Origin of the sequence: Collinsella sp. AM36-4AA (assembly GCF_003467795.1) — a bacterium.
In the GTDB taxonomy this organism is placed as follows: domain Bacteria; phylum Actinomycetota; class Coriobacteriia; order Coriobacteriales; family Coriobacteriaceae; genus Collinsella.
On record NZ_QSHS01000021.1, the window covers coordinates 1 to 44513 of the forward strand.

The following is a 44513-nucleotide window of genomic DNA, read 5'->3' on the forward strand; positions in this document are numbered from 1 at the left end:
ATCGCGCACTCCATATTTTGTTCACAAATGAATAGGTCCCTCAGTCGCATCACTGAGGTTAAAACTGAAGCATTGGCTTCTGATATTGGCGATGACCAGCTGGTTTATAGGTGTTAAGGCATCGGTCATCTCTGGAGCGCCACTTTACTCCAAAAGCATCAGCTATTTGTTTCCCGTCGGTAAAAGGCAGGTTTTGTTCGCCAAGCGTTCTTATATATAGAGAAGTTCGGGTTCGAACCCGTGGCGCGGCAACAAAAAAGCGACCAGCCGGAGCCGATCGCTTTCTATTCTATGCTGGATCATCCAGAGGGCGCTTCCGAACTCATTTTCTCGCTGCCATTCATGCTTTCGAAGCATCGTTCGACCTCCACAGCCTCATGTTTTGAGGATCTGCCGTGTTTATCACTGTTATTAATGAGTGTGTGGAAGTGATCCTCATACAGATACGTGCGATCCGCCAGAGAACTGAGAAGCATCTCTCTGCAGCCCTCGTTGCCTATCCTCGCATCTCTCAGGTCTTCCGGAAATTCACAAGCAGTCTTAGAGTCAATTTGTTTCCGTTTTCAGAGACTTGTTTGAGAGTTTTTAAAGACAGTTCAAAACAATAAGTGAGACACCATAAAGCAGAGCAAGATGTGCCGGATAGAAAATGTAGAAGAAATATTTGAGCTTCAGCCCTCGCTTACCATTATAAAGATTGATAAGCAGCAACGAAACGACCGCGGCAGCAACATCAGGATTAAATACATTAGCTGTAGCAAACTCAAATCCGCCGCCAACTATATGGCATGACGAAAGGAGCACTGCACATACTGCAGCAAAGAACATCTTGGCCTTGCTGTCGTGGAATAAATAGAATGCAGCCACAAGCATAATGCCATACACACCGCCATCTAGTTTAGTGTATTCAGCTGCCAGTGCTGTCAAAACAATCAGAGCAGTTTCTGCGATGTATCTTTTCCGTTTTGAAAGACTTTGTATCTTTTCCAGAACAATCAAAAAGACCAAGGAAAGCAGGAGCTCACACATAACATTTTGTTGCCGAAGGTCAAATAGTTGCCCGGTTTGGACGAAATCGTATATGGGCTCCGCAATGATTGCGAAGACAAGCATATTTCGCAGGTACTTCTTTAAGTCATGAGTATGCAAAAATCCCTCAACTATCAAAAAGCAAAATAAGGGAAATGCAATTCTGCCAAGAACATGAAGCATATCCGAAGCCTCGCTTAGAATCGCCCACTGTTCGTCTGATATCTGACTGTACGATGCGTGAGTCATGATTCCATTGGTCAAGACAATCCTGCTTACATGATCGAGAACCATCGAAATGGCTGCTATTATCTTTAATGTGCTGCCGCTAATTCCGTATCTATTTGTCTTCATTTCGTATTCCTTACTTTGGGTGGGCCGTCAGGGGTTCAGCCTGCTCCGCAGGCGGCCGCTGCGGCGCTTCGCGCCTTGCGCGCTGCGCTGGCAAACGCTCACGCGTTTACTCAGCTCCGCGCCCTTTCGGGTTCGAAGCCACGTCGCGGCAACAAAAAAGCGGCTGGCATCCGCCAGTCGCTTTTCCATTCTATGGTGGGCCGTCAGGGGTTCGAACCCTGGACCTTGGGATTAAAAGTCCCCTGCTCTGCCAGCTGAGCTAACGGCCCGCGGGTGGCATTGTACCACGGTCTGGGACTATTCCCAACTCCATTGGCCGTTCTGGAAAATCACAACTTCACGTCCATCAGGCGTAATGCCCGTAATATCGATGTCGTCCGTGCCAATCATAAAATCGACGTGCGTGCTCGAGACGTTAACGCCATGCTCCAGGAGCTCTTCCTTGGACATGTCATACCCACCCTCGATGCATTCGGGGAAACCGACACCTAGCGCGAGATGGCAGCTAGCGTTCTCGTCATAGAGCGTATCGTAGAACAGTACGCCACTTTCGCGGATCGGCGTGTTCTTGGAGATGAGCGCGACCTCTCCCAGGTGAGCAGCGCCCTCGTCAGTATCGATGATGCTTGCGAGCGTTGCCTTGCCCACACGGGCATCGTAGTCCACTACGCGGCCGCCCTCGAACTTAATCCAAAAATCGTCGACCTTATTGCCATGGTGGATGAGCGGCATGGCCGAGTACACGATACCGTCGGCGCGCATGCGATCGGGCGAAGTGAAGACTTCCTCGGTGGGAATGTTGGGGAAGAAGGGGTGCCCTTCGGGCGTCTTGCCCTTGCCGCCGGCCCACTCGTGACCTTTCGTCATGCCAATCGTCAGATCGGTTCCATTTGCCGCGGCGTAATGCAGGTAGTCGAAACGATTGTCGTTCAGAAAACGCAGGTTCTTTTCGAATGCGGCGTCATGGAGTTCCCAGTCGCTCTCTGGGTCCTGGCCATCGGCGCGCGCGGTGTGCAGAATCGCATTCCACAGCTTATAGATTGCAACCTCATCGGCGTCTCCCGGGAACACCTCGTGCGCCCAAGCCACGACCGGAGCGCCGGCGATGCACCACGGATTGATGTTGTAATCCAGTCCACGGCGGAAAACTTTGCATTGCGTATTCCTCGCCTTGGATGCCGCGGCCGGCTTGGCTGGATCGATGCCCTTGAGGGCCGCAGGATCCGCCCCCTCGATAAAGACAAAGCAGGCACCATCCTGGGCCAGTGAATCAAGCTGCAGGCGCTTCCACTCGGGCGTCTGCTCAAAATAGCTTTTATCGACATGCTCGTACGTGAGCCTCGTCACGGCATCATCGGCCCAAATGACCGTCACGTGGCCAGCGCCGGCGGCATAAGCCTCCGCGACCACCACGCGGGCAAAAGGCGCGCACTCTACCGGAGACTGAACGACAACCTCCTGGCCGGGCTTGACGTTTACGCCCTTGCGGACAACCAGACGCGCATAGTTTTTAATCTTGGGCTCCAGGGCCTTCATGCCCTCCAGAGCTTCTTCGACCGTCAGGGCAGCTCGAATCATGTGCCACTCCATCTATCTATAGAACAGTAAAAAGCGCGCCGCAAAAACGACGCGCCTTATATCTTAGCGATAAGTATGCATGCAAACGCTATTTCTTCTTGGAGTCCTTTTTGTCCTCCTCGGCAGCCGCGCGCTCAATAAGAGCGTTGAGCTTGTTCTCGGACATGCCCTCGGCCTGCGTGCGGTACATGTTACGCAGGGGACGAATACGAACGAAGTCGTAAATAAAGTCACCCAAAATGACGACGTAGGACAAAACGATGCCGACCATCTGGACAGGGCTGGACACCATGCCAGCGGGAGCGAAGTAGAGCGAAGCCCAAATTGCCACGACGAGTACCATGCCGATAGTAAGCACGGCCCACCAGATACGACGGCGCTTGGTGTAGTCCTCATCCTGCTTGAGAAGGATATTCGACACCGTGTAGATGCGGTCCTCCTTGGCGCGCTGCTTAGCCTTGCGGGCGCGCTTCTCCTCTTTAGAGAGGCCCTCGAGGTTCTCGCCCTTCTCGAGCTCTTTGCGGCGTGCCTTAGACGAAGCCGGCACGACGCGGACAGAGCTCGCTGCCTGACGGGCAGGCTTAGCAGATGCGGCGGACTTGCGCGCAACCCCGGTAACCTCGTGGGATTGCGTGCGCTTGTTCGTGGCGCTACGGGTACTCACTTATGCGTTCTCCTTCATGCTTGTGAACTGGGAGCCCGTGATGATCTGGAAGGCCTCGCGATAGCGCTCGGACGTGCCATCGATGACCTCGGCGGGCAGGTGCGGGGTCTCCCCCGTCATATCCCAGTTGGCCTTGAGCCAATTGCGGACGAATTGTTTGTCGTAGCTGGGCTGGATCTTGCCCTCCTTGTAGCTGGCAGCAGGCCAGAAACGGCTGGAATCGGGCGTGAGGCACTCGTCGATCAGCGTGACCTTGCCATCGATGACACCAAACTCGAACTTGGTGTCGGCAATGATGATGCCACGGGTCGCGGCGTACTCGGCAGCGGCCTTGTAGATCTTGAGGGAAAGGTCGCGAATCTGCGTGGCGATGTCCTCGCCCACGATCTCGCAGCAACGCTCGAACGAGATGTTCTCGTCGTGGTCACCGATCTCGGCCTTCGTGGACGGCGTGAACAGCGGCTCGGGAAGCTTGGAAGCCTCGGTCAGGCCCTCAGGCAGCTGGATGCCGCAGACGGTGCCGTTCTCGTCGTAGGTCTTCTTGCCCGAACCGGTCAGATAGCCGCGGACGATGCACTCGATAGGAATCGTCTGGGCCTTCTTAACCAGCATGGCGCGGCCAGCGAGGTAGTCACGATACTCAGCAAACTCCTCGGGGAAATCCGCCGGGTCGATGGAAACGAGATGGTTGGGGACGATGTCGGCAAACTTATCAAACCAGAATGCCGAGATGCGATTGAGCACCTCTCCCTTAAACGGAATCTCGTCGGGAAGAATGAAGTCGAACGCAGAAATGCGGTCGGTGGCGACCATCAGCAGGTTTTCACCGGCATCGTAGATATCACGAACCTTGCCACGGGAATCCGGACGACGCTCCATCGTTGTCACGTGAGTCACTCCTTACCAAAATACGACAGTAATGCGGGTTCTTTCCCGCACGTTTTCGCAAACTCGGAGCGGCAGGGACGAAACCCCTCCTTCACCGAATAGCGAAAAGCTAGTGCTCCATTGTAGTAGATGCCGCGTCCGCCGTGTGCTCGCGAGGCAGATGAATCGTAAAAGTCGTACCCTTTCCAAGCTCCGACTCCACGGAAATGTAGCCATGATGTCGCTCGACGATCTGTTTAGTCACGGCGAGGCCCACGCCCAGACCGCCCGCCTCACGGGCACGGCTGGCATCGGCGCGCCAAAAACGGCCGAAGATGCGCGACAAGTCATCCTTGGCAATACCGATGCCGGTATCAGAAACGGCAACGCTGACGTGTTTGCGGTCACTGAGCACCGACACCACGACCCAACCGCCCTCGGGGGTATAGCGCATGGCGTTGCTCATGAGATTGATGACGCATTGTGTGATCATGTCGGGATCGGCTTCGACGACATCGTCGTGACCTTGCGTCTCGTCAGCAAAGCGCAAGCGCAGATCGCGGTCGACAAACAGGCGCTCCTGGGCATTGACGATGGAACGCACGAAAGGAACCATGTCCACCGGCTCAAGGTTGAGCGGAGCCGTGCTGTTTTCCATGCGCGACAGGTCGAGCATCTGCTGCACCAGACGAGCCAGGCGACGCGTCTCGGAAGCAACAGTCTCCAAGTGCTCATCGTCGGTAGGATATACGCCATCCTGCATGGCCTCGACCGTTGCGAGCATGGCCATAAGCGGAGTACGAAGTTCGTGAGCCACGTCTGAGGTCAGGCGCTTCTCGTGTTTCATATCCTTCTCGAGCGAAGTGGCCATCTCATCGAAGGTCTCACCCAGCTGATCAATCTCGTCATCACCGCGCAAACCAGTACGAGCGGACAGATCGCCATCGCGAATTTGCTTGGCCGTGCTCGTAATACGATGAATCGGCTTGGTGAGCATGCGCGACACGAGCGATCCGATAACGACCGAAATGCAGATTGCAACAACCGCGGCGAGGGCCATGGCGTTAAAGGTCTTCTCCCTAAATGCAGAATCCGCCTTGGTGAGCAAGGCATCGGAGCCGATGGCCCATAGCTTTACCTGTCCGACATGCTCGCCCGAAGACGTTATGATTTCGACGTTGGCAACGCTATCGGAGTCGGTTGGAGCAGACGAGACCGGGCTATGCGATGCTTTTTTACCGCTCGAGCTGCTCGACGCCGATTCGCTCTCGCGCACATCGGCGGTCGCGCTTGCCGAAGGCCATGAGTCGTCATAGACGACAACGCCCTTCTTGTTGACGACCTGCATACTCAGGTCGTCGGATACCAAACTCGATGTCGCGACCGTGCGCAGCTCGCCCGCAGTCCAGTTGCCGTTTTCCTCATACGACGTCGCAAGCTTTTCGGCAGCAGAATTGGCGATCTCGACGATATTGGAGCGCGTGTAATCCGAAAAGACCGTGCCCCACACAACAGAGACCACGCCCACCAGCACCAATACCGTCATGAGCGATGTCAGAGCAAAAGCAAGTGCCATGCGCGAGGGATAGCTCATCGTTGGCCGTGAATCGGAACGAGGCGTGTTCCAACTAGCCTTGGAACCCGCCTCGCTCTCCTGCTTGTGCTTTTGTCCGATTTCAAAGCGCGCAGGTGTCATATGTGATTTCCCTATTTCTCGTCCGACTTATCGGTCTTGGCCGAAGCCTCGAAGCGATAGCCGACACCGTGGACGGTGTAGAGCCACTTGGGCTTCTTGGGATCATCGCCCAGCTTGGCGCGAAGGTTCTTCACGTGGCTATCGATGGTGCGCTCATAGCCCTCAAAGTCGTAGCCGAGCACCTTCTCGACCAGCTCCATGCGGTTGTAGACGCGACCGGGGTGACGGGCAAGCGTGGTGAGCAGCTTAAACTCGGAAGCCGTCAGGTCGACTTCCTTGCCCTCGACCAAAATCTTGTGGCCCGAGATATCGATGACCAGATCGCCGAAGTCGAGTACCTCGACGGCTGGCTCGTCGGCCTGATGGGCACGGCGGAACAAGGCGCGTACGCGCGCGACAAGCTCGCGCGGCGAGAACGGCTTAATCAGATAGTCGTCGGCGCCGAGCTCAAGACCGATAATACGGTCCTCGATCTCGCCCTTGGCAGTCAGCATGATGATGGGGACATCCGAGGTATCGCGAATGGTGCGGCAAACGCGCTCGCCGGGGATCTTGGGGAGCATAAGGTCGAGCACGACCAGGTCAAACTGATGCTTCTCGAACTCCTCGATCGCGGACTGGCCGTCGCCGACACCCACAACCCAGTAGCCTTCGCGCTCGAGATAGGCAGCGACGGCGTCACGGATTGCCTTCTCATCCTCGACCAGCAGAATCTTTTTTGCATCTGAAGCCATAACACGGCCCCCCTGTCTCAATCAGCTAAGAACAAGCCCATTTTAACGCACCTGAGCCCGCCGGATGCCACTATGACGCGGCAGCTCGGCGGGCGGTACTCACAATTACAACGCGTTTATTCCCCTGTTGGCGCCTTTTTAACCCCTCTAAGCTTAAAGAGAGAATAGGCGTGCGGTGACCGTCTCGGGTATACCCTGGCTGTTGCGCACCGTGGCGTACGTAAGGAATGAGTCCGATTTTCCCGCCGTAGCTGGATAATCGCCATATTCCAAAGCGCGGTCGGGCGACAACAGCGAGCCATAGGTCTTGGCAGAGGTGTCGATGAGAAAATGCGATGCCTGTACCTTAACGAGATATTTATTCTTCTTGCCGGCAGCACATGCGAGCGGCTCGCGGGACAGAAAGAGGTATGGCCCTCCCTCATTACCGATATACGTGCCCATGTTGCCCAGGCTGCCCACGTCACTATAGGTCGCCTCGATAGAAAACACGAAGGTATCGCCCATATATACGGCCTCGAAAGGCGAGACTGACGAGGGAAGGACTAGCTGGGCACGTTTGGTGTTGTTGCCATCGGTCAGATCGATTGCCGTTATGCCATAGTAGACGCCTTCGTCGTTGCGGACACGCGGCGAGATGGTCAAAATGCCGTCGCTCGCGCGCGGGGCCGATGCAAAGCGGCCCATCGATTTCCAAATTACCTCGGCCTTGGATTCATCAAGCGAGCGACGATAGCAAAACGAATCACTACTCGTTTTATTGCCGCCTGCCGAAGGCATTTTATACCAGATGACCGATGACCCGAACGCCGTAAACAGGGGCGGATCATAGTCCTTGCCACCTCGATCGAGCTCAGCCACGTCGCCAGAGAGCGAGGCGCCCGACAGATTTTGAGCGTAGAGCTTCCACGATGAATTGGCAAAGTTCATCTCAACCCACGCAAACACGCCATCGCCGGCACGGACATCGTAAAAAGCATATCCCGTGCCCTCGATAGGATCCTCGATTAATGTGGTAAGCGAGCCATCGCCCAGGTTGAGCACACCAAGCGTATTGGCATGCAGAGCAGAAGCAGGCGCCATCATCGCGGCGGCGTAGTCGCCATCGCAGTAGTACAGCAGCGTGCCCAGCGGCAGCGTCCACGACGCCGCCGGCTCAAGATCGATATCAACAGCTTCGTACTCATCAGTGATCGAGACAATCTTCGAATCGTCCTTGATAACCTGCGGCTCGCCGGCGGCATCGTCGCTGGTGCCCGTTTTTTTCGAGCAACCGGCAAGCACCGTGGCAGCGCCCGCGGCAGCACCGCCGAGCACAAAGCCACGGCGCGATATTCCATTCTTGATGTGGTCGGCGATACCCATTAGGCGATCTCGGCGCGAGCGGCCTCGATAGCGCGCGTAAGCTGATCGGCGCAAGAGGTCTTTTTCATACCGCAGGTATTACCGGCGAGAACCTCGATTACGCGATCGGCAGGAGCACCCTCGACTAACTTGGAGATTGCCTTGAGATTGCCGTCACAGCCGCCGGTAAACTCAACGCCCAGCACCTTGCTGCCATCGTCAGAGAGATTGAGGTGAATATTGCGAGAGCATACACCCTGCGGCTTGTAGTCAAAACTAATCATTGAGATCCCCTCTCAGAAAGAAATTTCAGACGTCTATTATCCCCGCCTGGGCCGACTTATTATCGCAAGCACCGATTCAACATCCTACGATGCATGGACTCGCGGGGGCAAGATTAGCAGTCCGCACCCTGTGCGTGGACCGTGCGCTTCTCCCGATACATATTGTGGTCGGCGACACGATATACATCGGCCAGCGTATTTCCAGCCGTCTCGACGGTCGCCACGCCAATCGATGCGCTGACCGTCAGGGCCTCATCGCTTACCGCGGCAAGACCGAGACGAAGATCCTGTTCCAGCCCGAGCGCAGACTCGTTGTCAGTATGGGGGCAAATCAGCAAAAACTCGTCGCCGCCAAGGCGCATCGGCAGATAATCCGCACCAGCCACCCGCCGCAGCACGGACGCCGTCCGTCGCAGCAGTTCATCCCCCATCTCGTGACCATAGATGTCGTTGGTCCGCTTGAGATAATTGCAGTCCAACATAATCACGCTCACGGGCAAGTCCTCGTTTACCAGGCTATCTCCGCGCGATTCAAGATAGTTGCGGTTGCGAAGCCCCGTCAGTTTGTCTTGATATGACAGCTCCTCGGCATGCTTGACCATCGATATGTTGTGCGTCGCCACGACGACCGACTCCAGCCGGCCTTGCTCATCGCGATGCTGGGGGACAACCTGTAGCGAGTACCAAGCGCCTCGACAATCTCGCACCTCGGCAGCCAAGTACGGTACGCCCTCCATACGTTCACGAAGCGAACTTATATCTACGAGTCCCACAACCGCTTCGCGGCTTTCGGGGCTCACGATATCCCGGCAGACCGTGTCCATAAAGTCATATGCCTCGCTGTGCTCGGCAAATATCTTCGCTATCGCCGGCGACATATTGATCCCCTCGATCTCGAGGGTGTCGAGATGCAAAAGGAAGGTCGAATCGTAGATGGCGCTTATGGCATTGATAATGCCGAGCTGTTTATCCTTTTCGACCAAATTGCGGTGGTCAACGATATTTCGAGCCAACAGCACCACGACCCAAAACGCAAGACACACCAAGACGCCGACGGCGACAAATGAAATCCTGTCAGACATGACCTCAGATTTGGGATATAGCGCAAACAGGCGGTAGTCCTTATATGCCGCACGCACGGCATACCATTCGTCTCCTCGATATTCGATGCGCGTCAGGCCGTCGTCTTTCCACTCAACTCCTACGCTGGTGAGGAGTCGGGCGAGCGACACGTCAGCATCGGCACTGTTGGATGAGACAATCTCCGCATCCTCCATAACAAGCACCGTGGGACCCTGGTGGAAGGTACTGTTCGAAAGCACGTCGGCTATGGCATATGAATAGTCGTCCGCCGTATCGGAAACAAGTGAGCGGTATGCCAGGGCAACGCCGTCGCCATACGGAACAGCACAGACGGCAAAAACGACACCACGGCGCTCATCGACAGTTGAGTAGGTCACTTTGGAACCTTGATACATCGATGCGACCGGCGAACAGGCCAACTCATCTCGCCACAACATGAGCGGATCGCGACCATCGATGTCGTAGTGGGCAGCCATATGGCCATCGGAGTCCATGACCATCAGCCCCGAAAGGTTCTCGGCATGGACAAATTGCTCGATAAGATCGTCGTTAACCTCAACGCGATCAGAGGACAGGAACGTCACAAACGATTCGACCGCGGCGAGCAAATCGTGCGTCGCCTCGGTTTTTCTCCCCTGTTCGTAGCGGTCATATTTTTCGCAAGCGTTCTCCAAAAACACCATGGTTTCTTGGCCAAACCCAAGCGTTTTTTCGAGGCAGCGATGGGTTCCAACCGTATACAACAGGCCTAACAAGACGGCGCTGACAATAACGCTGGCAGCTATGACGTTCAGAGTCTTTCGACTCAAGCGGTGCTCATCAGTTGTCATGAATTTCCTCCTTGCCCGCCCGTCGTCGCTCCTGTCTTGTAATTGCCCACAATACGGTCAATCGTGCCATCTCGATCCATGTCGAACAGCGCGGTATTGAGATCCTTTACGACCGATCCTTCATAGCTGTCATCAAACGCGACGCCCAGGTCAACCGTCATAACATTGTCGGCAAACACACGGTAAACGCCGGGATACTGAGCAACGAGTCGGTCAAGCGACTGGACATCCGCCATCCAGCAGTCAACGTACCCTTTGACTAGAGCGGCTTTGCAGAGTTCGGCAGAGCCATATGATTTGATTTGAACGTCCGACGAGACCCCCAGATCCCCCGCAAGCAATCGGCGTTCACTCACCGAACCCGCAATCACCGCAATGGTCTTACTTCCATCGAGATGTGCCAAGGACTTGATGCCACTCGTTTTCTTGGCGGCAACCGAGACCGTCACGGTTAGATACGGCTCGGTCCAGTAATACTTATCCTCGCGATAACAGGGAGAATAGTCACACCACAGGCAATCGATATCACCGTTTTTGAGCAGCCGGTCGCGATCGTTCCAGTCAATATCGACAAACTGTGGCTTGAGCCCCGCACGCTTGCAGGCCTCGCGGGCGATGTCGATATCGATACCGGCGTAATCGCCCGTGGTATCGACATACACATAGGGGTCGTTATCCGTAACGCCGATTTTGAGCACCGGGAGATCTCTATCGGCTTCATTCGAGGAGGAAGAACTGCTTCGAACGGTATACGTCAGGGCGCCCGCACAGACGGCAACAAGGAGTATGAGCGTAAACGAGACGATGGTGGCCCGCTTGATGCGTCTGGGCACGTGCCCCCTTTCATCGAAACAGCAGTCGGAGTTCATTTTATTACCCGGGCGCATATGCGACAGTAAAAAAAGCGCCTCGCCCAAGACGGGCAAGGCGCCAAAGGTTGAAATGCATCCGCAAGCGGTCGAATTAGGTTAACCCTACTCGAAGCTCAGCTGCTCCAGGCGATCGAAGACCGTATCGATGCGGGTGAGGAAGTCCCACGGATCAAAAATCTCGTCGAGCTTCTCCTGGCTGACGGTGCAGCGCGGATCGGCCTCGAGACGCTCCTTAAAGGTGGGGCCAGAGACACAATCCTGCACCTCGTGCCAGGTGGCCATGGCGTTCTCCTGCACAATGGCGTACGCATCCTCGCGGGTGATACCCGTATCGACGAGGGCAAGCAGGACCTTGGAGGAGAAGATGAGGCCGCGGGTCTTGTTGAGATTGGCCATCATGCGGGCCGGATACAGCTGCAGGCCGTCGATAACGCGAATGAGGCACTGGAACATATGGTCAAGCGCGATAAAGCTATCGGCCTGGGCGACACGCTCGGCGGAAGAGTGCGAAATGTCGCGCTCGTGCCACAGGGCGACGTTGTCGAAGGCGACCTGGGCGTTGGACTTCACGACGCGCGACAGACCGCAGACCTTCTCCATGGTGATGGGGTTACGCTTGTGCGGCATGGCGGAGCTGCCCTTTTGGCCCTTGCGGAAGGGCTCCTCGGCCTCGAGTGTATCGGTCTTCTGCAGGTTGCGGACCTCGGTCGCGATGCGCTCGCAGGTAGCCGCTGTAGTGGCAAGCACGCCGGCAAGATAGGCGTGGTGATCGCGGCTGATGACCTGCGTGGACAGCGGGTCGTGAACCAGACCCAGGTGCTCACAGACGTACTCCTCGACGAACGGCTCGATGGAGCTGTAGGTGCCGACGGCACCGGAGATGGCACCGAAGGCAACGTTCTTGCGAGCATCCTCAAGACGATCAAGGTCGCGCTTGAGTTCCCATGCCCAAGAGCCAAACTTCATGCCGAAGGTCATCGGCTCAGCATGGATGCCATGGGTGCGTCCGGCGCAGAGCGTATTGCGCTCCTCGAAGGCGCGGCGCTTGCAGATCACGCCGAGCTTCTTGACGTCCTCGATAATCAGGTCACACGCCTGAGTAAGCTGATAGCACAGAGCAGTATCACCCAGGTCGGAGCTGGTCATACCGTAGTGAACCCAGCGACTAGGCTTGGGCTCGCCCTCGGGAACATCGGCGTCGATATATTCCTTCATGTTGGTCAGGAAGGCGATGACATCGTGGCGCGTGACCTCCTCGATCTCATCGACCTTCGCCTTCTCAAAGTTGGCATGGTCGCGGATCCACTGGGCTTCGTCTTTAGAAATGCCGATCTTGCCGAGCTCCGCCTGGGCCTCGCAGGCCAGAACCTCGATCTCCTGCCAAATGGCATACTTGTTCTCGAGGGAGAAGATATGTCCCATCTCCGGGCGGGTATAGCGATCGATCATAGCGGCTCCTTTTTGGTTATTGGCACGTTGGTCGTAACCCAACCATTGTACCGTGCGCGGGTGCGAGTATGGGCAGCAGGCATTAACCTAACATTTTGGAATTGGAGCGGGCATGGGGACATCCGCGTATTTGCTTCGCAAATCCGCACCGGCTGCGGTCGATCTCCTCGGATTCACGGAGACGATGGGGAAGACTTTGTTGAATTGGCCGTCCCAAGGTCTCCCGCGCTCGATGGAGCGGGCAACGGGACGTCCGCGTATTTGCTTCGCAAATCCGCACCGGCTGCGGTCGCCTATCGGCGACCTTGCCTGCTCGCTATAAACGCTTCGCGTTTATTTAACGCTCGCACCCTGTCGGGTTCGAGTCCCGGCACTTTATTGAAAAAGGCACAGTAACGAAACGTTACCGTGCCTGAAATTCGAATGGAGCGGGCAACGGGACTCGAACCCGCGAGTGTCAGCTTGGGAAGCTGATGCCTTACCACTTGGCGATGCCCGCTTGTGTGTTGGCTAGTATAACGCGGTTGTCTTGTTCGATACAAGGGTGGCGATGCTTGTTTTAGCCGTGGAGATTCGTTTGAAAATCGCATCAATTGTGGAGATGAGGACCTTTGGCCTCCTGTTCTCCTTATCTTCTACCTGCGCTTTTGCCTGATTGTTGTATTTGAGCTCAATTTGTCAGGAATTGGGCAAGCTTTTGGTCAGGCTCCGGTACTTACCCGCATGAACCTCGGGGGTAGCCTCATCCTACGCGTCGCAACCTCCCCATGCGGCGCACGAGGGATAAGGAGCAGCCATGTCCAACGCACCCACGCACTCTGTCCACAGCGCAATCGCAACAGGTCCGCTGCTCCTGCTCCTCTTCCTGCTGTTCGGCTGCCTGGCACCGGGAGCCGCATTTGCCGTCGATGGCTACGACCAGCTCGGCTTCCGTACTATTAGCGATGATTGTGGGCCCTTCTTCATCGGCAAGTATGAAGCTCAAGACGCCTCGATTGCCTACTGCATGAACCAGGAACGCCCCGGGCCCACCAAGCCGGGCGGTCCATGGCTCAACTTTGATCAAGGCTGGGTGTGGCTCGACGACGAGTTCGCGGCAATCGTTTGTCACGGATATCCTACCGCCACGTCGTTTGGCGGTTACCATCTTTCACCCGATCGCGCCCGCGCCGCCACCCAGCTTGCCGTATGGATGCTCAACGGCACTACCCATGTCGACGGCACCTACTCCTACACGACCGCTCAGGGCAAAACCAAGAGTGGGCACTTTACCGCCGACAATGAAGTCGTGGCGGCTGCGCGGTGGCTCCACGACAGCGCAAAATCAGGAAGCCTCAAAGCCGCTCCGCACCGCGCGCGGCGCTATCTAGGAACCGTATCGGGCGGCAGCAGACGTCAAGACATGCTCTATGTACTGCCGGCGGTCTCTGTTTCCTTCCAAAAGCAGTCTGCGAACACTGTTATTACCAGCGGAAACAATACCTATCAGTTTACCGGGGCAACATTCGATATTTTTGAGAGCGCCAGCGGCGCGCGTGTCGGCACCGTCCAGATGGACAGCAACGGTCGAGCGCAGGCAACACTCCTACCCAACACGGCATACTACCTAGTTGAAACGAAGGCGCCGGCCGGCTATGTCCCCCGCCCCGATCGCGTTGCCTTTACCACGGGGAATGATGGCGGGCAGGTCGCCATCGATGAACAACCCGGCGCCATCACCCTGCATGTCGTAAAACTCGACGCCGCAACGAATGCAGGCCCCCAAGTTGGGGCTTCGCTCGCAGGAGCAGAATTCGTGTGCGTATCGCAATCAACCCCTGGATGGACACAAACTCTCAGGACCGATGAAAGCGGTCGAGCTACCCTCACCGATGTCCCCCTGGGAACCTTTACCATCTATGAATCGAAGGCGCCCGAGGGCTATTTGCCCTCCGGTGACAGTTGGTCTTACACCGTTGGAGCCGACCAACTCGGCGATTCAGGCGTGGTCGAGATCGAATCTCGCATTTCCGATATCCCCATTGCGTTTGACCTTGAGATTTCCAAATTCAAGGATTACAGCAATAGCGACCAATCCGGCCTGGAGCAGCCGGCGGGTGGTGTTGTCTTTGAAGTTGTCAGCAACAGCTCTCAGCAGGTTGTTGGCACACTGACCACAAACATCTATGGCTTTGCCTCCACCAAAGATCCGTCAGAAGCATGGTTCGGCGCAGGCAAGCGACCCGCCGGTGTCCACGGAGCCATCCCATACGACCGCGCCGGCTACACCGTTCGCGAGGTTCCGGAAACCGTCCCCGAGGGTTTTAAACGTGCAGGGGAATGGACCGTCGGGGCCAATCAGATTTCCGACGGCGCCGAGCTTCAATATATCGTGGACAACCACGCTCTGTCGACGCATCTCCAAATTATAAAACGCGATGCCCAAACAGGCGCTTCTGTTCCACTAGCCGGATTCACCTTCCAACTACTCGACAGCAATCACGAACCTGTCTCACAAACTTGCTGGTATCCAACACATAACGTAATGGACACCTTTACGACTGACGCGACTGGGACCGTCACACTGCCCGAATCGCTCGTGCCGGGCACCTATTATGTACGCGAAACCTCGGCCAAAGAGCCCTATCTTGTCGGCGAGGAGATCGAGGTAAACATACCCGCCGATATAAACCTAACGCCCGTTGCAATCGTCTCGTATTATGACCGCGCCGCGACCGGAAACATCAGGATCGTTAAAACCGATGCCGTAGACGGCAGCAGCCTCGCGGGCGCCATCTTTGAGATCCGTGCCTCAGGTGATATCGTGCGCCCCGACGGTAGCATTGCCGCGCTCGACGGTGAGACTGTCGCTACCGTCACGACGGATGAAACTGGAGAAGCACGCGCGGACGACCTCCCGCTGGGATCTGGCACCGCACGCTACGAGGTTGTCGAGACTCAAGCGCCGACCGGCTTCTTACTCGACCGGACGCACCATATCGTCGACCTTACCTATGCCGACCAGAAAACACCCGTTGTGGAAGCACGGCTTAACGTATCCGACGATTACACCAAGGTTGATATCTCCAAGGTCGATGCAAGCGGAGAGCAGGAAGTGAAAGGCGCACAGCTCACCTTATATGGTCCCGATAAAACCGAAATAGACTCCTGGACCTCATCCGACAAGCCGCACCGCATCGAACATCTTGCACCCGGCACCTACTCGTTGCGCGAAACGATGTCTCCGCGGACCTATGACCTTGCCGAGGAGATAACGTTTGAAATAAAGGATACGGGAGAAGTCCAATCCGTCGCGATGAAGGATGCGCCCATCGAGATCAAAGGACAGGTCGACAAGCGTCAGGAACTTGTCCAACCTATCGGGAAGGGTCTGTTGGCTAACGGCGATGGAAAAAACCGCGCCGCGATGCAAACCAATACGGACGGACTTTTCTCCTATACCATCGATGCTCGAAACGATTCCGCTACTTGGGTTGATGAGTTTACGATTACCGATGATCTTGAGTGCGCCAAAGACGGCACGGCGAGATTCGTCTCAATCGAAACCCCCGTCGCCATCGGCGACCTCAACGGTCTGTGCAACGTGTGGTATCGCACGACGCCGTTGGACTCGACAGACGTCGATGAGCCGGCAAACGCGACGCTTGACGATGGGCACGAAAATCCTTGGCTTGAGTCCGACGAAGTAAAAGAGAGTCTGGGTGAAGATTGCCGCCTCGTCGATTACGACGGCTGGCACCTCTGGAAGGCGGATGTCTCGACCACGGAATCCGCCACACTCGAGGCGAAAGAACTCGACCTTGCATCCAATACCGTCGTGACGGGCATTCGCATTGAATACGGTGCGGTAGCCGCCGACTTTACGACTCGAAGCGATACGGATTCTTGGACCCGCGATGATCTCAAAGATGAGCACGACGACCTTGACGATGCCAAAGCAATCCTTGGCACAGATGCTCGGGGCGCAGTCGTGCACATGCAGGCAACGTCGGCTTACACACCCCAAACTGCACTCACCAACAGCGCACGCGTCGATCTTTGCCGCAACGGCGGCGGCGATAAACTTGAGTCACATGACGAGGACAGTGTCATTCAACGCTGTACCCTACCGCGGGACCTACCGGCAACAGGATCAGCTCCCATCGCCGCCTGCATCACCGCGCTCCTGACCTCGGGTGCCGCAGCCCTATGGTTCGCTCGCCTTAGGTCAATCCCAAAGAAGCGTTAGCGCGATGAAAAAGCGGGCGAGCCAGTCCCCCGGCTCGCCCGCTTTCAATCATCTAAATCGCCGCATCTACTCTGCAGACGAAGATCCACCATCAACGATTGCTTGCTCGGACTCAGGAATCCCATCGGCGCCCGTGCTCTGTTCTTGCTCCACCTCTTCGCTGATTGCGGAGGCGGGGGTCGAGCCCTTCGCACCCACGATGTAGGCAGCCCCAAATCCTAACGCAATGGCAATCAAGGTCAAAATCACGTAGACAGGCCAATGGCGCTTAATATACGAAAACACGTTGACTCCTTAGAGCTCCGTCTACGAACGGCGGATAACCTCGGTCACGACCTCGGATACCGTGGCAATGTTCGTCGGGTTGACATTGTGGGGCAAGTCGTCCTCGGTACGAGCACAAGCCAGGCGCGTGCCGTCCACGCCGGCGATGGTGAGGGCTCGGCGGCTCGCCTCGAGCGCGGCATAGGCATCGGTCTTGGCATAGGGCATCTCGAGCGCGCCACAATCGACATGGAACGACTTGCACACCTTGCTGACCAGGTTCATGATGCGGCGATCGCCCTTGAGCAGCTGCTGTTCGCCCTCAACCGTCACCACCGAAAGCCTACCGGCGCCGACGGATTCAAGATTGATGAAGAATACGCCGCGGAGCTTATCGCGATGCGAAGCCAAGAAGGCCTTCATGCCGGCGCCATCACAATCCGAGGCGCCCGTTGCCACAAACCAGATATCGTGACCGAGCAGCTCATCGTCACCCATAGAGGCGACAGCCGAGAGCATATCTTCGGAAGAAGCGCCGTCGGAAGACGTAGCGCCGCCCTTCCAGCCATCGTTGTCGTCCTCGAAATTATCCCACGAACCGATGCCGCGACCGGACTTCTTGGCATCGTAATCGTCTTCGACGCCCAGCCAGTCACTCATGCTGTCCTGTTCGTTTTTCTTTTTACGACCGAACAGGCCGCCCAGGCCGCGCTTGCGAGACTTGGGTGCCGCAGGGGCGGGAGCCGAAATGGTCTCGATCGGCTGTGCGCCCGACGCAACGGGCATAGGAGGCGCAACGGGTGCCGATGTGGGTTCGGGACCCTGGGCGGTAGCAAAGGGGTCGTTGACCTGTGCGGAGGGATCGGGAAGGTCGAACAGCGACGTACGAGACGCAACGTTTGTCTGCTTCATCGACGGCAGCGACGGATCGGGGACCGAAGCCAGCGGAGACGAGGAGGGTGCAGGCGACGGTGCCGACGCCGGATCGGGAACATTCATCTGCGGACGCGGCGATGCTTGGGAGGAAATCTGGGCCATAAGGGAATCGACCGTTTCGTCCTGGGTGGGAGCGACATTGGCAACCGTGGCACCGGAACCACTCGGGGTCGGCATGGTGAAAATCTGCGTGGAGTAAGGCCTCGACTCATCCGTCTCGGGAGTCTCGGAAACCGCAGGCACCTCCTCCTGCTCGACCTCGGCCGAATCACCTTGATCGGCTGCCGCGTATTGCTCTTCGTCAGAGTTGACCTCGACGGACTCGTCCTCGGCAGCATCCTGAATTTCGGCAGCATCAATGGGCTCGCCATCGTCTGCCGCGTCGCCCTGCTCATCGGAAACAGGAAGGGGCTCGGCAATCGCGGTGCCTTGCTTTTCAAACGTTATCGTGGAATCGAACTGCGCGGCATCAAACGACATGGTGCTATCGACGTGCTGCTGAGCCTCGAAAGACGTCGTCGCCTCAACAACATCCGTGGACGCCGGTTGCTGGGACTCAAAGGACGTTGTAGCTTCGGCAGCGTCGACGGGCACGGACTGCATAGCCTCGTTCTGCTCGAGCTCTTGCGCCGCGCGCTCACGTGCCGCCTCGGCTGCCTGCTGCTGAGCGATAGCCTCCTGCTCGGCAGCCTCGCGTGCGGCAGCGCGCTTCTCCTCGAAATCGTCGACAAATTTCTTGCCCTTTGCAAGCGCACCCTTAAAGAAGTTGGAAGCACTGGCGCCAATCGAAGAGAACGCGGATGCAATATCGGCATGGGGCGTTGCCGCGGGAATCTCGGCCGAAAAATCAGTATCGCTCTCGTAAGACACGCGCCTCGGCTGTTCAACGTAATCGTCGTCAGGCTCGTCCGCAACGTCTTGCGCCGGCGCGGCGGGGGCCAAAATGTCCAGTCCTGCCGCGGGATCGATCGCGGACACCGCCTCGGGCTCGGCAACGGCAGCGGTAACCGCGGCAGACTCATCATCCACGGTGACGGCGGGCGCAGGTGCAGTCACGACGGGGGCAGGCTCGGGCTCAAACGTCGGCTCCTCGCCCTCCTCGTAATCGAGCGTGCAGGACTCGGGAAGCATCCCGAGCGCACGGATGGCATCCGAACCAAAGCGGATGTTGCCGGCGGCATTGCGATAGAGCTTGGGCTCGGGCTCGGCCGCGACAGGCTCCTCCGCCGGCTCGGCAGCGGAAACCTCGTCATTGAACTCTTCGGCCTGGACAGCCTGATTCTGATCCTCGGGCACAATGGCGCCAATCAGCGTCTCGTCGGCAGACGCACCCTCAAAGCCCTCGATCTGCTCGTCGAAATCCTCACCCTGTTCGGGCTCGGCCTGAGCGTCGGGAGCAATCGGCTGACCGAACTCATCCTCGGCGTAGGTAGGCTCTTCATACTCGATGGTGTTGCCGTAGTCGTTTTGCTGTTGGGCCGCGGCATACTCCGCTGCTGCGCGCGCCATCTCCTCGGCACGACGCTTCTGCTCCCCAAAATAGGTATCGAACGGAACATCGTCGGGAAACTCGTTTTCGCCCTGGAAGGGAGCAACGTTGTCCATAACGCCGAGCATAGCGGCGACAGAAGACTTGTTGCACACCGCGCCGGACGTATAGGGAAGAATGTAGCGGTTAGAAATGATGTTTGCCGCGTTGGCGAGCGCAACGAGGGAAGCGAGGATCGCGACAATCCACAGCAGAACCTTGAGCGCGCCGGGGAGCGGCAGGATACGCAAGATGGCAACGGCAGCAGGGGCAACCGTGGCAACGGACAACAGCTTGGCGATGAGCGCACGATACGAAGCATAGGGCTCGCGGGCGAGCAGCTCGGCACGGGGAGAGTCGTAGTGTGCGACAACGACCACCGGGCGGTTGCGCGGAGACGCGAGCGGGCCCGAGGCCTTGTGGTAGGCGATGACATTTTGGCTCACGCCCGTCTTGCCCAGGCGTGAAACCACGGGGTGGCCCGTGCGCTCGAGCACGTAAAGAACGGCGCCGACAATGGCCAGCAAGGTGCCGACCAAGCCGATGCCGCCGCCGATGCCCATCAGCAGGGCGCCGGCAAACGCAAGAATACCGGTAACGGCAAATGCCAACCTGCTGGGCGCCGGGGCATTGAACTCCTGAACCTCGGGATCAAAGCCGTGGTTGCGGAAGATCTGAGCGATATCCTCGGCAGCCAAGCGCTCTTCTTCGCTGCATGCCGGCGTGATGCCGGTGTTCTGCAGCAGGTGGTTAATATAGTTCTGGGTGTTCGCCATGTGCGCTCCACATCCATAATCCGACAAATAGGCCCAATGCATGCACATTAGAACCGTATATAGTCGAAAGTATACCCCGAGCGAGCGCAAACGACCGAATTCGGGCCATCTTAACGCCCCGAGCGGACAAGGATATAGCCTAATCTCCATATCGGACTAAAATCATGGCAGCAAACCACCTTCTCATGCGAGGACTCTATGACGGCAAGCGACGCGACCGCGACAATTAAAAAGGGGAATTCGGAGCCCAGTTTCGATAAAACGGCCCAGCGCATCCTCAATCTTTTCTTTGTGCTCAACAGCTCCCCCGAACCGCTGACGACCGAGCAGATCGTCTTGGATTCTGACCTGGGATATGGCTCGGGCAACATCGACTCGGATAAGCGCAAGTTTCGGCGCGATCGTGACAAACTGCTCGAGCGTGGCATCTTAATCAAGGAGGTTCGCCCCGCCGGTGCGCAGGAGACCGAGGAAAGCTCGTGGACAATCGACCGCGAGCACACGTTTGCGGCAGGCGGCCTCATCACCGCAGACGACGCCGATATCCTGCTCAACGCCATCGACCAGACGTTAGCGGCCGGCTCATCCACCTTTGCCGCGCCGCTTGCCGATATTCGCTCCAAGATTGCCTACCTCACCGGCATGTCGGCGGTGGACGATGCACCGATCCGCCGCTCTCCCACCGTCGATGCGGTATGGAGCGCCTTTGCCGAGCGGTGCGCGCTGCGATTTTTATATCAGAACGGACGCGGCGAGCAGAAAGAACGTACCGTCTGCGTCTACGGCATGTTCGAGCGCGAGGGCGTGGCGTACTTCTGCGGCCTCGACAATGTCACCGACGACATCAGGACATTCCGCTGCGACCGTATCGTTCGCGCCTGGCGTCCTTCGAAGGCCTACGCCATCCCCGCGGACTTCAATCTCAACGACTATCTGTTCTTTGAATTCGATTTTGCCGACCGACCGCCCGTTGCAGCCACGTTCTCGTTCGCCCCTCAGACGCAGATCGATATGATCAACGGCCTCACGCGCGGGCGAGGTGAGCTCGCACACACCGATGCGGGATGGACCTGGACCGTTGACGTGCGTGACCTTGAAGCCGCCGCCTCATTTTGCATGGCCCACGCCACGGACGGCATGAGGCCCATGGCCCCCAAATCGCTCAAGCAGGCGTGGAACCACCTCATTGAAAGGACGGTGCGTGAGCATGCCCGTGCGTAAACTCACCAGCGAGCAGAGACTCTCGCGCGCCATCGACATCATGGAGGCCCTCTACGCCGCCGGCGAGAACGGCATGACACGAACCGAGATTTGCAGCCGCTTTGACATCACGGGGGTGTCGCTCGACGAGATTCTCGAGATCGTCTCGACGCTCGCGGACCGAGAATCGGGCGCGCGCATCATCTGCGAATGCCGCGGCGAGCGTGTGGTCCTCACCGGTGACGCCGGGCGTGTGCTACCGCTGCGCCTGAGTGCCGCCGAAGGCGCTGTGCTCAACCATGAACTTGAATCGTTGGGGATCGAGCCCCAGGCGGCGGCTCGGATTCGACATGCTCTTCTGCCCGAAGAGCTCGGCTATAACCAGCGCGTCTTTGACACCGTCAACCACGGGTCGCACTGGCAGCAGCTGAGCTGCGCCATTCAGGACGGCGTTCGCTGCCGCATCTCGTATCGCTCGATGGACGATGCGCGGCCACGCGAGCGTCTGGTCGACCCCTTGCGCATTACGGCAAACGGCGACCAAACATACCTAATTGCCTGGGACATCGCGGTCGATGAGCAGCGCACCTATCGCATGGATAAAATCGAGGGACTCACCTTGACGGAAGACTCCGTCGTGCCTCACGCACCGGACGTCGCATCCCTCCACGATTCCCTTGCCCGGACGCAGCGTAGCGCAAAGCTCCTGATGCCATTCGATATGGCGGAGCATCTGGACTGGGCCGGCATCACCCTCATCGAGCGCAGCGGGGCAGACAAGGCAACGGTAACTGTGCATTACGGCTCCGAGCGTTGGCTACTGAGCCAGATAATCGCAGCGGGCGGAGCCATCCGCATCTTGGATGACCCCGCCTTGTCAAAGCGTCTGTGCGAAATGGCAAAAACCCTCGTCTGTCCGCTTTAGCGCCGCCGCTCGTGGCGTGCGCGCCACACTTGCAGATAGTGACCGATCTGCGCCGATTCGATGCGCTGATAGGAGCTCGTGGGCAGCGACGTTAAGAACTTCTTTCCGTAGCCCTTCGTCACCAGGCGCGGGTCGGCCAGAATCAGCACGCCGCAATCGGTCGACGAGCGGATAAGGCGGCCGGCCGCCTGCTTGACCTCGAGCACCGCCTCGGGCAGCGAATAGCGCGCCCAAGCGCGGTCTTCGCGCAGGTTGCGCTCGCACGAGAGCGGGTCCGTGGGGCTCGAGAACGGCAGCTTGGGAATGATGACGCAACGCAGCGTCTCGCCGCTGGCGTCAAACCCCTCCCAGAAGGCCTTAAGCGCAAAAAGCGACGAGGTCGGCTCGTTGATAAACCGGTCGCGCAGGCGACGAGGAGATGAGTTGCGCTGCTGGCAGTTGAGCTCCAGACCCGCACGGGCCATCTTGGGCTCAACGCGGGCGTACAGGTCTTCCATGTCGCGCCGATTGGTGAACAGCGTGAGCACCGATCCGCCCATGGCAAGATGGGCGTCGACCAGCACGCGCTCGAGCGCCGTAAGATAGCTTTCACGATCGCGCGGATCGGGGATATCGCCTGCAACGACTACAGCCATGTTCGAATCGAAATCGTAGCTCGAGTCCAAGTGCAGCGATGAGGATGTTGAAGCACCGATGCGATCGAGGCCGACCGCGTGGTTAAAGTGTTCAAAGCTTTTGGACACCGTCATGGTCGCCGAGGCAAAGATAGCCGTGTGAACCTCGGGCAGCCACTCAGTTGCCAAGGCCTCGCCAATGTCGATGCGCTCTGCGGTCATTGACTCTCCGCCGGCACGCAACCTGCGATTAACCTGCAGCGAATACACGTAGTGTTCATCGGTGCCATCAATGATGAGTTTGAGGTTCTCAGCAAGCTCGTGCAGGCGGCGCGAGATATCACCCAGGTCGACAACAACCTCGGGCTTGTCGGCGGCGACGGCTTGCACCAGCGCCTCGACGCTTTTGTCAGCTTGTTCCAATGCGTCGATGGCTGTGTAGGCCGACTGTAAGAAATCATGCCAGTCGTCAGATTCGCGCAACTCGGGGCCAATCCATAGATTGGCATTGTCATAACCCCCACGGGCACGGCGGCCGAGCTCGCGAACGCCATCGAACACGTCGGCGATTGCCATGCTCGCGCGCGCAACCGTCGACGTCGCCTTGGCAGTAAGGCCCAAATAGAGCGTAGAACCCTCGGTGGTTGCCAAATCACGGGAAACCTGGCTTAGCGCGCCGGTGCTCGAGCCACCCAGGCGCTCAAACAGAACGCGTGATTCGTCCGCCGACACCACGCGCGCCCACTGGCGGCGCGCCTCGCGCTCGATGGAATGGGCCTCGTCGATTACCCAATGACGAATCGGGGGTAAAATCCTGCCCTCAGCCGCGACATTGCGGAACAGCAGGGAATGGTTGGTGACCACCACATCGGCATACGCCGCACGACGGCGAGCACCGTGGACCAAACATTTATCAGGGAAAAACGGGCAGAGGCGACGGGCACACTCGCGCGAGGCCGTCGTAAAGTCGGGGCGGTTGACGCTGCGCCACCGAATGCCGAGCGAGTCGAGGTCGCCATCGGCTGATTGGCAGACGTACGCCATAATGACCGCGACCGCCGTGAGCGTGTCCGCCGGATCGCGCTTGGTGGTAATCTCGACCTGGCCTCGGCTCATGCGCTCAAGCTTGCGCAGGCACGGATAGTGGTCATACCCCTTGAGAGCGCAAAATGACAGACCACCGTCCAGTTGCTCGGCAAGTTTTGGCAGCTCATGGTACATGAGCTGGTCGGCAAGATTGTTCGATTTGGTCGCAATACCAACCGTGATGTTGTTACGGCGTGCTGCCTCGGCAAAAGGCACCAGATAGGCCATCGATTTGCCAACGCCCGTGCCCGCCTCAATTACACGATGAGTGCCCGTGACCAGCGCATCGCGGACCTCGAGCGCCATCGCGATCTGCTCATCACGCGGCTCGTAGGTGGGATACATGCGATTGACCAGGCCACCTGGCGCATAGTCTGCCTCAATCTCCTCACGACTCGGCATCTTGAGGACCGGCAGTTCGTCGGCGTCCACCCGATCGTCGGCGCGATCGGCCTTGAGAACGTCAGCACGAGCGGCGCTGAGAGAGAAGATAGAACCAGGGTTCTGCCCTGCCAAGAATGAGAAGATAGGACGATAGGACCAAGGCACATCCGAGTGCATGTCGGCTAGGCGCGTCATGAGGCCCTGGGGCAAGTCGGTGAGCGCCACGAGCAACACGCGCCATACGCCACACAGAGCGTCGACGTCGGCATTGGCACGGTGTGATACCGAGTCACAGCCAAACAGATCGGCCATAAAAGACAGCTTGTGCGAGGCCAGGCGCGGAAGCGCGATGCGCGACAGCGCCAGCGAATCGATCCAAATATCGCTCACGTTGACGCCGCCTTTGACCGACTCGATAAACGAGCGGTCGAACGTGGCGTTATGTGCGATCACCGGGCAACCACCGACAAAATCGGCGAGAGCGGCGACGGCCTCAACGGCCGACGGGGCATCTGCCACATCGGCATTTGTAATGCTCGTGAGCTCGGTAATCTCGGCGGGAATCAGCTGCTTGGGATGCACGAAGGTATCGAAGCGGTCGACGACCTCGCGGCCCGAAAGACGGGCCGCCGAGATCTCGATCAGCTCATTGTCCTGCACCGAAAGACCCGTGGTCTCGGTATCGAGGACAATCACATCTTCCTCGATAAGGCCGAAGGACTGCGTTTTGGCGCGTTCGGCAAGCGTGGCATAGGAGTCGATGACAAACTGCGGCGTTCCTGACGAAACCGCGTCCTCGATTAGCATGCAATGCCCGCTCGACGAAGGCCCATACGGATCAGGCTGTCACAGACCTGCGGGAACGTCATGTCGTCGGTGTGGCGGATCTCATCCGGATACAGCGACGTATCGGTCATGCCGGGAATGGTATTGGTCTCGAGGATAACGGGGCCGTCCTCGCTCACGATAAAATCGCTGCGCGAGATGCCCAGGCAACCGAGGGCCTTGTGAGCGGCACAGGCAAGTTCCTGGGCACGAGCATAGTTCTCGGGTGAAATCTGCGCCGGAATGCGATGGATGTCCGTAGGGTCGACATATTTCACGTCCAGATCGTAGAACTCGCAGTCCTCGGGCTTACGGATCTCGACAATCGGCAGGGCGCGCACGTCATCCTCGCCGTATACGCCAACGGTGATCTCGGTACCCTCGATGCACTTCTCGACCAGCACTTTGTCACCGTACTCAAACGCCTTGGCGATTGCCGCGGGCAGCTCGGAGGGCTCATGGACCAGGGAAATGCCATAGCTGGAACCGTTGACGGCCGGTTTCACAAAGCAGCGCTCACCACAAACCTCGACGATATGATCGATATCGACTTCATCGCCCACCTCGAGCGCGAGGCCGGGGGCAATGGGAATGCCCGCCTTGGCGTACAGGAGCTTAGAGACCTCCTTGTCGGCACCGCAAGCGCTGGCAAGCACGCCCGAGGCCGTGTAGGGGATACCCAAGGTCTCCATGGCGCCCTGCATGGCACCATCCTCGCCGCCAGCACCGTGCATGGCGATAAACGCCACATCGAAGCCACCGGTCGCCATGGTTACCATAAAGTCATCGGCGGCCGTGTCGAGCAGCTCCACCGAAGTGTAGCCTGCCTCCTTCAAGGCCACCACGACGTTTTTTCCCGAATTGAGCGAGATCTCACGCTCAGCGGAATGACCGCCCGCCAAGACCGCTACGTGCATGTTCTCTAGGCTTTTACCCGGCATGGGCAGACTCCTCCTCTATAATTTTTGCAGCTGATACCATATTGTAGCGATACCGTCTACGTTTCCCCAAAATCGAAAGGCTTCCATGAATCCCAGGACTAAATCTCAGGACATTCGCGACTTGAGCCAAAACGATATTCGCGAGCTCGTGGCCGAACTTGGCCAGCCCACCTTCCGCGCCAAACAGCTTATTGAATGGGTCTTTGAGAAGAACGTTTGTTCGTTTGACGATATGACCAACCTTCCCAAGGCTTTCCGCGAGCAGCTTAAAGAGGCTTTTGCCTTTGACACGCCGACCGAGCTCACCAAGCAGGTCTCCAAGGACGGCTCCCGTAAATACCTGCTCGAGTATCACGACGGCATCTCAGTCGAGACTGTCGGTATGCCCCGTCGCAACAAGCTCTCCGTCTGCGTATCCACCCAGGCAGGCTGCGGCATGGGCTGCGCCTTTTGCGCTACCGGTCTCAACGGCCTCAAGCGTTCTCTGACCGCTCAGGAAATCGTCGACCAGGCGTTGCACGTCTCGAATGATTTTGGCGAGCGCGCCACGAGCGTTGTCTTCATGGGCCAGGGCGAGCCGTTTGCCAACTACGACGAGGTTCTCAAGGCGCTGCGAATCCTCAACGACCCCGACGGCATCGGTATCGGCGCTCGTCACCTCACCGTCTCTACCAGCGGCGTTATTCCCGGTATTCGCAAATTTGCCGACATCCCCGAGCAATTCACGCTTGCCGTTTCCCTGCATTCCGCCATCCAGTCGACGCGCAATAAGCTCATGCCAGGTGTTAAGAAGTATACGCTGCTTCGCCTTCACGAAGCGCTTCAGCTCTACACCGAGAAGACTGGCCGCCGCCCGACCTATGAGTACGCCATGATCGAAGGCGTCAACGATACGAATCCCGAGATGCAGGCGCTCTGCGACTTCTGCGAGGGAACGCTGTGCCACGTTAACCTCATTCAGCTTAACGACATCGAGGGCAGCCCGCTCAAGCCGTCGCCGATTCATAAGGTTGAGGATCTTCAGCGTCGTCTTGAGTCCCGTGGCATCGAGACCACGATTCGTAACTCCCGTGGTAACGATATTGACGCCGCTTGCGGACAGCTGAAGCAGCGCTTCAAAGTTCAGAAGAACGCATAGGGGAGTCGCACCCCAAAACGTTTCATGTGAAACATCGAACGACCCCGGTTGCAGAATATGCAACCGGGGTCGTTTCATTTATTGACCTTAATTTTGAATCTGCTGCTACGATTATGAATCAGCTGCCACTGGTCTCAATTATTACGGCCATAATAAGGGGGTCCTTGTCTCGTGAATCAGACAAGGACCCCTCAAAATTTACTGAGTAATTGTTAGGTACCTAATAGCCCACATTTTCCCATTGGTTGCTAACCCAACCTTGATTAATCTTGGGATTCTTCGTTACCTGAGCAGTTCGCATGGCAACATCTTCTGTCATAACATCCATTTTCTTCTTGGACGTATCGACGATATCTTGCGCACCACGAAGCAAACGACCTCGGAGCTCATCGTCTGTCGCGATTTTATAGCCAGCAAAGGCACCAGCCGCGACAGTCGTCGCCAATGCAATCGCAGTTAAAATCTTATTCCTCATCTTGGTCTCCTTGATCAAACTGAATCATTTCACCAAGAATACGAGAGAGTTCTTCCTCGTCTTTAAACTCAATCTCAATCTTATTCTTTCCACGTGAGCTCTTCACACGTACGTTGGTATTAAATACCTGACGAAGTACACGGGCAGCCTTTTTAAAAGACTGAGGCGTTGCAGGCCTCGACGTTTTAGGCGTCTCTCCGGCAGAAAACAACGGAGCAAGATTTTCTGTCGCTCTTACGGAAAGACCCTCTGCAACAACCTTCTCAGCAAGTCGAATTCGAGCGTCCTCATAGGGAACAGCAAGAATCGCACGTGCATGACCAGCAGTAAGTTTACCCTCAAAAATCATCTGCTGAACAACTTCGGGGAGATCGAGAAGGCGCAGCGAGTTTGTAATTGCAGAGCGTGACTTGCTTACAGCCTTCGACAATGCCTCTTGGGTCATACCACTGGCATCAATGAGCTGGCGATACCCCTTGGCTTCTTCAACGGGATTCAGATCAGAACGCTGAAGGTTTTCGATAAGTGCAAGGGCCAGCATCTCTTCATCATTAACATCTTTAATGATGACAGGCAGTTCCTCAAGACCAGCAAGCTTTGACGCTTGGTAACGACGTTCACCAGCAATGATCTCATAGCCGTTTCCGTGCTTGCGAACCAAAAGCGGCTGCAAAACACCATGCTCTTGGATTGACTCACTCAACTCGTGAAGTTCAGTTTCGTTAAAGTGAATTCGCGGCTGATTAGGGTTGGGAACGATATCCTCAATAGGGAGTTTTGTTTCAGATGCGGCATTTGAAGCAGATGCAGCCGAACCACCGGTCTCATATTCGGCCTCTGAGACCAAAGCATTGAGACCACGTCCTAATCCGCCACGTTTCTTTGCACTAGGCACGCTTGATCACCTCTTTTGCAAGGTTCATATACGCTTTTGCACCCTTATTTTGAGGTGCATAGGTAATTACCGGTTCTCCAAAAGACGGAGCTTCGGAGATTTTAACTGTACGGGGAATCAACGTCTTAAACGCCTTATCACCAAAGTACGATTGAACCTCCTCAACAACCTGATTCGACAGAGAAGTACGCGAGTCATACATGGTCATAAGCACGCCATAGGTGTCTAAGCCCTTGTTCAGACGTGATTTGACCATCTTCATTGACTCAAGCAGCTTCGTAACACCCTCAAGTGCATAATACTCGCACTGGATCGGAATCAAAACACTGTCTGCTGCAGTCAAGGCGTTGATTGTAAGCAAGCCGAGCGAAGGAGGACAGTCAATGAAAATAAAATCGAACTCGTCCTGAATTGGCTCAAGCAAATCTTTGAGGCGGGTTTCACGAGCAATTGCGCTTACGAGCTCAATTTCCGCGCCTGCAAGCTGAATGGTAGCCGGAATTACGAATACCTTTTTGCAATTTGTATCAAGAACAAGTGATTCTGCCGGCACATCATTCAACAATGCATCATAGATGCAGCGATCAAGGTCTTCTTTTTCAATTCCGAATCCACTGGTGCTGTTTCCCTGCGGATCAAAATCGACAATCAGTGTCTTACGACCCTGCTCACCCAGTGCTGCTGCAAGGTTTACAGCCGTCGTCGACTTACCGACACCGCCTTTTTGATTGATGATTGCAATGATACGCGTGTCTTTTGCGCTCTTAGAACGCTTAACGTCGCGAAATCCCACGGTCCCTCCTGGTGTGTATTAATGCTGTCAAACGGAGGATGTTTCACGTGAAACATTCCGATTCGATATCAACCGCCATGTTTCGCGTGAAACACTGCAAGTTGTTAGTATCCATTATGTTTCACGTGAAACATCTAGGCAAGCGGATTCTTCTTTGCCATGCCATTTGCACGAGGCAATGAGACAGATGCTGGATGGCTCTTCTTAAGAACAATGAACTCCCTGTGGCCCAAGCCCTCAGGCAAATCGATTGCGTCATTCAGAAGCAAAGTAAAGCCGCAAATCTTAGCTGCTGACATGCCGGAAGCAAGCTCCTCATCCGAAGGATTGCCCTTGGTGATAACAAATAGCCCTCCATCTTTGAGGAACGGAGCCGCATACTCAACAAGAATCGGTAGAGGGGCCAGTGCGCGGGCGGTTACGACAGAGAACTGCTTCTTATGGTTTCGAGCATATTCTTCAAGACGATCATGGACCGCATGAGCATGTTTCAATCCAAGAGCATGGACAAAGGAATTGACAGCATCAACCTTCTTGCCAACAGAGTCAATATAAGTAGCTTTACGATGCGTGGCTATGGTTAACGGAATACCAGGGAAGCCCGCACCTGTACCCATATCGAGCAAAGCTCCCTCAGGAGCCTTATTGATATAGGGGAGTAAAACAAGTGAGTCGAGGATATGAAGTACTGCAGCATCTTCTACGTTGAGAATACGGGTGAGATTGGTTGTCTTATTTGTTTCCAAAACCAAATCCAAATGCTTGATACATTTCCTCAGCTCAACATCAGTTACGCTCGAGGAATACTCTTTGCAATAGGAAGTTAGGCGACTCAACATCTCGTCAGCTTGCTGCTCAGTAAGTACTAACAACGAAAGCTCCTTTCTGACAAAAATCAGTGTATCGAGAACTTTTGACAAAAAAAGGGGACGTGGAAACCACGTCCCCTTAGCATAAGCTCGAGTAGATTATCGAGCAACAATCACCACATGGCGATCGGGGTCAGAACCCTCAGAATGAGTATCGACGGCATCATTGCCACGAAGTGCAATGTGAACCAGTCGGCGCTCGTAGGCATTCATGGGCGGAAGCGAAACACTCTTATGAGTGCGGATGGCACGCTCGGCAGCAGACTGAGCCATGGAGGCAACCTTGTCCTGTCGGCGGCTCTTGTATCCCTCGACGTCCACTACAACCGGATACCTAAAGCCAAGCTTGCGGCTCACCAGCAAAGAGAACATAACCTGAAGGGCATCAAGGGTACGACCATGACGGCCAATGAGAACAGCAAGATCAGGAGCGGTAACATCCAAAATCAGCTCGCCCTCGTCACCCTCGTACTCATCAATAGGAGAGTTGGCGGCATCGAAGTGCGAAAGGATGGAACGCAGAATGGAAATCGCAACATCGGCGATGGTGTCGAGCTCCTCATCGGTCAGCTCTTCACCGGCCTTGTAGCGCTGTGCAATCTCGGGATAATCGCCCGCAATCTGCGGGGCAACCTCCTCAAGCATATCCTCGATGATCTCTTCAGACATAACGTACTCCAAAAGTTAGGTACCTAAATAAGATTGATATCCCGACTACTTCTTCTTGTGCGGGCGCGGCTTCTTCTCGCGACGGGTAACCTCGACCTGCAGCGGAGCGTTCTTGAGGCGCTCCTCCTCATCGGCCTTAGCCTTGTCGATAACCTTCTGTGTCACGAAGATCTGCTGGATAACCTGCCAGGCAGAAGACACATCGTAGTACAGCAGAACACCAACGGGAAGGCTCCAGCCCATCCAAAGCATCATGACCGTCATGACAACGGCCATCATACGCATGCTCTGGGCCTGCTGGCCGGTCTGGTTGCGCGACATATAGAGCTGCGGAATCAGGGTCAGGACGGCAAACAGGATCAGGCAGACCAGCGCAGGCAGTGCAACCATAAAGCCATCGGCAAAGGAAGCGCTCGGCGTGGTGGTCAGGTCGGGCAGGATGTTGAAGAACGAGAACGTGCCCTCGTTAAAGTACTGCGGCAGGTTACGAAGCAGCGTAAACAGGGCAAACAGGATAGGCATCTGAATCAGAAGCGGCAGACAACCAGCCATGGGGTTGAACTTGTTCTCGCTGTAGAACTTCTGCATCTCCTCGGCCTGACGCTGGGGATCGTCGGCATAGCGCTCCTGGATCTCGAGCATCTTGGGCTGCAGCACCTGCATGCGAGCCGTCGACTTGGTCGACTTGAGCATAAGCGGCGTCAGCAGCAGACGGATGATGACCACCAGGATGATGATGGACAGGCCCCAGTCGACCGCAAAGGTCTGGATGAGCTTGAGCAGCTCGAAAAGGATGTTAACGATCCAATCCCACATGTAAGTTTTCCTCCGATAGCGAGTGCCCGCTAGGGCACAGGGTCATAACCGCCGACGTGCAGGGGATTGCAGCGAGCGATGCGCCTCACGGCAAGCCAGCAGCCTCTCAAAACACCGTACTTCTCAATCGCCTGGATGGCGTATTGCGAGCACGTTGGGTAATAAATGCAGGCGTCAGGCAATAAGGGCGAAATAACCTGTTGATATATGCGAATAGGAGCGATGGCAACACGTCGCAAAACGTGGTTGCTCATCGCTCCTCCCCGGCAACGCCGGCGCGTTTCATAAGCGAACGCAATGCCTTGTCCATCTCCTGCGGCGAGGAATCCCTCGTCTTGGGAGTTGCGAACAAGATGATGTCATAACCCGCAACGGGAAATCCGCAGCTGCGGGCGGCCTCGCGCATCACACGCTTAGAACGGTTGCGCACGACAGCACAACCGAGCCGTTTAGCACCAACGAAGGCGACCCTTCCGGAGTCGCCTTCGCCAACCGATTCACATATGGTCATTCGAATCAGAGGGTGATTGAAACGACGCCCCTGACTGAACACATGCTCGAAATCTTGCCGAGACTTAATAGTCTTCATGCGAGATGTGTGTATCGCTGCTAGACAGTGAGACGCTTGCGGCCCTTGGCGCGACGACGGGCGAGCACGGCACGACCACCCTTGGTGGCCATACGGGCACGGAAGCCATGGGTCTTGGCACGCTTACGCTTATTAGGCTGATACGTACGCTTCATCTTAAGTTCCTCCTGCTGCATTTCGAGTGTCCGCGGGGGCGCGGACGCAGATATAGACACGTGAGCTTGAAGATTGTAGGGAAATCAATGTTCAAATGTCAAGAAATCAAAGGTAAAAGGTTGCGCAGTTCACACGGTTCCCCCATAAGCCGAGCTCGATTTAGCGGTGCATGGCAACTTTTCACGATATTTCATCGAGTTTTCAACAGGTCATGTTGGCAATGTTGAGAACTTTTCGTCCGTTTTCCAAAGTTTTCAACAGGTTTTGAAAAGTTGTCGAAAGATGAGAAACATTGCACGGTGAGCTACTATTTGTTCGAAACCTTTTGAAAGATTGCGAGCGGCATGTCTGACGACTTTTACACCATGGTCGATTCCGGAGACCCGGCACCCGACAACGAGCACATCACCGGCGTGCGCGAAGAGCGTAAGGAAGGCGAGCAGACGACCACGCAGGCGCCAAAAGCCATGTACGCCGCGCGCATCGCCGTCTATGACGATATGCTGTCGACACCGCGTGTGATCGTCATTGATCCGCAAGATGTCCGCACGTATTTGGAAGAGACGACCAACACCGTCTACCAGTGCATGAAAGAACAAGGTGGCCATATCTCGCTCATGGTCATCCGCGAGATTGTCGAAAACTTTATCCACGCGCACTTTGCCGAGCCCATCATCTCGATTCTGGACGGCGGAGACACCATCCGCTTTGCTGACCAAGGACCCGGCATCGACGACAAGGAGCGTGCTTTCGACTTTGGCGTTACCAGCGCAAACAGCAAGATGAAGCGCTATATCCGTGGAACCGGAGCAGGGTTTCCCATGGTGCAGGAGTATTTGGAAAACGCCGGCGGGGCCGTGTCCATCGAGGACAATATGGGCAACGGCACCGTGGTTACGGTAAGCCTGGACCCTAAACGCGTGCAGGAAATCGAACGCGCCGGCGGGCGCGGTGCTGCCGTGCGGCCCGAGACGGAGCAGCCCGCATATCCCCTGCCGGGAGCTTTTGCGCAGCAGCCCATGGCAACGCAACAGATGCAGCCCCGCGTGGGACAGATGCAGCAGCCCGGAATGCTTCCTACACAAGAGCCCCAGGCGGCGTCGATGTCGATGCCGCCAAACGTGCCACAGGCCATGCCGCTGGCGAATCAGGATACAGCAGCAATGCAGCAGGCGACGGGGGCACCGGGTAGCCAGCAAATGGGCTATCAGCCGTACCAACAGGGATATCCATATCAGCAGATGCAGCCACTGGGGTATGGCCAGCAGTTCCCGCAGCAGTACCAGCAGGGATATCAGCAGCCGTACCAGCAGATGCCGCAGCAGCAGTACAACCCCTGGGCCCAGCAGATGCCTCCGCAGCCTTACCAACAGTGGCCTCAAAGTTTTCAACAGCAAATGCCGCCGATGCAGAGTTCTCAACAACCAGCAGCTCAAATGATGTATCCTAATGCAGCAAATCAGTATGCGCAGCCACAACCGGACGTGTTCGTAAGCGATCGCGGCAACGCCGCGCTGGGCTATCTGGCGCAAAATCAAGCGTGCGGTGCTACCGATCTGGCGAGGGCGTTTGGAAACTCGGCCCCCACTTGGTCACGCACGCTCAATGACTTGGCGCAGGCCGGCTTGGTCATCAAGCATGGCCAGAAATACCATCTGACCGAACTCGGCGCCGCTCGCGTGCGAGCTCAGAGCTAAAGAACGGGAGAGATAGTGGACGAGGAAGCAAGCATCATCCTGGGGGATGCCATCGCCTTTTGCCAGCGCGACGGCCAAGATGCACGCCTCATCAACATGCTGGGGCAATCGCGCGCCATAAGCCTAACCGAAGATACGCTCACGATCGAGGCCCCCTCGCGCTTTGCCATCGCGCAGCTCAAAAAGCATCAGCCGACCATTGAGGCCTATCTGGAAGAAATCGCCTTTGCGCCGATCGCGCTCGACATCGTGGCACCACAAGGCACCGCAGCGGAATCCGCTGCCGCGACGGCGCCTGCCACGGCTCCCGCTGCTTCCCCGGCGGCGCCGGCCTCCGCAGGCGACGTGCCGACAATCGGGCACCAGCACAGCGATGTTTCCCGTGAAACCATGGCACCGTTGCCGACCGCGGCGGCGACGTCAACGAACGCACCCGTCACGCACATGCCCATCGCTCACGACGCAACGACGGGCGCGGATTCAGGCATTGCAATCAAGAACACGCTCTCGGCCGATGATTTTCGTCGCATGATGAACCAGATGAAGGGCGGAGCGCCAACTAAATCCACGCAAGCTGCGACCCCCGCTTCACCCATGCCAGCACCGACCGCGCCGGCCGAACAGAATACGGATGGAGCCCCGCTCGCCGCGAACTCAAAATTTACCTTTGAGAACTTTGTCTACGGCCCCGAGAACAGCCATGCCTATCGCTCGGCACTCAAGTTTGCCGCCCTCGCGGACGAGCGGGGCACGTGCACATCACTGTTCATCTACGGCAAATCGGGCCTGGGCAAGACGCACCTGCTGCTTGCCATCAAAAACGAGCTCGCCGAAAAGTCGCCCGAGATCAAGGTCAAGTATGCCAACTCCCAGGCATATCTGGACGACTTGATGACCGAGTTCGACCGCCAAAAGAAGAGCAACGCCCCCATCATGCAGGCGTACCACGGCGTGGACGTGCTCATCATCGACGACATCCAAAACATCATCGGCAAGCGCGCGAGCGTGGACTACTTTTTCCAGCTCATGGACGAGTTCATCCGCAACAACAAGAAGGTCGTCATCGCGGCAGACCGCGCCCCCAAGGACCTGAGCATGGACGAGCGTCTAACCAGCCGCTTCAACGCCGGCATGCTCTGCCTGGTCGCAGAGCCCAGCTACGAGATGAAATACAAGATCTTGCAGCGCTATTACGAGAACACCATCGTCGCCGCTCCCGAGGCAGGCGACGACTCGCTGCTGGCGGCCTATGGGGGCGACGGCGGGCACCTGACCGACGAGCACTTTAAACACATGGCCGAGGTCTCGGGCACCAACATCCGCGAACTCGAGAGCTTTTGCGAGCGCTGCGCCGGCGAGGCGGGCGACCGCGAGCGCGAGGGCGGGGAGCTCACCTTTGACGATATCGACGCCATCGCCAGCCAGTACTTCGACACATCGGCCAAAAAGATCAACGTCCAGACGGTTCAGTCCGTCATCGAAGAGCAGTACGGCGTGACGCACGAGGAGCTCATCGGCCCGCGTCGCAACGCCAATATCGCCAAGGCACGCCATATCGCTATCTACCTGGCCATCGAGATGTGCGAGATGACGACCACGGCGGTGGGCGCCGAATTTGGCAACCGCAACCACTCGACCGTCAGCACGAGTTACAAAAAGGTCCAGAAGATGATCCAGGAAGACCGCACCGTCACCGAAGACCTCAAGTCGCTGCGCGATAAAATTACACTGCGCTCGTAGGGAAATAGAGACACCTGTTGAAAACTTGTCGAAACCACGGGCATAAGGTGTCTAAAACCCAACCCGCGGTGATGAAAAGTTTTGCGCAGGTTTTGAACGTGGAAAACCACCCCTGTTGCACACAGGTTGCTGTCGATTCTCTTTCTGGGTCTGACCTGCGTCTTTTGGAGTAATCAACAGTTTCGTCAGTGCTATTACTATTATTAAGATATTTATATCTATAGAAAGGTATTAAAAGATGAAGTTCACCGTCAGCCAGAGCTCGCTTACACAAGCCATCGGCGTCGTTATGAAGGGTGTCGCTTCGGCATCCACCCTTCCCATCCTGTCGGGCGTGCTCGTTAAGGCCCAAGACGGCATCTTGGAATTCCAGACCTCTAACTACACTATCTCGATCCGTCATCGCATCGCGGCGCATGTCGAAGAAGAGGGCGAGATGGTTATCCCCTGTAAGATGCTCTCCAATATCACCAAGACCCTCCCCGATGCCCCGGTCACCTTTGAGCTGTCCGAGCGCCAGGTGCTGATTGGTTGCGAGAAGAGCTCTTTTAGGCTGAACACGCTCGATGCCAATGACTTCCCCGAGTTTCCGGCCTATGCCATCGAGAGTGCCGTGGAGCTGCCGACCGATGTCTTGTCCGAAATGGTCGGCCGCGTGTGGCGCGTCACCTCGACCGACAAGGCTCGCCCCATCCTGGGCGGCGTGCACATGAAGGTCGAGAACAACACCGTACGCCTGGTGGCGACCGATTCCTTCCGCTTGGCCGTGTGCGATACGCAGGTCGAGACCTCGACCCTCGAGGGCTCCTTTGAGCTCAACGTTCCGGCTGACGCCTTTAACGACGCGCTGAACATCATGGCCAGCCAAGCGACCATCATGATCGGGGCTACCGACACCCAGGTCGTCTTCGAGGCCGGCAACACCACCTACGTGTCGCGTCGCATCGAGGGCGTGTACCCCAACTACAAGCAGCTCATCCCCGATTCGTGCGTGACGAGCGTCAAGATCGACGTCGCCGCCTTTAACGCCGCCCTCAAGCGCGTGGCCGTTATCGCGAGCGCCAACCCCGCCGTCAAGTTCGAGATCGATGTCGAGAACGGGCAGATGGGCCTGTCCTCCATTTCCAATGACCAGGACCTTGCGCAGGAGACGATCGATGTCGAGGCCGAGGGCGAGTCGGGTACCATCGCCTTCAACTACCACTACATCTTCGGCTGCCTCAATGCCCTGTCCAAGGAGAAGGAGATCACGCTGGAGCTCAAGAGCTACTCGCAGGCGGGCATCTTTAAGTCCTACGACAAGATCAACTACCTGTACCTGGTCATGCCGGTCCGCATCTAGCGCTGCGCCATGACCATGTTCGCCCGCGATCTTTCCGTCGCGCACTACCGCAGCTTCGATAGCTATCACCTTGCCCTGGACGAGGGCGTGACGATACTTGCGGGACCCAACGCGGCGGGAAAGACCAATCTCATAGAGGCGCTGCAGCTGCTGACGAGCGGCGCCTCGTTTAGGCATCCGACCGCAGCCGAGCTCGTCCATGACGGCGTGGGCTCGTGCAAGATCGAGCTGAGGCTCGAGGGCGACGGCCGCGTGCTTGATATGGGATTGAGCGCGGAGGACGGTAAGCGCTCGTTTAGCCGCAACGGCAAGAGATGCTCTGCCGCCGGTGTGCGCGGGGTTCTTCCGAGCGTGCTGTTTTGCCCCGACCATCTGGACATGGTTAAGCGTGGCGCCAGTGTGCGCCGCGCCGCCCTTGATGACTTTGGCATGCAACTGAGCGCACGCTATGCCGATCTTGCGAGCACCTATGGGCGCTGCGTGACCCAGCGTAACGCCTTGCTCAAGGAGACCTGGTGCTGCCGCGAGATGCTCGGCGCGTGGAACGATTCGATTGCCCGCGCGGGCTCGGCCCTGCTCGTGCACCGGTTGGCCCTGCTCGACCGGCTGGCGGGCCATGTGCACACTGCCTACGGGCAAGTGGCGTCAGGCGAGGCCGCCAACGTGACCTATGCGTCCACGCTGGGGGATTTGCCCCAGGTCGAGGATCGCGAAGAGCTGAAGGGTTGGGCGTACGAGCGCATGCTGGCCGCCCTTGACGAGCATGCCGACGAGGAAATTCGCCGCGGCGTGACGTTGGTGGGACCGCATCGCGACGAGATCGAGTTCACCGTGGCTGGTCGCTCCGCCCGTTCATTTGCCAGCCAAGGACAGCAGCGCACGCTGGTGCTGTCCTGGAAGGTGGCCGAGGTGGCCGTGGCTCGCGATGTCCTGGGCACCGCCCCGCTGCTGCTTCTGGACGACGTGATGAGCGAGCTCGACGGCGAGCGTCGCGGCGCTTTCCTGCGGCTGATCGGCGATGATATCCAGACGGTCATAACTACGACCAACCTGGGGTACTTTACCGATGACCTGCTTGATCGAGCCAAGGTGGTGAGCATGGGTGAGACGTGCTAATTACGAGCGCGAGAGCGAGACAGTCGCCTTCAGTGGATTTTTGAACGCAGAGCGCCAGCGCATCCTGGCGGCTGCAACGCCTAAGCGCCGTGCGCAGATGGAGGCTGCCGAGGAGTCGCGCACGGTCTATCGCGCATGGAACGCGGTGTGCTCGGGCACGCGCGAGGGACGGCATGTGACGGGGCTGCGCTACCTGCCCGAGTCCAATGAGCTGCTGGTGTATCTCGACTCGCCCTCGTGGACGCAGGAAATGACGCTGTTGCGCGAGATCATCCGTGCGCGCATGGAGCGCGCCGGTGCGCATGTGGACGGCCTGGTGTTCAAAACCACCGCGCCCGGTCACACGCCGCCCGCCGCCAAGGAGCGCCTGCGCCCGGCGACGACCGAGCGACCGCCGGCCCCGCACGCCGACCTAAGTGAGGCCGAGCGTGCCGAGATCGAGCGCCAAGTGGCGCCCATCGAAGACCAAAAACTGCGCGAGGCCCTCGAGAATGCCATGAGAGCCAGCGCCGAGTGGGCCAAGGGCGTGCAAAGCAAAAAAGAGCCTTAAATCGCATCTGGTGGCCTTGTAGAGCCAAATACCCTCGTTCCCGAGGGTATTTTTTTACGATAAACTAGTAAGGCTGTACACATTTTCTTGACTGAAGGAGGACGTGTGGCAAACGAAAACGATTACGATGGCGGCGAGATTAAGATTCTCGAAGGTCTCGAGGCCGTTCGTAAGCGCCCGGGCATGTATATCGGCTCGACGAGCGCCAGCGGTCTGCATCACCTGGTGTGGGAGATCGTTGACAACTCCGTCGACGAGGCCATGGCCGGTTTCTGCACCGAGATCCAGGTGACGGTCCACGCCGACAACTCCATCACGGTCGTCGACAACGGGCGCGGCATCCCCGTCGACGAGCACCCTGTTAAAAAGATCCCGACGCTCGAGGTCGTTATGACGATCTTGCACGCCGGCGGTAAGTTCGATAACTCGGCCTATAAGGTCTCGGGCGGCCTGCACGGCGTGGGCATCTCCGTCGTCAACGCACTGTCCAAGCGCGTGGTCGTTCAGGTTCGTCGCGATGGCAACACCTACGAGATGGAGTTCTCGCGCGGCAAGACCGTCAAGAAGATGGAGGTCGTGGGCACCTCGGATTCAACGGGCACCACCGTCACCTTCTGGCCCGACGACGAGATCTTCGAGACCTGCATCTACGATTTCGATACGCTGCACAACCGTCTGCAGGAGACGGCGTTCCTCAATAAGAACCTTAAGATTGTGCTGACCGACGAGCGCGAGGCGACTCCCCACGTGGAGGAGTTTTGCTACGAGGGCGGCATCATCGACTTCGTCAAGTTCCTCAACGAGGGCAAGGACGTCCCCGAGGCCTTTAAGGAGCCCATCTACATCGAGGGCAAATCGGATCCGGACGCGCCTGTGACCAAGATGGGCGAGGTCGAGGTTTCCCTGCAGTGGAATAGCGGCTACGGCGAGAACGTCATGTCGTTCGCCAACGACATCTACACTCCCGAGGGCGGCATGCACCTTGAGGGCTTCCGCACCGCGCTCACTCGCGTGATCAACGACTACGCGCGCAAGCAGAACCTGCTCAAGGAAAAAGACGCCAATCTGACCGGCGACGATGTACGCGAGGGCCTTTCGGCCGTTATCTCGGTCAAGCTGCCCGATCCGCAGTTTGAGGGCCAGACCAAGGCCAAGCTCGGCAGCTCCTATATGCGCGCGCTGACGCTCAAGATCGTGACCGACGGCCTTGCCGATTACTTGGAGGAGCATCCCAAGCCCGCTCGTGAGATCGTCAAGAAGGCCCAGCAGGCCTGCAAGGCACGCAATGCCGCCCGTAAGGCGCGCGAGGCGACCCGCCGCAAGAGCCTGCTCGAGACGGCGTCGCTGCCCGGCAAGCTCGCCGACTGCTCGGTGCGCGACGCCGAGTTGACCGAGCTCTTCATCGTAGAGGGCGACTCGGCAGGCGGCTCGGCCAAGGATGGACGTCGCCGAGACATCCAGGCGATTCTGCCCCTGCGCGGCAAGATTCTGAACGTCGAACGCGTTGGTGACCATCGCGCATTCTCGAGTGACACCATCCAGTCGCTGATTACCGCGATCGGCTGCGGCGTCACGACGAGTGCCGGCGACGGCGGCGACTTCGACATTAGCAAGGCGCGTTACCACAAGATCATCATCATGACCGATGCAGACGTCGACGGTGCGCATATCCGCATCCTGCTGCTGACGTTCTTCTACAAGTACATGCGTCCGCTGATTGACGCCGGCTACGTGTACGTCGCGTGCCCGCCTATCTTTGGCATTAAGGTGCGCAACAAGATCCACTACGTGTATCCCAACGGCCGTCAGCCCGAAGACGAGATCCTGCGCGACACCATCCAGAGCCTGGGTCTGAACCCCGACGACAACGACGAGGACGGCAAGGCCAAGGACGGCAAGATCACCAAAAAGCGCAAGGGCTATACCGTCCAGCGCTACAAGGGCCTGGGCGAGATGGACCCCAAGCAGCTTGCCTCGACGACGATGGATCCCAAGACCCGCATCCTGCAGCGCGTGTCGATCGAGGATGCCGTGGTGGCAGACCGCGCCGTGCGCGAGCTGATGGGTTCCGAGGTCGGCTATCGCCGCGAGTACATTGAAAAACACGCGCACGATGCGCGCTTCTTAGACGCCTAGGTTTCCCAGGCACCCCATCTTGCCCTTCAGGATTTCGGGCGCCGCACGCAAGGCGCGCGCCCTCATCCTTCAGGGCAACCTGGGGCACCTGGAAAACCTAGGAGGGTTATCCGGTGTTCCCGGTAATTCGTCTCCGTGGCAGGGAACTAATGGACCACGCAAACCATGAGGAGGTAACGTGGCAGACGATATCAACAATAACGAGGGTATGGGCGAGGCCGGCGATGCCGGCATGCCCGACGATCTGAAGCGCCTGCTTGCCCGCGCTGAACAGGGCGAGGACGGTGATCCTGACGCCTATAACCCCGATGCCGATGATGACGAGGAAGAGGACGACGACGGTGAGCTCGAGGAGAGCTTTGGCGAAGTCGACCGTGGTGCCTCGGCCGGTGAGGATATCAACGGCGGCCAGCTCCAGATTTCGGAGTTTGGCCGCGAGATGAAGCAGTCGTTCATCGAGTATTCGATGTCGGTCATTACGGCCCGCGCCCTGCCGGACGTGCGTGACGGCTTAAAGCCGGTGCACCGCCGCATCCTGTACGCAATGAACGAGAGCGGCATCTACCCCAACCGCCCACACAAGAAGTCGGCCTGGACGGTCGGCGAAGTTATCGGTAAGTACCACCCGCATGGCGACTTCGCGGTCTACGAGGCCATGGTTCGCCTGGCGCAGTGGTTCTCCATGCGCACGCCGCTCATCGACGGTCACGGCAACTTCGGCAACATCGACGGCGACGGCGCGGCAGCCATGCGTTACACCGAGAGCCGCCTGGCAAAGCCCGCCATGGAGCTGCTGCGTGACCTGCAGAAGGATACCGTCGACTGGCAGCCCAACTACGACGAATCGCTCGCCGAGCCTCAGGCGCTGCCTGCGCGCTTCCCCAACCTGCTGGTCAACGGCAGCCAAGGCATCGCCGTCGGCATGGCCACCAATATCGCCCCGCACAACCTCACCGAGGCGATCGAGGCAACCTGCTACCTGATCGATAATCCCGATGCCACTGTCGACGAGCTCATGCAGATCATGCCCGGTCCGGACTTCCCCACCGGCGCCATCATCATGGGCAGTGCCGGTATTAAGCAGAGCTACGAGACCGGCCGCGGCTCCATTACCGTGCGCGCCAAGGCCCACGTGGAGTCCACCAAGACCGGCCGCAGCCGCCTGGTCTTTACCGAGATTCCCTACATGGTCAACAAGGGCACCCTGCAGGAGAAGATCGCCCAGCTCGTCAACGACAAGCGCATCGAGGGCATCTCGGATATGCGCGATGAGTCCAACCAGAAGGGTATCCGTCTGGTCATCGAACTCAAGAAGGGCGTCATCCCGCAGGTCGTGCTCAACAACCTGTACAAGTACACCTCGCTGCAGACGACCTTTGGCGCCAACAACCTGGCGCTTGTCAACGGCGTTCCCAAATGCCTGAGCCTGCGCGAGATGCTGCAGCACTACATCGACCACCAGGTCGACGTCGTCACCCGCCGCACCCGCTTCGACCTTAAGAAGGCCCGGGCCCGCGCGCATATCCTTGAGGGCTACCTGATGGCTCTCGACCATATTGACGAGGTCATCAGCATCATCCGTTCCTCGCAGACCGATTCCGAGGCCAGCAGCCGCCTGATCGAGCGCTTTGGCTTTACGCCCGAGCAGACCACAGCCATCCTCGAGATGAAGCTGCGCCGCCTGACCGGCCTGGAGCGCGACAAGATTCAGGAAGAGCTGGACGGCCTGCGCCGCGCCATCGCCTACTACGAGGACCTGCTGGCGCACGAGGAGAAGATCCTGGGCGTCATTAAGGAAGAGATGCGCGAGATCTCCAAGAAGTTTGGCGATAAGCGCCGCACCGAGATCAGCCAGGTCGAGAAGGACCTGGACGTCGAGGACCTCATTGCCGACGAGGACATGGTCGTGACCATCACCCACACCGGCTATGTCAAGCGCATCCCGGTGGCCGCCTACCGCGCCCAGAAACGCGGCGGCAAGGGCGTGTCGGGCGTCAACCTCAAAGAGGACGATGTTATCGACGAAATGTTCATCGCGTCCACGCACGAGTACGTGCTGTTCTTCTCGAGCAAGGGCAAGGTCTATCGCCTGAAGGTGCACGAGCTGCCGGTGGGTACGCGCCAGGCGCGCGGTACCGCGATCGTCAACCTGCTGCCCTTCGAGGAGGGCGAGAAGATCGCGAGCGTCATCAGCTGCCGCGAGTTCCCTGCCGACGAGTATCTGATGTTTGCCACCAAGAGCGGCATGGTCAAGAAGACCGTGATGAGCGCATATGACCGCAGCCGTCGCGACGGCCTGATCGCTATCAACCTGCGTGACGACGACGCGCTGCTGAACGTGCGCCGCGTGCGCGAGGGCGACAAGATTATCCTGGCCACCACCGCGGGCAAGGCGATCATGTTCTCCGAGGAGCAGGTGCGCGCCACCGGCCGCGATACCAGCGGCGTTCGCGGTATCGGTATGAAGGACGGCGTGAGCGTTCTGGGCATGGAAGTCACTAACGGCAACGGCGATCTATTCGTCATCACCGAGCGTGGCTACGGCAAGCGCACGCCGGTCGCGGACTACCCGGAGCAGAATCGTGGCGGCCAGGGTGTCTACACCATCCAAATGACCGAGCGTAAGGGTAACCTCGCGGCCATGAAGACGGTGGGCCCGCAGCACGAGTTGTTCATCGTGACGGAGGGCGCGACGGTCATTCGCGTCAAGACCGATGAGATTAGCCAGACTGGCCGCGCTACCCAGGGCGTCAAGATGATGACCGTTGACGACAACGACCGCATCTGCGCCGTAGCCCGCATGACGGCCGCCAAGGAGAAGCCCGAAGGCGAAGGCGCCGAGGCCGCAACCGACGCCGAAGAGGCCCCAGTCGACCTAGGCGACGGCAACGACATGCCAGAGGATCTCCTAGACGAGTAAGAGGCCCTAGCTGGTAGAAAATATCAGACCCCATATATCGGCGGTCGGCGCACCTGCGCGCCGACCGCTTTTTTGAAAACCTTGGGACCCCATGGTCGCCGGGCTGACGAGATGGTTTTGG

The 44513-nt window shown here is 57.6% G+C and carries 35 protein-coding genes and 2 tRNA genes; 11 read left to right on the forward strand and 26 right to left on the reverse strand.

Annotated elements, in window-relative coordinates; genetic code table 11:
* Window positions 1-585: 585 nt before the first annotated feature.
* The 13 genes from DW850_RS07245 to DW850_RS07305 form a co-directional block, all read right to left on the reverse strand.
* The gene (locus DW850_RS07245) at window positions 586-1383 is read right to left on the reverse strand and encodes a TraX family protein (protein WP_117769708.1); all 798 of its coding nucleotides are present in this window, start codon (window positions 1381-1383) and stop codon (window positions 586-588) included.
* Between the two features lie 193 nt (window positions 1384-1576).
* Window positions 1577-1652: transfer RNA gene (locus tag DW850_RS07250), tRNA-Lys, on the reverse strand.
* A gap of 28 nt (window positions 1653-1680) precedes the next feature.
* Window positions 1681-2961, reverse strand: coding sequence for an aminopeptidase (locus DW850_RS07255; protein ID WP_117786698.1), 1281 nt, complete (start codon window positions 2959-2961; stop codon window positions 1681-1683).
* Window positions 2962-3049: 88 nt separating this feature from the next.
* Entirely contained in the window at window positions 3050-3625 is a 576-nt protein-coding gene (locus DW850_RS07260; RefSeq protein WP_117774211.1) for a hypothetical protein, read from the reverse strand.
* On the reverse strand, window positions 3626-4504 hold the full coding sequence (locus DW850_RS07265) for a phosphoribosylaminoimidazolesuccinocarboxamide synthase (RefSeq protein ID WP_117786699.1): 879 nt from the start codon (window positions 4502-4504) through the stop codon (window positions 3626-3628). It lies immediately after the preceding gene.
* A 118-nt stretch (window positions 4505-4622) separates the two neighbouring features.
* Window positions 4623-6188, reverse strand: coding sequence for a cell wall metabolism sensor histidine kinase WalK (locus DW850_RS07270; protein WP_117786700.1), 1566 nt, complete (start codon window positions 6186-6188; stop codon window positions 4623-4625).
* Between the two features lie 11 nt (window positions 6189-6199).
* Complete coding sequence (locus DW850_RS07275; protein WP_117786701.1) at window positions 6200-6922, reverse strand: response regulator transcription factor; 723 nt, start codon at window positions 6920-6922, stop codon at window positions 6200-6202.
* A gap of 153 nt (window positions 6923-7075) precedes the next feature.
* Window positions 7076-8287 (reverse strand): twin-arginine translocation signal domain-containing protein, encoded by a 1212-nt coding sequence (locus tag DW850_RS07280; protein WP_117786702.1) that lies wholly within the window; start codon window positions 8285-8287, stop codon window positions 7076-7078.
* Window positions 8287-8550, reverse strand: a complete 264-nt coding sequence (locus DW850_RS07285) for a TIGR03905 family TSCPD domain-containing protein (RefSeq protein ID WP_089572560.1) — start codon at window positions 8548-8550, stop codon at window positions 8287-8289. The genes DW850_RS07280 and DW850_RS07285 overlap by 1 nt, the downstream gene beginning before the upstream one ends.
* A gap of 113 nt (window positions 8551-8663) precedes the next feature.
* Window positions 8664-10463, reverse strand: a complete 1800-nt coding sequence (locus DW850_RS07290) for a GGDEF domain-containing protein (protein ID WP_117786703.1) — start codon at window positions 10461-10463, stop codon at window positions 8664-8666.
* Complete coding sequence (locus DW850_RS07295) at window positions 10460-11296, reverse strand: ABC transporter substrate-binding protein (protein ID WP_158551316.1); 837 nt, start codon at window positions 11294-11296, stop codon at window positions 10460-10462. Before DW850_RS07295 ends, DW850_RS07290 begins: the two co-directional genes overlap by 4 nt.
* 141 nt (window positions 11297-11437) lie before the next feature.
* Window positions 11438-12784 (reverse strand): adenylosuccinate lyase, encoded by a 1347-nt coding sequence (gene purB, locus DW850_RS07300; RefSeq protein ID WP_117640633.1) that lies wholly within the window; start codon window positions 12782-12784, stop codon window positions 11438-11440.
* A 424-nt stretch (window positions 12785-13208) separates the two neighbouring features.
* A tRNA-Gly gene (locus DW850_RS07305) sits at window positions 13209-13283 on the reverse strand.
* 297 nt (window positions 13284-13580) lie between these two features.
* Between DW850_RS07305 and DW850_RS07310 the strand changes: the two genes are divergently transcribed.
* Window positions 13581-17012: a SpaA isopeptide-forming pilin-related protein gene (locus DW850_RS07310; RefSeq protein ID WP_117786704.1), complete on the forward strand. Its 3432-nt coding sequence runs from the start codon at window positions 13581-13583 to the stop codon at window positions 17010-17012.
* 66 nt (window positions 17013-17078) lie between these two features.
* On the opposite strand, the gene DW850_RS10430 is transcribed toward DW850_RS07310, so the two are convergent.
* Together DW850_RS10430 and DW850_RS07320 are read right to left on the reverse strand one after the other, a co-directional pair.
* Window positions 17079-17297: a hypothetical protein gene (locus DW850_RS10430; protein ID WP_022094153.1), complete on the reverse strand. Its 219-nt coding sequence runs from the start codon at window positions 17295-17297 to the stop codon at window positions 17079-17081.
* Window positions 17298-17318: 21 nt separating this feature from the next.
* Window positions 17319-20516, reverse strand: a complete 3198-nt coding sequence (locus tag DW850_RS07320) for a hypothetical protein (RefSeq protein ID WP_117786705.1) — start codon at window positions 20514-20516, stop codon at window positions 17319-17321.
* A 198-nt stretch (window positions 20517-20714) separates the two neighbouring features.
* Here DW850_RS07320 and DW850_RS07325 point away from each other — a divergent pair, with 198 nt between their 5' ends.
* Together DW850_RS07325 and DW850_RS07330 are read left to right on the forward strand one after the other, a co-directional pair.
* On the forward strand, window positions 20715-21737 hold the full coding sequence (locus tag DW850_RS07325; protein WP_117786706.1) for a YafY family protein: 1023 nt from the start codon (window positions 20715-20717) through the stop codon (window positions 21735-21737).
* Window positions 21724-22641 carry a YafY family protein gene (locus tag DW850_RS07330; RefSeq protein WP_117786707.1) on the forward strand — a complete coding sequence of 306 codons (918 nt, stop codon included), beginning with the start codon at window positions 21724-21726 and terminating at the stop codon, window positions 22639-22641. The genes DW850_RS07325 and DW850_RS07330 overlap by 14 nt, the downstream gene beginning before the upstream one ends.
* Here DW850_RS07330 and DW850_RS07335 read toward each other — a convergent pair.
* A complete protein-coding gene (locus tag DW850_RS07335) occupies window positions 22638-25532 on the reverse strand; it encodes a helicase C-terminal domain-containing protein (RefSeq protein WP_117786708.1) in 2895 nt (964 codons plus the stop codon). The two genes, DW850_RS07330 and DW850_RS07335, sit on opposite strands and share 4 nt — an antisense overlap.
* On the reverse strand, window positions 25526-26491 hold the full coding sequence (locus DW850_RS07340; RefSeq protein ID WP_035136496.1) for a D-alanine--D-alanine ligase: 966 nt from the start codon (window positions 26489-26491) through the stop codon (window positions 25526-25528). Before DW850_RS07340 ends, DW850_RS07335 begins: the two co-directional genes overlap by 7 nt.
* Window positions 26492-26576: 85 nt before the next feature.
* Here DW850_RS07340 and rlmN point away from each other — a divergent pair, with 85 nt between their 5' ends.
* Window positions 26577-27629, forward strand: coding sequence for a 23S rRNA (adenine(2503)-C(2))-methyltransferase RlmN (gene rlmN / locus DW850_RS07345; protein WP_117786709.1), 1053 nt, complete (start codon window positions 26577-26579; stop codon window positions 27627-27629).
* 220 nt (window positions 27630-27849) lie between these two features.
* On the opposite strand, the gene DW850_RS07350 is transcribed toward rlmN, so the two are convergent.
* From DW850_RS07350 to rpmH, 9 genes are all read right to left on the reverse strand, one after another.
* Entirely contained in the window at window positions 27850-28104 is a 255-nt protein-coding gene (locus tag DW850_RS07350; protein ID WP_022093798.1) for a hypothetical protein, read from the reverse strand.
* Window positions 28094-28999, reverse strand: a complete 906-nt coding sequence (locus DW850_RS07355) for a ParB/RepB/Spo0J family partition protein (RefSeq protein WP_199575630.1) — start codon at window positions 28997-28999, stop codon at window positions 28094-28096. The genes DW850_RS07350 and DW850_RS07355 overlap by 11 nt, the downstream gene beginning before the upstream one ends.
* Complete coding sequence (locus DW850_RS07360) at window positions 28992-29792, reverse strand: ParA family protein (protein WP_117584022.1); 801 nt, start codon at window positions 29790-29792, stop codon at window positions 28992-28994. Before DW850_RS07360 ends, DW850_RS07355 begins: the two co-directional genes overlap by 8 nt.
* Window positions 29793-29926: 134 nt before the next feature.
* A complete protein-coding gene (gene rsmG, locus DW850_RS07365) occupies window positions 29927-30664 on the reverse strand; it encodes a 16S rRNA (guanine(527)-N(7))-methyltransferase RsmG (protein WP_233524954.1) in 738 nt (245 codons plus the stop codon).
* 96 nt (window positions 30665-30760) lie between these two features.
* The gene (locus DW850_RS07370) at window positions 30761-31330 is read right to left on the reverse strand and encodes a R3H domain-containing nucleic acid-binding protein (protein ID WP_117786710.1); all 570 of its coding nucleotides are present in this window, start codon (window positions 31328-31330) and stop codon (window positions 30761-30763) included.
* 45 nt (window positions 31331-31375) lie between these two features.
* Window positions 31376-32146: a YidC/Oxa1 family membrane protein insertase gene (locus tag DW850_RS07375; protein ID WP_117584025.1), complete on the reverse strand. Its 771-nt coding sequence runs from the start codon at window positions 32144-32146 to the stop codon at window positions 31376-31378.
* Window positions 32147-32175: 29 nt separating this feature from the next.
* Window positions 32176-32400, reverse strand: coding sequence for a membrane protein insertion efficiency factor YidD (yidD, locus tag DW850_RS07380; protein WP_117584026.1), 225 nt, complete (start codon window positions 32398-32400; stop codon window positions 32176-32178).
* Window positions 32397-32735, reverse strand: coding sequence for a ribonuclease P protein component (gene rnpA, locus DW850_RS07385; protein ID WP_117766363.1), 339 nt, complete (start codon window positions 32733-32735; stop codon window positions 32397-32399). Before rnpA ends, yidD begins: the two co-directional genes overlap by 4 nt.
* A 20-nt stretch (window positions 32736-32755) precedes the next feature.
* Window positions 32756-32890, reverse strand: a complete 135-nt coding sequence (gene rpmH / locus DW850_RS07390) for a 50S ribosomal protein L34 (RefSeq protein ID WP_019127408.1) — start codon at window positions 32888-32890, stop codon at window positions 32756-32758.
* 345 nt (window positions 32891-33235) lie between these two features.
* Between rpmH and DW850_RS07395 the strand changes: the two genes are divergently transcribed.
* The 7 genes from DW850_RS07395 (at window position 33236) to gyrA (ending at window position 44392) form a co-directional block, all read left to right on the forward strand.
* Window positions 33236-34588, forward strand: coding sequence for an ATP-binding protein (locus tag DW850_RS07395; protein ID WP_117786711.1), 1353 nt, complete (start codon window positions 33236-33238; stop codon window positions 34586-34588).
* Between the two features lie 15 nt (window positions 34589-34603).
* Window positions 34604-36328, forward strand: coding sequence for a DnaA ATPase domain-containing protein (locus tag DW850_RS07400; RefSeq protein ID WP_117786712.1), 1725 nt, complete (start codon window positions 34604-34606; stop codon window positions 36326-36328).
* Between the two features lie 238 nt (window positions 36329-36566).
* On the forward strand, window positions 36567-37670 hold the full coding sequence (gene dnaN, locus DW850_RS07405) for a DNA polymerase III subunit beta (RefSeq protein ID WP_099432409.1): 1104 nt from the start codon (window positions 36567-36569) through the stop codon (window positions 37668-37670).
* 9 nt (window positions 37671-37679) lie between these two features.
* Complete coding sequence (locus tag DW850_RS07410; RefSeq protein WP_117786713.1) at window positions 37680-38786, forward strand: DNA replication/repair protein RecF; 1107 nt, start codon at window positions 37680-37682, stop codon at window positions 38784-38786.
* Window positions 38773-39336, forward strand: coding sequence for a DciA family protein (locus DW850_RS07415; RefSeq protein ID WP_117786714.1), 564 nt, complete (start codon window positions 38773-38775; stop codon window positions 39334-39336). Before DW850_RS07410 ends, DW850_RS07415 begins: the two co-directional genes overlap by 14 nt.
* Before the next feature lie 105 nt (window positions 39337-39441).
* Window positions 39442-41472, forward strand: coding sequence for a DNA topoisomerase (ATP-hydrolyzing) subunit B (gene gyrB / locus DW850_RS07420; RefSeq protein ID WP_117786715.1), 2031 nt, complete (start codon window positions 39442-39444; stop codon window positions 41470-41472).
* Between the two features lie 208 nt (window positions 41473-41680).
* Complete coding sequence (gyrA, locus tag DW850_RS07425) at window positions 41681-44392, forward strand: DNA gyrase subunit A (protein ID WP_199575637.1); 2712 nt, start codon at window positions 41681-41683, stop codon at window positions 44390-44392.
* Window positions 44393-44513: the final 121 nt, after the last annotated feature.

Excerpts from the sequence above, each read along its gene's own strand:
- DW850_RS07245 (WP_117769708.1), bottom strand. The coding sequence starts at position 1,383 with ATGAAGACAAATAGATACGGAATTAGCGGCAGCACATTAAAGATAATA.
- DW850_RS07255 (WP_117786698.1), bottom strand. The coding sequence starts at position 2,961 with ATGATTCGAGCTGCCCTGACGGTCGAAGAAGCTCTGGAGGGCATGAAG.
- DW850_RS07265 (WP_117786699.1), bottom strand. The coding sequence starts at position 4,504 with ATGGAGCGTCGTCCGGATTCCCGTGGCAAGGTTCGTGATATCTACGAT.
- DW850_RS07270 (WP_117786700.1), bottom strand. The coding sequence starts at position 6,188 with ATGACACCTGCGCGCTTTGAAATCGGACAAAAGCACAAGCAGGAGAGC.
- DW850_RS07275 (WP_117786701.1), bottom strand. The coding sequence starts at position 6,922 with ATGGCTTCAGATGCAAAAAAGATTCTGCTGGTCGAGGATGAGAAGGCA.
- DW850_RS07280 (WP_117786702.1), bottom strand. The coding sequence starts at position 8,287 with ATGGGTATCGCCGACCACATCAAGAATGGAATATCGCGCCGTGGCTTT.
- DW850_RS07285 (WP_089572560.1), bottom strand. The coding sequence starts at position 8,550 with ATGATTAGTTTTGACTACAAGCCGCAGGGTGTATGCTCTCGCAATATT.
- DW850_RS07290 (WP_117786703.1), bottom strand. The coding sequence starts at position 10,463 with ATGACAACTGATGAGCACCGCTTGAGTCGAAAGACTCTGAACGTCATA.
- purB (WP_117640633.1), bottom strand. The coding sequence starts at position 12,784 with ATGATCGATCGCTATACCCGCCCGGAGATGGGACATATCTTCTCCCTC.
- DW850_RS07310 (WP_117786704.1), top strand. The coding sequence starts at position 13,581 with ATGTCCAACGCACCCACGCACTCTGTCCACAGCGCAATCGCAACAGGT.
- DW850_RS07320 (WP_117786705.1), bottom strand. The coding sequence starts at position 20,516 with ATGGCGAACACCCAGAACTATATTAACCACCTGCTGCAGAACACCGGC.
- DW850_RS07325 (WP_117786706.1), top strand. The coding sequence starts at position 20,715 with ATGACGGCAAGCGACGCGACCGCGACAATTAAAAAGGGGAATTCGGAG.
- DW850_RS07330 (WP_117786707.1), top strand. The coding sequence starts at position 21,724 with ATGCCCGTGCGTAAACTCACCAGCGAGCAGAGACTCTCGCGCGCCATC.
- DW850_RS07335 (WP_117786708.1), bottom strand. The coding sequence starts at position 25,532 with ATGCTAATCGAGGACGCGGTTTCGTCAGGAACGCCGCAGTTTGTCATC.
- DW850_RS07340 (WP_035136496.1), bottom strand. The coding sequence starts at position 26,491 with ATGCCGGGTAAAAGCCTAGAGAACATGCACGTAGCGGTCTTGGCGGGC.
- rlmN (WP_117786709.1), top strand. The coding sequence starts at position 26,577 with ATGAATCCCAGGACTAAATCTCAGGACATTCGCGACTTGAGCCAAAAC.
- DW850_RS07350 (WP_022093798.1), bottom strand. The coding sequence starts at position 28,104 with ATGAGGAATAAGATTTTAACTGCGATTGCATTGGCGACGACTGTCGCG.
- DW850_RS07370 (WP_117786710.1), bottom strand. The coding sequence starts at position 31,330 with ATGTCTGAAGAGATCATCGAGGATATGCTTGAGGAGGTTGCCCCGCAG.
- DW850_RS07375 (WP_117584025.1), bottom strand. The coding sequence starts at position 32,146 with ATGTGGGATTGGATCGTTAACATCCTTTTCGAGCTGCTCAAGCTCATC.
- yidD (WP_117584026.1), bottom strand. The coding sequence starts at position 32,400 with ATGAGCAACCACGTTTTGCGACGTGTTGCCATCGCTCCTATTCGCATA.
- rnpA (WP_117766363.1), bottom strand. The coding sequence starts at position 32,735 with ATGAAGACTATTAAGTCTCGGCAAGATTTCGAGCATGTGTTCAGTCAG.
- rpmH (WP_019127408.1), bottom strand. The coding sequence starts at position 32,890 with ATGAAGCGTACGTATCAGCCTAATAAGCGTAAGCGTGCCAAGACCCAT.
- DW850_RS07395 (WP_117786711.1), top strand. The coding sequence starts at position 33,236 with ATGTCTGACGACTTTTACACCATGGTCGATTCCGGAGACCCGGCACCC.
- dnaN (WP_099432409.1), top strand. The coding sequence starts at position 36,567 with ATGAAGTTCACCGTCAGCCAGAGCTCGCTTACACAAGCCATCGGCGTC.
- DW850_RS07410 (WP_117786713.1), top strand. The coding sequence starts at position 37,680 with ATGACCATGTTCGCCCGCGATCTTTCCGTCGCGCACTACCGCAGCTTC.
- gyrA (WP_199575637.1), top strand. The coding sequence starts at position 41,681 with ATGGGCGAGGCCGGCGATGCCGGCATGCCCGACGATCTGAAGCGCCTG.